Here is a 57,671-nt window from a genome sequence, read left to right as displayed (position 1 = left end):
AGGTTTTCGGCTTCTGTTATCCCTATAAGGCTGTCCATTAAGCCCTGGTAGCGGCTTACGCTTGCTGTCGCGGTATCGTATACTCTTAGCAGTTGCCGCATGTCGGTAATCCTGCCGAAGCTAAGTTCTACGCTTTCCAGCGTATTTAAGGCTACGTCCAGGTCTTGGGTGCTGGTAATGATTTCCGTCGCCCTATTTACATCGGCTTCGTATTTGTTATACTGTTCGTTAAGATAACTAAGGCTGGCCCGGCGACTTTCTGCGGTTTCTGCTTCTGATAGCAGCCATTCACAGGCGTCAAGTCCTGCCAAGTCTTTAAGACGCTGGGTAAGAATTTCTACTGTGGCGGTAGCCTTACCCAATTGTTCGTATAAGTCCAGTAAGCGGTCATACCGTTGCTGGGCTTTTTCTATTTCTACCAGGTCTTCTTCCAGTTCTGGGATATTCGCCAGCTTGTCCAGCTTGTTTATTGCCTGCTGTATTGAAGCTGCGGTCAATTCCCAAGCCGTGGTAAGTTGTTCAAGATTCCCCTTTTTGTTCAGCGCTTTGTCGAGTTCCCCCATCAGCCATTCGCAGGCGTCCAGTTGCCGCTTAATTTCGTCTAAGCCTTCAAACGCTTTAAGCTGTTCGACTTTTCTTTCGTATTCTTTGTCGGCGGTCTGCTTTTCGTTCCTGGCTGCGTATGTATCCTTCGCCGTGGATTTTATAGCGCCGTCTACTGCTTCCGTCCCGGCCAGCTTACCCAGCACTTTCGCCCCTGCGCTTCCAGGTTCTGATATAAGGAATGGCGCGGCCAGCTGAAAAGCGAAGTGTAAATCTACCTCGTAGTCCCCGAAACTGCTTGTTTTAATTCCCAAGGCTTCTTTTACTGCTGCGGGTACTTCGGCCTTTTCAAACGGTTCATCGTACAGCGGTTTTACCCAGTATTTCGTTTTACCTTTCTTGCGGATCTTCGTAATCGTGACGCCGTTATCCAGTTCGACTTCTACCCCAGCTTCTTCTGCTTGGCGCTTAATCGTTACGCCGTCTGCTTCGTAAACCGTGTGAAGGAAGTCGTCACCCGAAGGTTCGCCTTTCGCAAGCCATCGAAGCGCCCGGATCGTTCCGGCTGTCTTCCCTGCCCCCGAAGGCCCTGTAAATACGTTCAAGCCTGCTACCAGGTCGTACTTGGCTGCTACCCATGATTGGAAGCCCCATACCCTTACGCTTTTGATTTTTGCCATTACTTGCACGCCCCCTGTACCAGCAGTTGTGCCAGGTAATTCTTAATTGCTACCCGACCCCGAAGTAGGGGACTTCGTACTAATCTTACATACATACCGCTTCGCCCCTTTCAATTCCCGTAGCGACTACGCCGCTTAACTTGAAGCTTTTACCTAATACCGCTTCGCAGGCCCCCGCAGCGTCTTTACCTCCCGCTGCTGCTTCGAGTATTGCCTTCATTTCGGCTACGTCTTGCAGTTGCGCCGCCTGTAGCCGACTCATTCGGTTGTCCATTTCGTTTTCACCCCCTCTCAAGCTTTCCTCTATTAGCTGGCTGCGGCTATAAGTTGTAAAGCGTCGTTCCATAAGTGCGTTATAGGCTTCGTGCCTTTTCCCCAAGCTTTTAACAATTCTAGCGCGTCAGTAGGGTTCGTTTCGGCCAATTCGGCCAGCTTAACAGGTAAGTAAGCCATTTTATGCACTAAATCGACATTAATCGGGAAACCGTCGTTTGCTTTGTGCATTTTTAACACTGCCTTTCCTTACGGTTTTTTTACGATAAATTCGTCGAACGGTAAGCTGTTTTCTTCACAATAAGTATGCAGTTTGCCTAGCATTACGGGGCCTGCTTTACTTTCAGTGTTCAATACTTTATGCAAATGCGACGGCTGTACACCTAAAATTCTAGCTAGCTTACGGCCTTTTCCGTCGGCTACTTCGACTAGCAGCTGCTGAATTCGGTCTTTATTAATCTCCACAGATAACACCTCCTTCTCACTATCATTATCTACAGATAACGATTTCTGTGTTCCCACACTATAACCGCAATCGTTATCTACAGTCAACACATTTCGACAAAATATTTAATAAATTATAAAGATGTTGCCTACAGAGAACACTTTGGGGTATACTAGGCAAATGAAAAAAACTTAAAGGAGCAAACAAACATTATGTTTAACAAAGCCAAATTTTCCGCACTACTTAAATTAGCCCAGGGTAATAGATCGCTTAATGAGTTTGCACGACAAGCTAGCGTATCAGGGTCATATATATCCAACCTCATGAACTGTAAAAATGAGAACGCTCCAGAAGCAAAGACTATAAAGAAGATCGCTGACGCAGCGCATAACGATGTGACATACGCAGATTTGTTAGATGCTGTTGGGCTGCTTACTTCTGACTTAAAAGAAAAGTTAGATAGACTCGCAGTATTAAAAGGGTTAGACAGTGACTACAAAAAAGCTGAAACAGATTTAAACCAGGCAAACATCGAGTTAGAAAAAGCAAACTACCTAGTAAAAGAAGCCGAAGCTGAATATAAAAACTTATTAGATTTGGAGAAAATGGGTGCTAAGACTGTAGGGAACTTCATTCGTGTTCCGTTACTAGGCAATATCGCTGCGGGCCTTCCAATTTTCGCAAATGAAAACATTATTGAATGGGAATATGTAGCGGATACCTTCGGGGCCGCAGAGGGTGAAATTTTTTCCTTAATCGTTAAGGGCGATAGTATGACTGGTTCCCGCATTTACAATGGTGACAAAGTATTAGTACGTATCCAGCAAGAAGTAGCAGACGGCGAAATTGCTGTTATTAATGTTGACGGCGAAAACGCTACTCTAAAAAGAGTTAAGCACGTAGAAGGAAAAGTCTTACTAATTGCTGATAACCCTAAATATGATCCTATCCTGGTCGAAAGTGAAAGCGCCCGCGTATGCGGAAAGGTTATACAAGTCTTGTTTGACCCAAACAGAAGGTATTAAGGGGGAAGGCTTATGCAATCCGTAGCCGAGATTCAGCAGATTGCCGACTATTTCAGCAACCAGAAGGCCGTCTATTATTACAAGCAAGTTCCGGCGGGTACAGAACTTCGCGTGTTTATTTATATCCGGGTATCCACAAAAATGCAGGAACACCGTTTCTCCTTGAAGGGCCAAATACAGGAATTAGTTTCCTATGCTGAAAGTATGAGTTGGGCAATTGTTGGAATCTATAGGGATGTTGATTCTGGGGGAAAGTTGGACAAAGCAGGGCTTACTCAACTATTGGACGACGTAGACGAAGATAAAGGCGACATAGTTCTTTGTATTGACCAGGATAGGGTTTCGCGCCTAGATACCGTAAGCTGGGAATACTTAAAAAGTCAGCTACGCGAAAACAGTGTGAAAATAGCAGAACCGGGTAAGATTACAGACCTTGCAGATGAAGACGACGAATTTTTTGCCGACCTTAAAAACTTATTTGCTCGCAGGGAAAAGAAGAAAATAGTTAAACGCATGATGCGCGGTAAGCGGCAACGTACACGGGAAGGTAAAGGCTGGGGCAAACCCCCCTGGGAATATCATTACGACAAAAATACAGGTAGTTACAGCATTAATGATAAGTGGTCTTGGATAATACCATTCATTGACGAATTATATATAGGCGAAGAAGGCCTAAGTGATACGAATATAGCTATACGGCTCTCTGCGGTCACAAAAACGCCCAGCGGTAAAGAGTGGGATTCCCAGCACATCAGGCAACGGCTGACGGCCAAGCTATATCATGGCGTCATGGAAAAGACATTCAGTAATGGCGAAACAATTTCCGTTGAAAATGTTTTCCCGGTGCTGCGAAGTGAAGAAACCTGGTTCAAGATTCAAACGAAGCGGAAAGAAAAGTATCAGCGTCGCGCTCCATCTTTCCCGCATATTTTGCGTAACATATATACTACTTGCGAAGACTGCGGTAAAAAGCTGGCCCTTAAACAAAGTGGTAGTACGGAATATTCGATACATTATTATTTCAAGCATGGTCGTGAATATAGAGAAACATATTCCCCGAATTGCGGGATGTCCATAAATGCTATCCGTATAGAGTATAATTTTGTGGCCGCCTTAAAGGCCATTCTAAAAAGCGAAGAAACGGCTAGACGTTACATTCAGTTCGAATACGGTCAAAACGACGTACACCAACTTTCTACGGAAATTGATGCTACAAATAAACTCCTGCAAGCTGCCCAGGGAAAAATAGATAACCTACTAGATTTATACCTGGACGGGGGATTTTCTAAAGATGTTCTAAATAGCAAGAAAGAAGCCCTAGAAAATGAACGAGATTTACACCAAAACAAGAAGCGGCAGCTAGAAGCAAAGAAGTCAGCAATCGCCGCTAACCAGTTTAACTACCAGACGGTCTACCAGTACCTGGCTATCGCAGAACGGTTTGACGTCTTATTAACGGAACATGAGAAAATGGAAATGGTAGGTACTCTTTTCGCCAGCGGTGTTCTGTCTGAAAAGAGTTTCGTATTACAGGGGAATATGGCGGGGATACCTTTCGAAGTGTCCGTACCAGTTGCCGACAATCCTTTTGAATACATGAATAATTCGAATAAGAAAAAGCCCCGGCGCTCCACTAAAAGCAACCAGGGTCTGCAAATAATCACGAAGGACACTATCTTAAATATTGAATAGTTCACGCTGTCCTTCGTGGTTCTGTACTATAGTTTATTTTTTTAAACATAGTAGCCAAAAAGTTTATTGCCGCGTCGCCGTAATGTATGGACGTTGTTCGCCTTTTCGTTGTTAAGTCTATAGATAGAACTTTTAGTTTTACTGCCAGATTCGCATCCGTGTAGTACTCTACATCAACTTCTCGTACATATGCCTTCTTATGATCCCAATCCAGTTTTTCGACTTGGAACTGTACGCCTTCATGTAAATATATTGCTTCATCGTGTAAAAGGGTCATCGCGCTAAAACGATCCATTTCACCAATGATTTTTACGTTCGCTGCTTCCGACTGGTCGATAATGACTACATTTTCCTGTGCGGCAGAACGAAGGCTAACTTCACTCGCTGGAAAGGCTAGATTAGCCCAATAAAACGTGTCGCCTGCATGAGTTAGCACCCGTTCTTCTACTAAATATTCCAAAATGTCCACTATTTCTATAGAACCGAATTGTTCCCCTTTCTTAAAGGGAAGTTCATAGGCTGCACATCGTATATGATCGACTAAAATAAGTAAGTTTTCCGGGTTAATTCTAGCCGATTCCGGGGACCGGTCAAAGAAGTATTCGGGATTCTGAACGATATACTGGTCAATCGGCGTATTGCTGGCTACCATTAGCACTAAGGCTTCCCCGTGACGTCTTCCAGCCCGGCCTGCTTGCTGCCATGTACTTGCTACGCTGCCTGGATAACCAGTCATAATACAGACTTGCAACTGCCCTATATCTACACCTAGTTCTAATGCGTTTGTACTAACCACGCCTAATATATCGCCATTCCTTAGTCCTCTTTCAATTTCCCGCCGTTGATTTGGCAAGTAGCCGCCACGGTAGCCCCGTATGGATTTAGTTCCTATCTCATTCTTAACCAGTTCCTGAATATGGCTTAAAATGATTTCTACCCTTACTCTGCTTCGAGCAAATACGATCGTCTGTATTTTATTCGTTAAAAACTTCTTCGCTAGCTGGTTTACCTCTACAGTTGAACTTTTCCGTAAATTTAATGGCTTATTCACAATCGGCGGGTTATAGAATACAAAATGCTTTCTTCCACTAGGAGCGCCGTTATCGTCAATTAGCCGCATTGGATTCCCTGTTAGCTGTTCTGCCAATTCTTCGGGATTCGCAATTGTCGCAGAAGTGCATATAAAAAGAGGATTACTACCATAAAATGTACATATTCTTTTCAAACGGCGAATGACATTTGCTACATGGCTTCCGAATACCCCCCTGTAGGTGTGCAACTCGTCAATTACGATATATTTAAGGTTGCTAAATAAACTTACCCATTTTGTATGATGGGGAAGAATTGCCGAGTGTAGCATATCGGGATTGGTAATCACGATATGCCCTACATTTCTTACAATAGTTCGAATAGCTGGTGAAGTATCACCATCATAGGTGAAACTTTTAATGTCGATACCCATTTCGCTTATGATATCATTCAATTCACTTTTTTGGTCTTGTGCCAGAGCTTTGGTCGGGAATAAGTAAAGGGCGCGGCTGCCGTCATCCTCAGCTATTGCCTGTAATACTGGCAGGTTATAGCACAATGTTTTTCCCGATGCGGTAGGCGTTACAGCCACAATGTTTTCACCTTTACGTACCGTTTCGTAGGCTGTGAACTGGTGTGTATATAGCTGTTCCATTCCACGTTTTAGGAAAGCTGATATAATTCTTGGATCGACGCTTTCAGGAATAGGTTTTGTTTTCGCTTCTTTCGGCTCTATTTCAGTCCAGTTAATTATATTTTCATTGGCTCTTAAATCCTGAATTAATTCAGTAAGTGATTTCTTTCTCAGCATTCTTTTGCACCCCACTCTAACTTATAGTTTAGCGAATATTTGTTCGCTTTACTAGTGTTTACTTATCGACTTGAACAGCAAGTAGACTTAGTCTTTTTCGACACAGGGAGCTCCGCACCCCTATTCAATTGACAGTGTTCTGACTAATCGATATAGTATTATGATATGTGTCATTTAGATACTTGCTTAACTATCTAAACATGATCATGGTTAAATTGAAAGGATGGTTTTTATGTCCATCAACGATTCCTTCAAAGCACTATCCGATCCGAATAGGCGAAAAATATTGGAATTGCTGCGCGAACGAGATCTAACCGCAGGGGAAATTTCCGATCATTTCCAAATGACCAAGCCAAGCATCTCTCATCATCTTAGCCAGCTGAAGAAAGCTAATCTGGTATGGGATGAACGCCAAGGCCAGCATATTTATTATTCGATTAATACTGCCGTCTTCCATGACTTGAATAATTGGATCATCTCCTTCCAGCAATCCAACCCCGAAGGGAATGAGAAAGCTTGAAATCGAGTGTGCTTTCATGGATTATCGTATCCATCGCCTTTGTCGCGAGCATAATCACCTATCCTTATATGCCTGAGCTCATGGCTATTCATTGGGATATCAACACAGAGATCAATGGCACGGCGAACAAAGCATTTGCATTGCTGCTGCTTCCCGCATTAATGGTCATCCTTGTCGTTATACTTCCAAAGAAGCAAAACTTTCAACAGCATAAATACACTCTTCTCGTTGTTCAGAATGTCATTCTGCTCGTACTTCTCGTCCTGCACAGCGTCACAATCGCTTACGGCTATGGCCTAAGCATTGATATTGAGAAAGTAGTCATTCCAATGTTCGGAATTATTCTAGCTATAGCCGGATTCTATATGCCAAGTCTAAAGCACAATAGTTACATTGGGATCAAAACAGTTAATACCATTACGAATGAGGATGTCTGGAAAAAAACACATAAAGCGGCTTCATCTTTTTATATCGCAGGTGGACTGTTTATGATTGCAAGCACATTTATAGGGAATCCTTATCAAATGTTTGTTTTTTTCGGCATCATCGTCATCATTGTATTAGCATCTGTCTTTTTGTCCTTTCATTTTGGCAAAGAGCAGCATTGAAAAACGCGAGGCTGCCCTCGCGTTTTTTCATTACTGCTCTTTAGTTGAAATATAAGAAAGGATATGATTTCTCCAACCTTTCTCTATATCACTCGGAATGAAACGCGCTTCGCCGCCAAATGACGGCGACAGCTGTTTCACCTTGCCCGTTCAATTTCAATGTGAAGCAAATCTCTAGCTGCCGTTACCGGCTCGAAGTATGCAGATGCTTCTAGCTCCAACTGGCTAAGGTCCTCGTTGCTGTATCGGCCGCTAAAGTGGGTCATTACTAACCTCTTCGCTTTCGCATTTGCAGCCGTTTCAGCTGCTTCCCTCGTCGTACAATGTCCGAATTCATGCGCTTTCTCCTCCATACCTGCGGCGAATGTCGCTTCATGAACGAGCAAATCCGCATCTATTGCCAGTCTGTTAGCGTTTTCACACGGTTTCGTATCTCCCAGTACCGTCACAATTCTCCCCGTATAGGTAGGACCCGTCACCTGCTCGGAATGCACAACCGAGCCGTCATCCAAAGTAATGGAATGCCCTTGCTTCAAGCGGCCATACAACGGCCCTGGTTTAATGCCAAGTTTCTTAAGTACATGAGCAAGCAGCTTGCCTGGCTGATCCTTCTCGATTACACGATAACCGAAACTAACAACCCGATGCTCAAGCAGCCTAGCTTCAACCTTGAACCGCTCTTCTTCATATACGACTACCTCTTCACCCGTTAGCTCGTGGATGATAAGCTCGTAATCCAGTTGTGTGGCGCTGATGCTGAACGTCGTTTCTATATATTTTTTTATCCCAACAGGACCGAACAATCGAACTGGCGTAATCCCTCCGTCGAATGAACGACTGCTTAGCAGACCCGGCAAGCCATATATGTGATCGCCATGAAGATGTGTAATAAATACAAACTCCAGCCTATTCAGCTTTAGCGGCGTATGCATGATTTGATGCTGCGTCGCCTCACCTGCATCAAATAACAACCAGCTGCAATGAGGCTCTGGAAGCTGCAGAGCCATTGCGGTTACGTTTCGATATTTGGAGGGACGGCCGGCTCCCGTCCCCAAAAACCATATATTCATTTCATATCCACCCCATTCTCAGCAGCACTAGCCACATGACATTCACTATGGAAACGAAGAGCCCTCTCAAGCTCGTCTTCACGAACACGCAAGGGCTCTCGTTTCAAATCGTATTATAGCTTCTCAACGTTGAAATATTGTGCTTCCGGATGAGCGAACACCATTGCTGATACCGAAGCCTCAGGCTCCATCATACATCCCTCAGTCAGCTCAACACCAATGTCCTGTGGTCTCATGAGATCGAACAATGGTATTTGATCCTCTAGATCTGGACATGCTGGATAACCAAAGGATACACGGATTCCTTGATAGCGAGCACCATGACGCTGCTTCATCGTCATTTCAGCTGGATCTGGATATCCGCTAATATCACGCATAATATGGTGGACTCGCTCCGCCATGCCTTCAGCAACCTCAAGTGCGACAGATTGCAGCGCATGCGAGCGCAGATAATCCCCGTTATCCTTCCATTCGTTCGCAAGCTCACGTATGCCGTGACCTGCGGTTACGACTAAGAAACCAACATAATCCATAACGCCGCTTTCCACAGATTTCAAGAAATCTGCCAAGCACAGATATGGCTCAACCTGCTGACGCGGGAATGTGAATCGCTTGATTTCCTGCAACGGATCAACTGGGTTATAAATAATAACATCATTGCCCGAAGACTGAGCAGGGAAGAATCTGTACATACCATGGGTCTTAATGATCCCCTCGGAAGTACCTCTCCGCAAAATATCATCTACAGTCGATTTTAGCTGTACCGCTTTCTCGTTGCCTTCCTTAAGCAAGTTGTCTACATTGCCTTTCAGCCCCAAGTGATGACCAAGCAGCATCTGCATGTTGACATAAGGAATAACATGAGGAAGCGGCACATCGCGCAGAATATGACGATCGAGATCCGGTGGTGTGAACACTGGTGCATCCGGTGAAATTTTCGAACGGACAGCTCTTGTAAGCTGCGGCAGTGGTTTCTTTTCTTCCTCTTCAAGACCGCCTGATGCCTTGAACGCAGCCATTTCTTCTTCCATTCGCATGCGGTGATTGGGATCCATCAGCTTGTTTGCAATATCGAGACCATCCATTGCATCCTTCGCATATAGCACCAGTCCATCATACTCCGGGCCAATTCTTGTTTTTGTGAACTTCCTAGTCAATGCTGCTCCACCGACAAGTATAGGTGCGTCAATACCAGCTGTACGCAAATCCTGTGCTGTAATAACCATTTGCTGTGCAGATTTAACGAGTAAGCCTGACAATCCGATCGCATCGACTTTTTCATTACGATAGGCTTCAATCAACTGCTCCGGCGGTACTTTTATGCCCAAGTTAATAATTTTGTAACCATTATTGGACAAAATAATTTCAACTAGGTTTTTCCCGATATCATGAACATCGCCTTTAACGGTAGCCAATATGATCTTACCTTTAACCGAAGACTCGTTTTTCTCCATAAACGATTCCAAGTAGGTAACGGAAGCTTTCATAACCTCGGCGCTTTGCAGCACCTCCGCCACGATCAACTCATTGCCGTTGAACAGCCGACCTACTTCTTCCATTCCGCGCATAAGTGGTCCGTTAATAACTTCCATCGCAGAATATTTTTTAAGTGCTTCGTCCAAATCCGGAATGAGACCTTCCTTCGTTCCTTCCACGACATATGAGCCTAGGCGCTCCTCAAGAGACAGATTCGAGATTTTTTCTTTCTTCTCGACCTTCTTATCACGGAATGCCGCGACAAAGGATGCAAGCGTCTCGTCAGTCGTGTTATAGATTAATTCCTCTGCTAGGCGGCGCTCTTCTTCGGGAATGGAGGCATAGCGTTCAAGCTTCTCCGTATTAACAATCGCGTAATCGAGACCCGCCTTCGTTGCATGGTACAGATAGACGGAATTGAGTACTTCCCTACCTGCATCCGGAAGACCGAAGGAAATGTTACTTAGACCGAGAATCGTTTTGGCGAGCGGAAACTTTTCTTTAATCATACGAATGCCCTCAAGCGTCTCAACAGCAGATCCAATATACTGCGGATCCCCTGACCCTACTGGGAACATATTCGGATCAAAAATAATATCCTCTGCGTTCATCTTATATTTCTCAGTCAGCAGCTTATAAGAACGCTCAGCTACTTCCATCTTCGCTTCACGACTTACGGCTTGGCCGCGCTCATCGATGAGAATCATGACGACAGCCGCACCGTAGCGGTGAATCAGCGGCAGAATCTGTTCAAACTTGGACTCGCCATCCTCTAAGTTAATCGAGTTAATAATCGCTTTACCTTGCGAATACTTCAAACCGAGCTCAATAATATGATCGTAAGTGGAATCAAGCATCAAGGGCGCTTTGATCTTCTTCACAACTTGCGGTAAAAACTGATGTACCGCATAAGCCTCATCTATGTCTGTATCCTGCAAGTTGATATCGATAACATGAGCGCCGCCTTTAACCTGCGCTCTTGCAATTTCAGACGCCTCATCGAATTTTTCTTCTTTCAACAATCGTTTGAATTTGCGTGAACCAGATATATTAGTCCGCTCACCGATCATGATTGGCCGATTCTCAGGCTCAATAAATACCGTCTCAATACCAGAAACAGCATTCGGATGCGTTCCCATCTTTGTACGAGGCGCATATTTGGCCATAGTCTCATCCATCGCACGGATATGATCCGGCGTTGTGCCACAGCAGCCGCCAGCAATATTCAACCAGCCCTGCTCTGCAAACGCAGACATTTTTCTTGCCAATGATTCAGGCGATTCATGGTAATGGCCGTTTTCATCCGGCAACCCCGCATTCGGATAACAACTAATCGCAGCATTTGCAATTTCGCTTAGTGTACGGAGATGATCCCGCATGAATTCCGGACCCGTCGCACAGTTCAAACCAATCGATATCGGCTTCAAGTGCTCTAAGGAAATATAGAAGGATTCAATAGATTGCCCTGCAAGTGTCGTCCCCATTGGCTCGATGGTGCCCGAAATCATAATTGGTAGTTCTTTGCCCAGCTTATCGAAGGCGTTGCGTATACCAATGCTTCCTGCTTTTACGTTCAGTGTATCTTGTGAGGTTTCAAGTAAAAGAGCATCAACATCTGCTTCAATCAAAGCAAGTGCTTGCTCATAGTAGCTTTCAACAAGCTCGTCGAAGGTTACACCGCCCGTTACGGATAACGTTTTGGTCGTTGGCCCAAGCGCCCCAGCAACATAACGAGGCTTCTCCGGCGTACTGTATTTGTCACAGGCATCACGTGCCAGCTTAGCTGCTGCCAAGTTGATTTCTCTAGCCTTCTCAGGTATATCATAATCAGCCAGAACGACGCTCGTTGCGCCGAACGTATTCGTCTCCAAGATGTCAGCACCAGCTTCAAGGTATTGCTCATGAATTAATTGTATAACGTCAGGACGAGTCAGAACGAGCATCTCATTACATCCGTCCAGCTCTGGTCCGCCAAAATCATTTTCATCTAATCCAGCCTGCTGGATCATCGTCCCCATTGCGCCGTCTAGAATAAGAATGCGCTCTTGAAGCATTTGTTGTATGGTCGGTTTCGACAATTTACTACACCCTTCCCAAAATCATTAACACATAGTTTATCAGAATACCTTCTGTGTGAAAAGGTAATCCATCGACAATCAGATTATTTTGTTTTATAATCAGTATATCATTTAATTTCTATAGGAAAAGAGGGAATGTTCATGGCTGAAATTAGAATTCGCAATACTGAGGAACGGATTCAAGGTGAAGAGGCTGTTCGTGCATTTCTAGATAAGCAAGAGGTGCTGTACGAGCATTGGAACCCGGGTAAGCTTGCAGAAGGACTTCAAAATAAGTTTGTACTTACCGATGAAGAAAAACAAGAAATCCTAGCGACTTATGACGAGGAAATCAAAGAAATCGCTGAAAGACGTGGTTATAAAACTTGGGACATCGTTGCTTTGTCTGATGCAACTCCGAATCTCGACGATATTCTCAAAAAGTTCGAAAACGTTCATACACATACAGAGGATGAGGTTCGCGCGATTACTGCTGGACGCGGCATCTTCATCATTAAAGGTACAGATGATGTTGGCTACTTCGACGTTGAGCTTGAAGCTGGCGATGTAATTTCCGTTCCTGAATACAAGCCGCATTTCTTCACGCTAATGGAAAATCGCCAGATCGTTGCTGTTCGTTTATTTATCGAAACAGAAGGCTGGATCGCACATCCGTTCGCTGACGAGAAATTCGCATCAAGCGAAGCTTAATTCTTAGATCAAGGTGAAAGAGCTATCACCGTCCTATGGCGGTGCGGCGCGGATCATTCTGAGAAATATAGAGAAAGCATCATCTAGAGATTTACTTTCCTATATTTTGAAATAATGCAAGCCCCTCTATAACAGCATACGCTGCTTGGAGGGGCTCTTTATTTCAACTTCTACGCTTCCAACAGTTGCAATAGCTCTTCAAGATGCTTGATTTCATGCGTAGGAATGATATCATCATTTCGGATTGCAGCGTGGCGATTAATCCACACAGACGTCATCCCAACTGTATTTGCACCAAGAATATCCGTTGTCAGCTTGTCGCCAACCATAATCCCATGCTCCACATCAACACCAAGACGCTCAAGCGCATGCTTGAATATCGCTGCAGCAGGTTTACCCTGCCCAAATTCACCTGAAATTATAATATGATCGAAGTATGGCAGCAGTTCCGGCACGCCCGCAAGCTTCTCTCTCTGAAGATCTGGTGAGCCATTCGTTAGCAGCAGCAGCTTGTACTTTCCTTTAAGCTTATCAAGCACGCGGAATGTTTCTTCATAAACAATAGGACGTGCACGTCTTTCAGCAGGAAATTGTTCTGCAAGCTTCTCTCCTAGCTCCTCATTATCAATCCCCAGCGCTTTAAGTCCTTGCGTCCAAGCTGCTTTCCGATATCCTGGAGCAAGGCTCTCAAGCTTGCGGAATTCCGCTTGCTCACCTTCACGGAACGGCGCCCATAGTCCTTCAAAAGGATTGATACCGATCATTTTTGTGAAAGAAAACGTTTCATAGGACTCATAAAGCGCCCTTGCTTCTTTGCGAACGGATTCCTCTAACGCTGCTGGGTCAACACCTGTCGCGTCTGCAGCAGCTTGGCAAGTCGCATCGAATGCCTCCTGAACACTTCTATCATCCCAAAGCAATGTGTCATCCAAATCAAATAATACCGCTTGTTTAGCCATCGTTGTCCAAACTCTCCTGCCTGTTTATTTTTCTTGGTAAGGAATGCTGTTCGCTTGCGCAAATACTTTCAACTTCTCACTGATTTCTTCTGTAGGGAAACGATTTGTTAATTTCGCGAACACCCAATTGCCGCCTTTATGCTGTTCAACAATGACATAGCCTTTTTGAGCGCTGATTCCTTTGATGGCAGCTGCAGTTATGCGCTTGTCTCCAGTCATACGGCGTGTTTGAACGAAATCTTTTCCAATTGTAATGTACGGACGTCTGAAGAAGAATAACGTTGCAAGCAGAATATAACAGGCTACCGTTATCCAGAACATTGTATCCATTTTGAATTCAGTCGAACTTTGCATAAGAATAACGTACAAACCAATAAACAAGATCAATAAAATCGGAGCAATGAAATTGCGTCCGACGATTTTCTCTGATTTCTCAGCATTTAGAACGATCTGCCCATTACCTTGTTTCTTGCGTTTCTTATTCACAACAGTCATATTTTTGCGCACTTTGCGCTCCCAGGAACGTGACAAGCTCATTCTCCTCCTATTTAACTACCTATTCAAACGGACGACGGAATTTATCAATGAAGCGATTCGGATAATCATCGGGCAGCGCGCTCACTTGATCCAATCGATGCCATATGTCTACTGGCATCTCCCAGCCAATAGCTCCAATATTGTCTTCGAACTGTTCAAGCTTGCTTGCACCAAAGATCGGCGATGTGATACCCTCGCGTTGAATCAACCATCTAAGCGCTACCTGTGCAGGTGATTTATCAAGCTCTTTCGCAGCTTCAATTACCGCATCCACAATAGCGAAGTTTTTATCAGATGCACGATTAATCCAAGCACTCTCGCCTACCTTAGACGTCATTCTTCCTTCTATTGGTTCTTCCCTTGTGTAACGGCCCGTTAGGAATCCACCGCCTAGTGGCGCCCAAGGAATAATACCTACCTTCTCCTCCAAGCAGAGCGAGTGCATCTCCCGATCCATCTGTCTGCTTACTAAACTATATTGGGGCTGTATAGATACAAAACGCACGTAACGACTTGCATCGCTGTATGCCAATGACTTCATCAATTGCCAGGCAAAAAAATTCGAACAGCCTATGTAACGGACTTTACCAGACGTGACAAGATCATCAAGCGTCCTCAGCGTTTCTTCTATTGGCGTTGCATGATCCCAAACATGAACCTGATACAAATCAACATAATCCGTCTGAAGCCGCTTCAAGCTAGCCTCAACGCCATCCATAATATGTTTGCGTGATAATCCGACACCATTAATATTGTTGGATGTCGTCATTCGCACTTTTGTCGCTAGTACGACATCTGAACGTCTGTTTTTGATCGCTTTACCTACAATCTCCTCGGACTTTCCACTGACATACACATCCGCTGTGTCTATGAAGTTTCCGCCGTGGTCGATGTAACGATCAATCATTTCGATAGAATCCGCTTCATTTGTTGTGTTGCCAAAGGTCATCGTTCCCAAACATAGCTCGGAGACAGCAAGTCCGCTTTTGCCTAATAGTTTAAAATTCATGTAAATACCCTCCCATGAAATTAAAATGACCGTTGGATAACGACATTAGTGCTTTGGTTTTTCCTCGTCATCAACGATTTCGATCGTTTCAAGCTGTTGTCTGAAGTTATTTTTGAAGGTTTTTAAATATTGCTGGCGAAGCTCATCTCGTTCGACTGTTTCAGCATCGGTTAAGCCTTCCGATTTATTTTTACGAGCGAGCTCGTTAATTCTTTCTATTATTTTCGAAAACTCCATTGCTTGCCTACTCCTCTCATGATGGAAAAAACTCTACTCTATAGTTTGACATTACGGATACTTGATTGTCAAGGCAAGGTGAGGCGGACAATCATTTGTATGACAAAATCCGAATCGCATTACCTATAAAAAAGAGACAGATCAGCTTTACGCCTACTGCCTCATCCATTATTAACGATACAAGTCCCCGAACCCGCCCTCACCTAATCGATACATCAGCACATGGTAGTTACAATAAACAAAATACAGCCTAGTTACATGCTATCACGCACTCTTGTGACATTATCGGGCTAATTCATAAAGTTTTTAGATATGGCCCAGCATCTAAACAAGGTCCAACTACCCGTTGGAGGGTTGTACTCGCCTGTATGATTTCGGTTACCAACTTGTTTAATGATCTAACAAATCAGTGCTCCAGTTTTTCTCCTGAATCTTGAAATCCAGCTCACGATATTTTCGTGACAGCTCATCGACTTCTTTCTGCAAATCTATGATCGTGATGGTTGTATAGAATTTCACTTCTTGCCGGCTGTAACGTTCCTGCTTTATGGAAGCCACGTCAAGCAATTCATTCAAAATATTGCGATGCTGCATAATTCGATCACGTTCCGCTAGCGCCTCTGCCAAACTTATGCTCGTATCGAACGGGCTCAAAGCATTCGTGTTATTGATTTTCTTCACCCAAACGGATAAATCATCCAGCGTTCGCTTTAATTCATCCAGCAGCTCGGTTGGCGATTCCGAAGGCTCCTCGCCTTCTTGTACCTTTATAACTCTACCAAGTCGCTGCTTGATCTGTGCCACTCTCCGTTGGCAGTCCGCCCGCATCACAAGCGCTTCTGCAAGTCTCATCTCTAATCCCCTCCGCTATCATCAGTAAAACTCAGTATAACAAATATACCAATTGCGAAATAATTTGCCAATTGTTTTTTGAATGCATCTATTCTATTTGAATGTTTTTAGCTGCTAGTGTAGTTCTGAAAGGTGTTTCTATCACGAACAAAAAAACTTCCCTGAACAAACAGGTCTTGAAGATCTGCTTGATCCGAAAAGTCATGAGTGAGAGAAGAATGAAGTTATGTAGCCGCTTAAATCTAAAGGGTTGGAATTACAAGTTTCTGACCTGACTTAATCTCCGCGGTTTTCAGATCATTCCTCTCCTGTATCCGATAAATAATGTATCTAATATCATGCTTAGAGTCTGAATATCGTTTGGCAATAGCCCACAGTGTATCACCACTATGAACCAGAACAACCTGCTCTTGATCAGTGGCGTCAGCCACATGCTGACTTGAAGCATCTGTGCCCATCATGAGAAAACTCGTAAATACCAAAATAAAAACAACTGAACTAACTAGAACCTTAACGAAATGACGCTTCACGAACAAGCTAAGTTTATTCACAGCACCTTGATTCTCTTCTTGCGTATAGATTGATTTATAAAAACTCGGATTCATTATCATTTGTCAGCACCCCAAACGTTTGTTCTGTTTTTAGATTACACGAACAAATGTTTGGTGTCAACAGAAATATGCGAACCTCTGTACTTGGGAACTTATGTTTGTACGAACTCCGGTTCTATGTTATAATTTTCTGCAAACCTACTAATGGAGTGATTACTGTGTCGAAGATTTCTAACCGACAACATTCAATTTTAGAATTTATTAAGAATGAAGTCCGGGAGAAAGGCTATCCACCCTCCGTTCGCGAGATCGGCGAAGCTGTTGGATTGCTGTCAAGCTCCACCGTTCATGGCCATCTGGATCGTCTTGAGAAGAAAGGTCTAATTCGTCGTGACCCTACCAAACCACGTGCCATTGAGATACTAGATCAAGAGGGCGTTGATGGCATTATTCCTTTATCCGTAGCGAAGGTTCCGATTGTCGGCAAAGTAACAGCTGGTGTTCCCATTACAGCTACTGAGAATATCGAGGAATACTTTCCGCTCCCTTCCCATTTCGTTGGTGACAGCAGCGTCTTTATTCTTAATGTTATGGGCGAGAGCATGATTGAAGCCGGCATTCATGACGGCGACTATGTCATCGTTCGTCAGCAGCAGACTGCTAACAATGGTGAAATTGTAGTTGCGATGACTGAGGATGACGAAGCAACAGTGAAAACCTTCTACAAAGAGAAGAACCATATCAGGCTCCAACCGGAGAATTCCACCATGCAGCCGATCCTGCTCCAGAACGTAACGATACTCGGCAAGGTAATTGGACTTTTCCGCGACATTCATTAGACAACCGTTCTTGTACATAGAAAGAGGCTGAATCACATGCAATCGCATCTGTGATCCAGCCTTTTTTTCTAACCTTTATCGTATCAACCATCATTTCACAACTTCTCACAGCTCAATTCCATCAACACCTGCATGGTAAACACCCAATCATTGCGCGTTTACAACGCATATTCTATGTTGTACGCAAAACGTAAGGAGGTGCATTTACAAATGTCCGGTTACGTTGGTGGCGCATTTTCAAACACAGGTACTATTTTGGTACTCTTCATTTTACTGGTGATTATCGCTTGCAGCTGTTCTAGCTTCGGTCGCTATTAAACAAAGCCCATATGGAAACAAACACATTTAGCATGAACGTTTGAGACCCAGAGATGGGTCTTTTTCGTTTTCATTCGATAAAAATCCAGGTAGTACTTCAACTAATAATTCGAACGAACATCACCAGAATGACATGAAATGTAATTGGGCAAGTTTCACGGATAGCTGTCTCTGCATAGGCTGAATCTACATCACTAACTTGGAGGAATGATTGATGGCATTAGGACCGCTCCAGCCCCCCTATTATCCCTATCCGCCTGTTTACCCATACCCATATCCTTATCCTTACCCCTATCCTGAAGTACTGCCACTTCCTTTGCCTTTCCCGCAGGTCGGATTTGGAGGACCATTCTGGCATGGCGGGTTTCCAGGAGGCGGATTTCATGGCATCGGACCAGGCGGGTTTCACGGCGGCTTCCATGGTGGAGGCTTTCATGGCGGACATCGAGGGCCAAACTGTGTCTAATTAGAGCCATTTATCATTTATTGCAGCGAACAAAATGAGAACACCCCTCAATATCGTGGATGTTCTCATTTTTTAGTCCCTATGTCATCGTTCCACTAGCTTTGCAATCATGAAACGGCATTTCTTGCCATTCGAAAAGCAGCTTGATAAGGCTTTAATACTCGTCCTAATCGGTGGCGCTCCAGAAGTGGATAGTCGTACAAGTAGCCTTCAAATATTGACTCAAAATGATCATGAACTAAAAAATCATTTGGTGTCACTAAAGTCGATGGGCGTTCCCATAATGGTACCCCGCTGCTGCGCAGCGTTTCAGCTACGAATTGCGAACAGAAATAAGAATGCGCAGGCTTTATGTCCATTTCTACCATTACACCTAACAATCCGATTAAATTATAGCTGTATAGCTCACTCTTCTGTTCGAATTCGCTAATCAAGCTCTCTAGATTTGCCCGCTGTTCATCCGTCACAGCAAGACGAAGCAGCTTGCATCGCGTTTCTGGGAAATGTCTGAACGTGCCTTTATACACATCCTCTTTCACGAAACCTCCGTTTAAAGGATTAGATGCTTGTTTTCTGCCAAAGCTATATACGTTCTCCAGCTTCTCGTCCATAACGAGTGAAGCATGATTATATGGTGCACCTGTGAAGCCTTTAATCAACCTAGTAAACAAGGTTCCGGTATCAGTAAGCAATACATAAACATAATTGGTTCTATCTGATCGTCCATTCATTTCATTCATGATGTTCATCTCCTAATTCTGACCAGCTGTCTTCTGCGTTCGTTCAGTAGCTGATTAGAATATAACAAGACGAAAGTCCGGCGAATAGTACCAACTCTATATAGTACTGACTTGTGAATCATTCAAAGTCGATATCATTGTTTTATGTTCTATTCATAATGGAGTTCCATCGCTTCATCTAAAAGCAAGATTCGTTTAATATGGTTATCATCTGTGAGTATAGCCATTAGAGCAAATATATTTTTCAATTCCTCAAACGTCCTGAACTTGCCATTGTTCCGAATAATGGATCCCTGTGCTAAAAATTTGTCATCATGATTATGATAAAAATATTCTACAACCTCGTCCGAAGCCTCAATAGCACCACTTTCACCCTAAACTCTTTTTAGCTTCGACTTATGATCTCCTACCTTAATCCCGCAAGATGTCTCAAAAAAACCTTGGGATTCTTCTCCTATAATGATTCCCGCAATAACATTTGCTCTGTACATGACCCCAATACCTAAAGAGTTTATGACTTTGAAATCATCATTAACTGTTAAAGAAGAGAAAATGATCAAATTACTCAGTTAGAAACAAAAAAGCACCATTCAAGGTGCTTTAATCCAATATATTTAATACGAACAATCATATGTACAACTTATTAGGTTTGGCTTTAGCACCAACCTCGCTCAGGCCAATCCTCACCGTAAATCACTGGCCCTGGATTATCCTTTGCACTGACTACTCCGGATAATGTAAGTGACATACAAACGACTAAAAATGTAATGATAAGACCAAATTTAAATTTTCTCATGCATATATGTCTCCTTTTAGTTAGATATATGTAGCGCAAGCTACTGAGAAACATATATTAACAGAGTTGGTTATTGTCCCACAAGAGATAAAAAGACCACTACTTCGTACCCTAATTAAAATGAAGTTTTTTTACATATAGTATAATCAACCTACGCCAGCCTCAATCTCAGCTATAACCGCTTTCTATTTCTACGAATAGTTAGACTCTTTCCACTTGGGAGTCATAGCTGAATATAACGGAAAATGGAAACCGCTCAAATTAAAAAAAGTTGGGTGCGACACGGAAGAGCTACGTGATGCGGCTCATTCCAATCGTCCCCAACTTAAATCCTTCAATCTGCCCCTAAAGACAGTTCAAACTTAGTATAGCGTCAAATACTGATCACGTTCCCATTGATGAACTTGCGTGCGGTACATATCCCACTCAATTTCTTTGAGCTCGTAGAAATGTGCCAGTGCGTGATCGCCAAGCGCTTCGCAAATGATATCACTTCTAAGCATTTCATCAAGTGCTTCCTTCAGGTCAAGCGGCAAGCTCGGAATACCTGCATCCTGACGCTCTTCCTCTGTCATGATGTAGATATTGCGATCTGTAGGAGCTGGCAACGGAAGCTTGTTCTGGATACCATCTAGACCTGCTTTGAGCATAACAGCAAGTGCTAAATATGGATTAGCTGCTGGATCCGGGTTACGAACCTCTACACGCGTGCTTAATCCGCGTGAAGCCGGAATACGAATCATTGGCGAACGGTTGCTTGCAGACCATGCTACGTAACACGGTGCTTCGTAGCCAGGAACCAAACGCTTATATGAATTGATTGTTGGATTTGTAATAGCCGCCATTGCGCGTGCATGAAGCAGAATGCCTGCCATGTAATGACGCGCTGTTGTGCTTAGTCCAAGCTTGTCCTTCTCATCGTAGAACACATTTGTCTCGCCTTGGAACAAGGACTGATGGCAATGCATACCAGAGCCATTCACGCCAAACAAAGGCTTAGGCATAAACGATGCGTGCAAGCCATGCTCGCGTGCGACGGTTTTTACAACTAGCTTAAAGGTTTGAATTTGGTCGGCTGCTTTAATCGCATCAGCATATTTGAAATCGATCTCATGTTGACCTGGAGCAACCTCATGATGAGAAGCCTCGATCTCGAAACCCATTTCTTCTAGCGTCAATACGATCTCGCGACGACAGTTCTCACCCATATCCATAGGTGCCAAATCGAAATAACCGCCTTGGTCATTAAGCTCTGTAGTCGGCTCTCCGCGCTCATCGGTTTTGAACAAGAAAAATTCCGGTTCTGGTCCAACATTCATCGCCGTGTAACCGAGACTTTCTGCTTCTATTAAAGCCCGCTTCAGAATACCGCGCGGGTCTCCAGCGAATGGCGTACCGTCTGGCATATAAATGTCACAGATCAAACGTGCAACGCGGTCTTGAGTAACCCAAGGGAATACAACCCATGTATCAAGATCAGGGTATAGGTACATATCTGATTCTTCAATACGTACATATCCTTCAATAGATGAACCGTCAAACATCATTTTGTTATCCAGCGCTTTCTCTAGCTGGCTGACCGGAATCTCAACGTTCTTGATCGTTCCGAGCAGATCCGTAAATTGCAATCGAATAAAACGAACATTTTGTTCCTGTGCAATACGTCTAATATCCTCTTTAGTGTAACTCACAGAATCATCTCCTTAGTTTGCGAATCGATTGTTTAAAAGTGCGATTAGCGCTTATTTAAGAAACGAGTCAATTGTCCTTGAATGAGCGATGCCTGACCCGGTCTTTTCTCCAGCAATTGCTGTTTCAGCAAACGATGCAGCTGCTGATCGGAAAGCTCGCGGCGCTTCACTTCCGATTGCTCGCTTACGATTGTCGCGTCATCCGACTCTTTCGAAACCGGATTCATAACCTGTTTAATACCGGCGATATTAACGCCCTTCTCAATCAATGATTTTATTTCCAAAAGCCGTTCTACGTCATTAAACGAAAATAACCGTTGGTTTCCTGCTGTTCTTGCAGGTACGATCAATTCATGCTGCTCGTAATACCGGATTTGGCGGGCTGTTAAGTCCGTCAGCTTCATCACGATGCCGATGGGAAATAGAGCCATATTTCTGCGAATTTCGTCAGCCATGTCGCATCAACCTTCCAGTCGCTCATTTATATATTCATTCTAACCTTTCCGACATAAATGTGTCAAGTTGTGTAAGGTTTGATTACAATTAATCCACTGTCCACAAGTCGATACAACGAGGTTAGAACTCCATATTTGGCATGGGCATAGGTTAAGCCACCTTGCATATAAGCAATGTAAGGTTCACGAATAGGCGCATCAGCAGAGAGCTCTAAACTGCCTCCCTGAATGAACGTCCCTGCCGCCATGATGACAGCATTCTCATAGCCGGGCATGTCCCATGGTTCGGGAACGACATGTGAATCCACAGCCGCAGCTTGCTGAATGCCTTGTACGAACGCAATAAGATGCTCAGCTTGTCCGAAGCGGACCGCTTGTATAAGATCCGTTCTTGGTTCATTCCATCTGGGCTTCGTCTCAAACCCTAGCTCTTCGAACAAGGCAGCGGCCAGTACACTCCCTTTAATAGCTTGTCCAACCAGATGCGGAGCTAGAAATAAGCCTTGGAACATCGGTCTAAGCGTTCCGAGCATTGCCCCTACCTCACCGCCAATACCAGGAGCAGTAAGACGGTAGGCAGCGGCTTCAACAGCGAACGCTTTCCCTGCTATATAACCGCCGGTTTCAGCTAACCCGCCGCCTGGATTTTTGATAAGCGAGCCGGCCATCAGATCGACGCCAACCTGTGTAGGCTCCAGCAGCTCAGTAAACTCACCATAGCAATTATCTACAAACACGATCACCTCTGGCTTCAAAGCTTTCACACGCTTCACGATATCTTCAATCTCCGATACGGTGAAAGATGCTCGCCAGTCATACCCGCGCGAGCGCTGAATGCCAATAACCTTAGTCTGAGCCGTAATCGATTTTTCTATTAGTTCCCAGTCAAGACCGCCACTTTCAAGAAGCGGAACCTCAGCATATTTCACTCCAAAATCTTGCAGAGAGCCCATTCCATCATTAGGCTTGCCGATTACTTTATGAAGCGTATCATAAGGGCGGCCCGTTACATAAAGTAGTTCATCACCAGGGCGAAGAACGCCGAACAGCGCACAGCTGATCGTATGCGTTCCAGATACAAAGTGAGGCCTTACAATAGCAGCCTCCGCCCCCATGACATCTGCATACACTAGATCAAGTATTTCACGACCACGGTCATTATAGCCATAACCTGTCGATCCTGTGAAATGGAAATCGCTCACTTTATGACGCTGGAACGCCTCGATAACCTTCCATTGATTGCGCTCGGCAATTTTGTCTATCCTGCGGAACGCATCAGCGGCTATTGTCTCGGATTGCTCTGCAAGCAGCTCCAAATGCGCCCAAAGCTTCTGATTTTCATGCTGTCTACCCATATATCTATCTTCTCCTTAAGGCTGCGAAGCATTACGACTTCGTACGCATATGTAATTCTTTAAATAATGTAAGGCTTCAACCGATATCCATGCTGTTCGTAGTCCTGCTTACTTACCTGCACAGTGAGCTTAAGTGTTTCTTCTGTCACTTCTTGGCTAATCACCTCACCGCTGCGATAAGCGAGTGCGATCAGATCACCGCGTTCAGCCGGAACGAGAAATGATAACAAATCCCCGCTCAGCTTATCTTGGACCGATTGCTTCAGAAGCTCAAGATCTCCCTCCTCATAGGCACTAATGACCAGATTATCTCCGCCTGTAATGGGCAAATCTGCTAACGAGCCCGTATTCACGCACTTATCCTTTTTATTGTAAACCATAATAAACGGCTTATCAGCAGCACCAAGATCACCTAATATATTGTTTACCACTGCAATCTGCTCCTCACGAACAGGAGAACTGCTGTCAATTACATGCAGTACTAGGTCGGCTTCACAGACCTCTTCAAGTGTAGCACGGAATGCAGCCACTAGGTCAGTAGGAAGATTCTGAATAAAACCTACCGTGTCGGTTAACACAATTTCTCTGCCATTGGGCAGTTCAAGTGCACGGGAAGTAGGGTCTAGTGTGGCAAATAGCTGATCCTCAACGTAAACATCTGCATGCGTCAGCTCCCGCAGCAAGGTAGACTTCCCAGCATTCGTATAGCCGACCAAAGCAACCTGCGTCACTCCTGCTTTCTTACGGCGCTCACGGTGCAGCTTCCGGTGCCTGACAACTTCCTCAAGCACTGTTTTCAAATCGAAGATACGATCACGAATATGACGGCGGTCTGTTTCCAGCTTCGTTTCACCTGGGCCGCGCGTACCGATTCCGCCGCCTAATCGAGACAGGTTTTTACTTTGTCCCGACAGGCGCGGGAGCAAGTAACTAAGCTGGGCAAGCTCAACTTGAATAATGCCCTCACGAGTTTTGGCGCGGCCAGCGAATATATCGAGAATGAGCTGCGTTCGATCCACAATTTTCAGATCAAGCGTTTCCTCTAGGTTTCGCACTTGAGCACCGGATAACTCTTGATCAAAAATCGCTGTTGTAGCTCCAAGCTCATCCGCCAAAGCTTTAACTTCCTGCACTTTTCCTTTGCCGATAAACCATTTCGAATCAACTGTTTCTTTATTTTGCGTAATCGTCGTAAGTACCTCAACCCCAGCCGTTTCTGTAAGCTGAGCGAGTTCTTGCAGCGACATTTCCGAGTCTACGCCTTTTCGTTTATCCTTCGAGGTAACTAAGCTGATTAATATAGCCTTCTCAATCATATCGGGATTCGTATCGAATGTTTTCTCGCTCATCTCATGCTCCTTCTATTCGATCACCTTAATCGGCTTCGTATCCCACTTTAAATCCTCTGGTCTAATCGTCATTAACTCCTGCTTGGCGGGAACTGAGCTGGCATATTGCGTGAGCAAACGAACAGCTTGGAACCGAATCGCTTTTTCAATCGAATTCCTTACATATCTGGCGTTGCTGAATGAAAACAAAGTACTTAGCTTCTCTTGCATAAGATGCTGCCTTAATTTGAATACCGTCTGAGGCTGTAAAATATAATCGCGATCCTTAGCCATTAATTCACTGATTTGAATAAGCTGATCAACAGAATAATCTGGAAATTCGATTTGGATAGGAAATCGTGATGGAAGTCCTGGGTTAGTCAGCAGAAAATCGTCGATCTCTGCCGGGTAACCTGCAAGAATAAGCACAAATTGGTTTTTGTGATCCTCCATCGCTTTCACTAGCGTGTCGATCGCTTCCTTGCCGAAATCCTTTTCTCCTCCACGTGCCAAACTATAGGCTTCATCAACGAATAACACGCCGCCGATTGCTTTACGCACGAGATCACGGGTTTTCTGTGCCGTATGGCCAATATACTCACCGACAAGATCTGCTCGCTCCACCTCGATCAAATGGCCTTTCGTTAAGACGCCCATTTTTTGGAACAGCTTTGCAACAATTCGCGCAATCGTCGTTTTCCCCGTCCCTGGATTACCTTTGAATATCATATGATACACATGTGAGCCGCCAAACAGCCCCGCTTCTGAACGCATCCGACTAATATAAAGCAGCGCATATATCTCATAAACCAATGACTTCACGTTTTCCATCCCAATCATTGGCTCAAGCTCTTTCTGGATGTCAGCATAATGATCCACGCTGGGCAACGGCTTAACTGAAGGCAGTGGATCTGCCTCTAGAGCATGGGCAGACGCTCCTGTTTGAAAGGTTTCCTGGCTTCTTAGGATCACATTGATTTGGCGGGAAGGCCTTGCGGAGCCATTGCCTGTTCCCGTTATGACGTGTCCACTCATCTGTCGCATCACCTGTCCTTTGCATCGAGAACTGTAGCGGCTGACCGCACTACAAGTTTATTCTACCTTGCAGCAGCATATTAGCAGATTTACAGCGATGAATCAGATGGTCGAATTCCGAGAGAGAGCAGTAACGAATCAAGCTTCCATTTGGTGAAAGCCAGTACTTCGCGTGACTCATTGTAAACGGGATTGAGAACTTTTGATTTGGTTGCAGCTACCTGTAACGGCGAGAAATCAAGCTTTTTTGCGATTTCCTTCGCTCTTGCAGCATGATAATCATGAGTGATGACAAGCAGCGTACCCAGCTTCTTCTCATCTGCGATTTTTTTGCTGAAAGCCAAATTCTCGTACGTGCTGGTTGATTTATTTTCTAGCAACAGCTTGTCAGCTGAAATACCTTTTGCAAGCAGATAGTCACGCATGCCTTCGGCTTCCGTTTTGGTTGCACCGTTCGCATCTAATCCACCACTCAGAATCAGCTTGTCCACTGTGCGCGATTGAACCAGTTCCAGTGCGAAGTCCAATCTTTCTTTCAATGCCGGGCTAGGCAAATTATTCCACAATGCAGCTCCCAGTACGATGCCTGCATCGGCTTTCATAATCGGCTTCTGTGAATTGTAGCCATTAATTAACCATAATAAGTATCCGCACCAGAACACGCCTGCAATGGTCAGCCAGGCAACAACACGAAACAAGAGCAGCCACGGACGCCTTTTTCTTGATCGTTTACGTGTGCTGCTCCTTTTGCTAACTGTCTTTATCATGATTCGCTTAACTCACCGGTGCGCTCCAAGAGGCTCTTCCGGTGCTTCAGACTTAAGGTGAAGTAGCGGAAACGGCCATTGCGAATGCTTGACAGCAGCTTCCCTGCTGTTTTACGCGCCAACGCAACATCCTTGTTGTTGACATCTCCCAGCCTATGCGCATCTTCTAGCTCATCTTCATCCATCAGGAACACTTCGCCGCTAGGCAAAACAACGACGTCCAAATATAAATCATCGAACCAAGGCACTTGCTGGTCAGTTAAACCTTGTGTCTTGCATACATCGATATACCATTGAACGACTCGGCCTTTATCATCAAACATCGTCGTGACGACAAAATGCTCGCCTCTTGGGAAATGCTGCATCCACAAATATCCGCGATCCGCCAAACAAAGCTTCTTGCCGTTATATTCCTTCCATAACGGCTCACGTAATTCATGTATCCGGTAAAACGTTACGAGACCTTTGAATTCGTCGCCGTCAAGCGCTAGGCAAGAATAGCTTTTGCGCAAGATACGCCGCCAGTTGGCCCGGTCTGAAAATTTTCTCTTCATACGGAACGTACCTTTCCGTTCAATTGAGAATAGCTTGGCTGTTAAGCCACACGCTCTTCTCGGCTTTAACCTAACAATGAACAGCTTGCAACGTGTGACAATTGGATTTTTTACCTATAAAAAAAGATTACCATATCTTAACGTTCATCTCCAGCCGCCAATCAAAATAAACCAAGCCTTCTAATGGAAAATAAAAAGAATACCGTCACAAAGGACGGTATTCCACTTATTGCTCCACGATTTCAATGGATTCGATGATAATATTTTCGGCTGGCTCATTGTTTTTGAGCGGTATTTTTTCGATTGCATGAATGACGTCCATTCCACTATCGACCTTGCCGAATATCGCATAATTAGGTTCCCGATTTAAGTTAGCCGCATCCGGACCCGTGCAAATAAAAAATTGACTGCCTCCAGAATTAGGTTTACTGGCATTAGCCATTGCGACAATGCCTTCCTCAAATTTCATCTCGGTACTAAGCTCATCTGGAATGGAATAACCAGGATTACCTGTTCCATTTCCTTTGGGATCGCCTGTTTGAATCATGAAGGACTCAATAATGCGATGAAAGGCGAGACCCTCATAGAATCCCTCTCGTGCTAAAAACACGAAATTATTTACCGTCACAGGCGCATCATCAGCGAATAGCTTAATGGTGAAATCACCTTTCGATGTCTTGAACTTCGCTACATACGATTTATCGAGATCAATCTGCATGTCGGGCATTTTGTCCCAGCTCATCGTCTTGGCTGAGGCCTGCGCGCTGTCCCCGCCTGCTCCTCCAGCCGCGTTCCTGCCGCAGCCTGCTGTTATCATGACAACTGCAACAACTGCTATTAAAGCTAGGAATCGTGACATCTTTCTATCCGTCATTGCTAACCACCCGTTCCTTGCAAATTGCCGCCAGTTTCAGGATTTCCTAATGCATTCGTCCCATTGTCGGTGCCAGTGCTTTGATCTGGTGTAGGTGTAGGCTCAACCGAACCGTTGCCTGCACCAGGATCCAACGTTACTTCTGGTATCGTGCTCTCAGATGGAGTAGGTGTTACTTCACCTCCATCACCTTCAATCGGAGGTGTTATCTCACCGCCATCCGGATCTACAGGTTCTGGCTCCATCGGAATTTCAGGTATGATTTCCGTTTCCGGAATAGCTACTTTGATTTTCTGAGAAGGTGCGCTCTCCAAATCATTCTTAGCATCGTAAGCGACTACGTAATATTCGTAAGTCATGCCTGGGAATGCACTCATATCATCGACACTCGTAGACGCAAGCGAATCGACAAATTGACTGAAATCACTCTCTGAAGCTTCCTTACGGAATACCTCATAAGTTACTTTACCATCTTGATACGGATCCCAAGTCAATTGAACCCGCATTTCTTCAGGTATGAACACCGCATTGAAGTTTGTAATCGCTGCTGGCGGCTTATCTTCCTTAACACCTTGAGGCTTACTAAAGCTGGATTTAGCTACATTTTTCATTGCAGATTTCATTACCTTGGCGAACAAAGCTGCAGCTTGACTGCCTCCAGTGTCCAGAATGTGTTCCTTGTCCGTCTTATCGTATCCCATCCATACGGATGCTGTCCACTCCGGCGTATAGCCGACGAACCATGCATCCTTAATGCCAGAACCTTTGTAATTAGGAATACCATGCTGCGTCGTACCTGTCTTGCCTGCCAAAGCTCTGCCAATTGCAGCCTTTGATCCCGTTCCACCCTTCTCAACTACGGTCTGCATCATTTCAGTCAAATAATACGCCGTTTCAGCGGACATTAACTGCTTCACTGCGGGAGCTTCGTAAGTGAATGCATTGCTCGACTTACCATCGATCTTGCGAATAGAGTGGGTATCAACAGACTTTCCGGCATTAGCAAATACGCTGTACGCTGTTGCCATCTGCATTGGCGTTGCTCCTTTGTATAAACCGCCAAGTGCAGCAGATAGATTGCGATCTTCCACATTATCCAGCTCAATGCCAAGCTTGGTTGCGAATGCAAATCCATTCTTGAGACCAACCTGATTCAGCATCCATACTGCAGCTAGATTACGTGAATCCTTAATGGCCTGTGTCATGGAGACCGGTGTTGCTCCCCATCTATCGGTCGGACAGTAGTTGCCGTAGCATTTCTTATCATTAGCAAGAACGGTCCACGGGAAGTACTTGCCTGATTCCAGTGCTGGGCCGTAGGCAATAATCGGCTTTAATGCTGAGCCTGGCTGACGTTTAACGTCAACGCGATTCAGCCCTTTTTTCACATAATCGCGGCCGCCCGACAACGCCTGAATCTCACCATTACGATGATCAATAATAATCATCGCGCCTTCAACTTGACGATCATCCTTACTATTCTCGAAGTTATCGTCATCGTTAAACTGCGTATCCATCGAATTCTGGGCGTCTACATTAAGCGTCGTATAAATTTTATACCCGCCGATCCTAAGTGCTTCCTCTGATAGATTCAACACTTCGGTCGCTTCATCAACCACATAATCAACGAATGCCGGATACTTATCCGTCGTTCTCTCGACGTGATTCTCCGGAATTTCATACACGACCGCCTTCGCTTCCTCCATCTCAGGTGCCGTAATATATCCTTGATCGTACATCAGCTTCAGCACAACAGCTCTACGATTCATAGAGTCCTCTGGGTGGGCGATCGGATTGTAGCGATTCGGTGCCTTAGGCATAGCGGCAAGCGTTGCAACTTGCCAAAGCTCGAGCTTATCTAAATCAGTATCGAAATAAAACTTAGCTGCTTCTTTAACACCATGAACTCTCTTGCCGAAGAAGATTCGGTTTAAGTACATGGTCAGAATTTCATCCTTGGTATACTGCTGTTCAAGGGCTACAGCGATAGAAGCCTCAGTTGCTTTCCGGAAAAACGTTTTGTCTGCCGTCAGAAATACGTTTTTCGCTAGCTGCTGCGTAATCGTACTTGCACCTTCCACAGCGCTGCGTGCGATAACGTCCTTCACCACAGCTCGTCCGATTGCGAAGAAATCAATTCCTGAGTGCTCTCGGAAACGCTGATCCTCTGTTGCAATCATCGCGTCAAGCAATGACTTTGGAATCTCAGAGAACTCTGCAATCTCGCGAACCTCGTTCGGGTCAGACAGCCTTGCGATCTCGTTGTTATTCGCATCATAGATGATGGATGATTCACCGAATACGAGCTTGTTAGCATTCTCTGTCAGTACCCTCTCACCATTCAGAATAATGAGCAGGTATCCGACAATCCCGCATACGATCGCGATTACCGCTGTAAAAAACAATCCATAAAACCATTTTCGACCTGATATTTTTTTCCTCTTCTTTTGTTTCGGTGTAGACTTTCTGTTCGGTCGTTCAGCCATAGCCGACTCCCCTCCTGTTGATACAAAGTTCGTCTATCTATCATTTCCACGAAATGAAAAGAGCAACCCAGCTTGGAGCGGGTTGCTCTTGCATGCCGCTATCTAGTTAAACGATACACGTTATTAGAAAGTTTCATTAAACGTACAAGCTTATGATTCGGACGCACCGTGGTCCTGCTGCATCAATGATACATTTCGTTGCGGGGTAAACGTCGATATAGCATGTTTGTATACCATCTGTTGACGACCTTCGCTGTCAATGATAATTGTGAAGTTATCGAACGCTTTAATAACGCCTCTAATTTGAAAACCATTCATTAAAAAAACCGTCACCGGTATGTTGTCTTTGCGAAGCTGATTCAGGAACGTATCTTGAATATTGATCGATTTGTTCATTGGACGTTACCCCCGTCTTATAAAGATTGATTAGAAGTATATTCAAGATTAACTTGAAACTTTCCTGCTATTATAGCATGAACGGTTTGCAAATTGTTGTGAAAATTTTCCCCCATGTCGATCCAGTGGATATCGTTCATGTGTCGAAACCATGAGAGCTGACGCTTGGCAAACCTTCGCGTATCCCTTTTAAGTCGTTCTACCGCTGCTTCCAGCGTGCAGTTCCCCTGCAAATATTGTGCAATCTCCTTATAGCCCAAACCCTGCATCGCAACTGCGGCAGGCGGCATATCCCTATCCAGTAGCAGCCTCACCTCTTCTACTAAGCCTTGCTCCATCATCAAATCTACGCGTTGCTCTATTCTACGATACAACTCCGAGCGGTCCATAGTCAAACCGATGATGCAAAGCTCGTAGGGAGAGACCTTCGTTTGCCCAGCCTGCTGCTCCGAAAATGTCTGCCCAGTCATATGAAAAACTTCCAGCGCACGGATGACTCTTCTTAGATCATTGGGATGAAGACGCTCACCTGCGGGAGGGTCGATAGCAGCCAATCGCGCATGCAGCGCCACCGCGCCATGCTCAGAAGCAAAACGTTCCTGCTCTTGTCTGAAGGCTTCATCTGAGCCAATATCAGCGAACTGAAATTGATAGCAAACGGACTCTACGTATAGCCCTGTTCCGCCAACGATGAATGGCAGCTTGCCCCGCTCTGCAATTTGAGATATAGCAGCAGTTGCTCCCGCTTGAAAATCTGCAGCCGAATACGGTACATCAGGCTCAGAAATATCAATAAGATGATGAGGGATTCCCTCACGCTCATCCAATGGAATCTTGGCCGTTCCGATGTCCATCCCCTTGTACACTTGCATGGAATCACCCGATATAATTTCTGCATTCCAATACTTCGCAATATCGAGGCTCATCCTCGTTTTGCCAACTGCTGTCGGTCCGATAAGGACTAGTAGCGGTTGTTTGCGATCCTGCAGCCCCTCATGCTCTTGGTGAACGTTGTTAGAATCTTTGTTCAAAGCTTGATCACTCCATATGCAATTTTCGATGTATTCACATGCTTGCGCTCGAAGCCAAGCCTCGCGAACTCGTCGCTCGCTTGATGCTCCTTTAGTACTACCGTTTTCGTAGCTACTCGTTTGGCTTCGTCGATGACTTCAATTGTCAATGCGTCCATATTGGCGATTGTACGAAGCGGCGCAATCGAGCTGGATTCATGAAGCGGCATTCGGAACATCGGGTCGAAATATACGATATCCGCGCTATTATCGGGCATTTCACGCAAGTAATCCAGATGGTTCATGCCAATCATCTCAATGCGTCTCATCGCAGCGTCCACATCCGGAAGGCTGGTTTTATAACTTGCCAGACCTTCCCGCACTAGCGAGTAAAGCACCGGCTCACTTTCAATAGCAGTGACTCTGCCTGTAGGTCCTGAGGCATAGGAAAACACAAGCGAATCCGAAGCAAGTCCCGCTGTGCAATCAATGATTCGACTCCCACTTTCGCACTCTGAAAGCTCAATTAGAGGATCCGTTTCTCCTCTACGCAATCGCTTCACTCGGACGAAAGCCATGCTAGGATGGAAGTAAAGTGGAGATTCAGATTGCCCTTCATAATAACGGACTTCTGAATCTGTCACAACAAGCAGCCGCTTGTCCTCCGTCATGCCGATTAGCTTCGCTACGGTCAAGTTGCTGCGCGTCTTGAGAGATGCCCCTAGCTCCTTCGAGAGCCTAACTGCTTGCGCGAGCACGCGCTCTGAAGGCTTTGCTGTTGTAGTTACAATCACGACATCACCCGCTTGAACATTTTTTCGAGCTGGTAAGTTGACAAATGTACGATAATCGGACGGCCATGCGGGCAGGTGTACGGCTGTTTGCAATTGGATAGACGCGCAAGCAGCGTCTCCCCTTCCTCGCGGTTCATCCGGTCATTCGCTTTGATCGAAGCTTTGCAGGAGCACATAATGGCCGCTTTCTCGCGCAGCTTGGCTATATTAATCGACTTGCGCTCCGAAATTAGCAGCTCAGCCATTTCCTCAAGTAATGACTGCTCCTCGCCCTGCGGCATCCATTCGGGATATGAACGAACAAGAAATGTTTGTGAGCCGAACGACTCCAGCTCAACACCTGCTTGAGCAAACAAAGGCAGCAGTTCGCGCAGCTGAGTTGCTTCTCCTGCTGTAAATTCAAGCGTAAGTGGAACTAGCAGCTGCTGACTTGCCGCCTCAGGCTTCCCGAATTTCTCGTAATAATACTCATAATTAATGCGCTCATGTGCAGCATGCTGGTCAATCAAATAAAGACCATCCTCAGACTGCGCAACAATATAGGTGCCATGATGCTGTCCAATCCAATACAGCTCAGGGAAAGCAGGCGCATCCTCGTCTGGCACATCCGCATCTGACGGAAGCTGCGCTACAGGTGCACCAGAATATGCTGCAACTGAGTTTGCTTCAGAGGTAGAGATGTCCTCACTTACAGCACTTTGTTCTGTGTTATGCTCGTTAGACTGACTCTCATTCACTAGCGATGCTTCAACTTCAACTTCAGCTTCAGTTACAGATGCCTGCTCCCAAGCGCCGTTCGTTTCACGTACAATCGTAATATTAGATTCTGACGAAGCTGGTGGCGCATAGAGCTTCTCAGAGGCGTTACGCGGAACATACTCCCGCTCGGAAACAGGCGGCTTGTAGGATGACACAGCTGCTTTGCTGCCTTGATTAGGCTGAAAAGGCTTGAAGGCATCGATCGCCGGCTCCGGCCGATGGAAAGAAATAGCATCCTGCACAAACAACGGCTTCGAGCGCTCCGTTTTCGTAACCGATTCCGGCCCTGGAATATGGCGCTGTCTTCCGAGCACTTTTTTGATCGCGTCTTCAATAATCGAGCGTAGCTCTGGCTCCTTGCTGAAGCGAACTTCCATCTTGGATGGGTGTACGTTGACATCCAATAGACTTGGATGCATGCCTAGCTCAAGAATAACGAGCGGGTAGCGGTTAATCGGCAGCAGCGTGTGATAGGCTTGCAGCAACGACTGATTAATCGTATGACTGCGGATGTAGCGCCCATTAACGATAGCAGTAATACCATTGCGATTGGCACGAGTCAGCTCCGGCTTCGAAATATAGCCGCGAAGCTCATAGTCCGACGTTTCCGCTTCAACAGGCAGCATCACTTTCGCCGTATTCGAGCCATATACAGCAGCGATCACCTGCAGCCTGTCTCCTGTGCCGAGCGTCCGCAGCAGTACATTTCCATTATGCTTGAATGTAAAAGCAATTCCCGGATGGGCGAGTGCAATTCTATTCACATAATCCGAGATATGACCAAGCTCCGTCTGGATCGCCTTCATATATTTAAGGCGGGCTGGCGTATTATAGAACAAATCCCGCACTGTCATTTCCGTTCCTTGCGGCGCATTCGCCGGCTCGTCAATCGTAACCTTGCCTCCTTCGATTACGATGCGGCGTGCAAGACCTGTCGATGTATCAGAGGATGTACATTGCAAGCGAGATACTGCAGCAATACTCGGAAGCGCCTCACCTCGAAAGCCTAAACTTGCAATTCGGAATAGATCGCTGCTCGTCGAGATCTTGCTGGTAGCATGACGTTGAAACGCCGTCACAATATCAGAAGCCTCAATGCCGTAACCGTTGTCGATGACTCGGATAAGCGTCAAGCCGCCCTCTTCAATCGAGATATCAATCGTCGTACTGCCGGCATCAACCGCATTCTCAACAAGCTCCTTGACGACTGATGCTGGCCGCTCAACCACTTCGCCCGCTGCTATTTGGTTGGCAAGCTGCTCATCCAGCACTTTGATTTTCCCCATGGCGTTCACTTTCCTCCATCCGCTTTACTAATTGTTTAATTTACTTTTCATATCATTCAGCCATTGCATCGCCTGCATTGGCGTAAGGTTAAATAGATCCAGCTTGCGCAGCTGTTCAGCAAGCTGCTCGGCCTTTGGACTTACTTTCTTTCGCGCTGGCTCAGCTGCACTTTCCTGAGCAGGCTCATCAAAAATCGATAACTGGACAATGGCACGCGGCTCCGCAACCTGATTAGGCGCTTCTGCCGCAGGTGCAGATTGCGCGTAGGCGAGGGAATTCGCGGCGGTAGCTGCCGCCGTCTCCGCTCGCACGGCTGGTCTCGGCGTATCACTCTCAAGCGTACTATCCAACAGCTCATAAGCTCTTCCAATAATCGATTGCGGCAATCCAGCCAATTGAGCGCAATAAATACCGTAGCTTGTACTCGCAGCGCCAGCAATCAGCTTTCTCAAAAAGGTTACATTATCGCCGCTTTCCTCAACAGCCATCCGAGCATTCGCGAGCGCAGGCAATGAATCCTCCAAATGCGCGAGCTCGTGGAAGTGGGTTGATACGAGTGCTTTGCAGCCGATATGGTGATGCACATATTCAATAACCGCTTGTGCAATTGCCATACCTTCACCTGTTGAAGTTCCGCGCCCAAGCTCATCAATAATAACGAGACTATTTGCAGTCGCTTTCTCCGTCATGATCTGAATATCTTTCATCTCGACCATAAAGGTGCTTTGCCCGCCTATTAGATCATCTGCTGCGCCAATACGAGTAAATATTCGATCTATCAGCGGGATTTCAGACGATTTAGCCGGAACGAAGCAGCCAATCTGAGCCATAATGCAAATAAGTGCGACTTGGCGCATATAGGTGCTTTTACCCGCCATGTTCGGCCCAGTGATAAGAAGCATCCACTGCTCGTCCTTCTGAAGCGATGTATCATTGGATATGAACGGGATGCCATCCATCATTGCTTCCACGACAGGATGCTTGCCATCCTCGATGCGAAGATTGTAGCTCTCCGTCACTTTCGGACGGGTGAAACGCCGTTCAGCGCTAACCGTAGCCATCGATTGATACACATCCAGCTCTGCAATAACAGCAGCGGCCTTCTGAAGCCGGTGCAGATGAAGCGATAAATGGTCGCGAAGCTCTACAAAGCGTTCATATTCAAGATCGACCATTTTATCCTCTGCTTCTAGGATCAGTTTTTCCTTCTCCTTGAGCTCAGGTGTTACGAAGCGTTCGGCATTAGCAAGCGTCTGCTTTCGCTCGTATCTTCCTTCTGGAAGAGAGGAGAGATTGCCTTTCGACACTTCAAGGTAATAACCAAAAATACGATTGTAGCCGATTTTTAAATTTTTGATACCTGTAGCTTCACGCTCTTGGCGCTCAAGCTCTGCAAGCCATTTCTTCCCATTGGTGCTAGCTTCGCGCAACTGGTCAAGGTAAGCATCATAGCCTGCTCGGATAAGCCCACCTTCTTTGATCGTTACTGGCGGCTCATCAACGAGCACTGTTTCAATTAAGTCTGCCAGATCTGAGCAGTTATCCGTTCCTTCAACCAGAAGCTTAAGCACCTCCGAGCCTGATTGCTCGCAAAGAGCCGTCAACTGCGGAATACGCCGAAGTGAGCTGCGAAGTGCATTCAGATCCCGCCCATTCGCGCTGCCGAAGGCAACTCTGCCCACCAAGCGTTCCAAGTCGTAGATGGGCTGCAGCTCCGAGCGAATATCATCCCTCAGAATGAGATTGAGATATAAGGTTTCAACGGCATCCAGCCGCTTCTCGACTGCTGCGCTGCTTAGAAGCGGCTTATCGATCCAGCGACGCAGCAGCCTAGCCCCCATAGACGTTTGCGTTCGATCCAGCAGCCACAGCAATGATCCTTTCTTGCTGCGGTCGCGCACCGTTTCGGTCAGCTCCAGATTTCTTCTCGTATAATGGTCCAAAATCATAAACTGATTCGGCTCGTAACTCGAAATTGCGCGTACATGCCCTAATGACCGTTTTTGCGTCTCTTCCAAATAACCGGTCAGCACACTTACGGCCTGCAGCCGCGCTCCAGCAATCTTAGCTAATTCAGCTTCCCCGAATTGCTCTAGCAGCTTGTCCGCCGCCATCGGTTCACGGGATGTAAGCAATAGCTGCCTGTTCCACACTGCAGTTGATTGAACACGGTCAAGCAGCTCCTTATCGCCAACCAGCTCTGAAGGTTGATATACGTTTATTTCATCAATGAGTGCTTCCAAATGCTCAGGGAACGAAGTCACGTAAAGCTCCCCTGTCGACAGATCACATGCGGATAACCCAAATATGCCGCCGACCTGCACGATAGCAGCGATAAAATTGTTGGTGTTGCCGTCCAGAGCTTTGGTCTCCATGACCGTACCCGGTGTAATGATCCGCACAATTTCCCGTCTAACGACACCTTTCGCTGCTGCCGGGTCTTCTACCTGCTCACATATTGCTACTTTAAAGCCTTTATCAACAAGGCGGCTAATATAATTGTCAGCGGAGTGGTAAGGTACACCGCACATCGGGATTTTTTTCTCGCCCCCGCCTTCGCGGCCCGTCAATGTTATCTCAAGCTCGCGAGAAGCCGCTATTGCATCATCAAAAAACATTTCATAAAAGTCACCTAGACGGAAAAATAAAAAAGCGTCCTTCGCTTCTTCTTTGATTGCCAGGTATTGCAAAATCATCGGCGTATATCCAGCCATTCCGATCCCCCTCAAAAACATCAACATATCTATGAATAAGCGGGCAGCGCAAGCAATTGTTGGCTGCCCATTCAGCAAACATTAGATATTCATTATAACAAGCGGAACAGATGTGCGCCATAAGCGAAGAGAATAAGACAGACATGTTTAAGCGAAGCAGACTGTTTCGCTAAGCTCGAACGGCTTATGGCGTCCATTTTGTAGACGCCATCATTTCAGCGAAACGTATAGAGAAAGGATTAGTAAACCGATTTCCTTTCTTTTATTTCGGAGGACTTATCCATCTTTTTAAGCTTCGCATCATTTCCTAAACATGAACATATTTACGCTTACAGCTTCTGTTCGCGCTCACTCTTACCACTATCCGACTCCATAAGCGCATATTTGTGCTTACAGCACTCTAATTTTGGTTACTTGGCTGCTGTAAGAGCATATTTGCGCATATAGCCATCGTTTTCAGCATTGCATCATTTCCCCTTAAGTTAAAAGAAACACCCGACAGCAACCTTTGGAGGATCGGTATGTTTCATTTCCAGAAATTTAAAGATATTGCTTAGTAGATAATGTAACTGCCTTACGTGTCATTTAATATAAGGGAAAAACATCCCACTGCTGTTCGTAATGATAATGGCAACGCTGGAGTGTCTGCGCCTTTCGTGATGCTACTTTCAAGTTGGAAGACTTGAAGCTAATCTCAAGGTGGATGACGGCACATTGGGATGGAAAAATCTGCTTACAGCGGGATACGCCATTTGACGCGCAGGTCAGTACGCTCATCCCATGTTGCGCCGCGCCTAGCCGCTTCGAGCAGCGGCTCGATGAAGGGGGCAAGCGCGGCGTAGCTGCCGGTGGCCGACAGCTGGCTGGCCACCCCATCTAGGCAGCCGGCCAGCGTGACGCGGTCGCCGCTGTAATAGGCTTCTACATACCGCTCATCGAGCGCAGGTATGTAGGAAAGGGTTTGCTCTTCGCGCGCGCAGAGGAGGGCAAGCGCGAAGGCTGCTTTGGCCGCTGCCGGCGACACGAGCCAGCTCGGCAGCGTTCGATATTCGAACCCGCCATGCGGCTGATGACGGAAGTCCCCGAGCGTTCCATAACGGGGACGGCGAGCCCGCCCAGCGGGGTCCTCAACCAGCGCGAGCGGGAATGCCGCGTAGCTGTCAAGCAAGCGGAGCAAGCGGCTGGTCAGCGGCGCTCCGCTAAGATGAATGTGCCCGCCGAGCGCCAGCCCTGGCACGGGCATTGCTCCAGCGGCCCAGCGCAAGCGGGGGTCGCTGATGCGATCGGCGGCGCGAAGCAGCAGGCGCCGCACATTCGCGGCGAGCGCGGCCGGGTTATCGGCCGGCTCGGGCCGCAGCTCGGCGACGGGATATAGCAGCCGTCGCCCTACGAGCAAGGCGTCGGCCCCTGCTGCGCCGCCGACGCCAGGCCCAAAAAAACGTGACGCCGAAGCAATCTTCCCTTCCGGCGTCACCAGTACAAACTCCGGATCGGCGCCAATAAGGAGATGCCGATCCGCAGTCCCCGTTCCCGCTGCGTCATACCACGCAGCGAATCGCCGCAGAGCCGCTGCCTCCAGCCTCGTATTCCTCAGCCTCGGCCAAGCATCGCGGACGGCTGTTCGCCCGTCCCCGCTAAGTGTGACCTCGGCCTCGCCGATATCGAGCCCGAGCGCATATAGCGCCGCTGCCGCGGTGCGCACCACTCTGCGCAGCGCTGGATCATCCGGCCAGCTGCCCGCAATGCCTGGGAGGAGCGGCTTGCCTTGCATGGCTCTGCCCGCAGAATCAAGCCGCTGCAGCTCCACAGGCTCCAGATGAACGATGCTTACGCGGAATAATCGTACGTTCTGTTCCTCAGGGCCGCCGCATAAACCCGCTCGCTGCCATATCCGTTCCTTCTCCGCTCTTGAATAACTTGAAGCATGAGCGCCTTTCACATTCAGTACCCATGCAGATGGAAAACGTCTGCAATCAATGGAACGAGAATCCGTCCACGCTAGAACGGCATCACCGCTCCTCACGGCTGACCATGGCTGTGAATCCAGCGGCTGGCCATTTCGTTCGCCTGAGAGATGCTGCTTCTTTTCGTTTGTCCTCACAAGCTCAAGTCGGTCGTAGCTGCCTCGCCATAACCACGTCGAAGCCATTCCTTTTCCCGCCTTCAAGTGTCAATTGGACTTAGCTTAAGGAGTACGGAATATTTCCAAAAAAAAGAGGGCTTTCGCCCTCGAATCTGCTGCTTACGCAGCATATGATACCTTAACAGCAAAGCTTCCCGGCTTGCTTACAGCTCATCGTCCAGCAAATCAGGATCCAAATCCTCATAATCATTATTGCCGAGGCTGAATTCCAAATCCTTGCCGTCCAGGTCGCCGCAACCGCCTGGCAGAACCGCTACACAAACTTTAGTCTCGGCGACTAACTCCACCGAAAACTCACGCTCTACGCGAATCACGACACTGGAGCCATTCGAAGAAATATTCGCTTCGATACAGTTCGGCTCCTGAATTACATCAGCTGACACTTCCACCGTAGATGGGCGGTGCTTAGGATCTACATAGGATAGATTGACATGCTCGACGTAATGCACGGATTCCTTTGCAACGTCTGTTTGCGAGTTTTTGCTGTACGAATACCAGATGTTGATATCGTAAGTACCAATTACCTCAATGCCGTCGCCCGAACGAACCGCTTCATATTGATGGTTGATTATCCATGCTCCGAGAATACTGGTCGGATTATGAGGCGGCGTTACGGTATGGGTTACAGTGGAAAACTTACGACCTTTGCCGCAGACAGCCTTCGTAATTATTTCTCTGTACTGGAGCTGCTTATCTGCAATAGTCATTGATTTAACCTCCTCCATACAATCATTCATTTAAAGTGTATGCAGGACATAGGCAAATGTTGATTAAGTGCTCCCATATAAATGTTTATGTTCTTTAGCACTGGGATATTAACATTCATTCGCTGCGTCTCCTTACATCTATATGAGACATAAAACTAAATGATTCGCAGTCATAATAGCGCCACCATATTTCTTTCGCAAATTAACCGCTTTCACATTCAACACTCGCAATCCCTCCTATGTCCTCACGTTATCTAAAAGTCCATCCATTAATATGGTCAACGGAGAGTCTCCAATTGGACACATGTTGATTCCACCATATGAATTTATATATCTTTACTCTTAACCTACCATCATTTTATTACTCGAGTTTTCCACATAGCCATATCACCAGATCACCATGTCTTATGTTTTTCATGTCTTATGTTTTTCATATCTACATATTTCCATTTCTCGTTATCCCGACTGCGCTAGAACAACATTAATCTAACCACTCTTCTGTATCCACTTTCAATTATCATTCAATAAACAGATCTCTGCGCAAACTCGCCTTACGAAAACAGCACGATCTCGCTCGTAGTAATATTTCTAACGGACATGAGCTCAGCTTAAACGCAATAAAACGACAAGTTTGTTATTTAACGGACATAAGAGACGCTTATAGCCGAAAAAGCCATCCATTTATCGCTATTCCCTCTTCTAATGAGCTGTGGTGTCCATCAAAATTCAACTCATCATTTAATCATTGTGTAACTTCCCAATCTGTCCGTTAAAAAACCAACTGACTCTCAAAGATTCGCCCTTATCAGAATTAAAGTGTGAAATTTGAGCCTATTTTGTCCATTCCTGCCTACCCCCATTTAAATTCCTTTAAAAACAAAAGAACCAACTGCAGAAGCAGCTGGTTCAAAACTTCATTATTCAATTCTAAATACGGTTCAACATTCAACGGTGAAATCAGTTCTTATCCCGTTCATTGCTCGATTCAAAATCTATCTCATTACTCCGTTAACAATGCATAAGCATGTCCTACGACTTCATCTCAGACAGCATCACTTTTCTTTTCTTCAGCCGCTTGGCAATGCCTAAATACCGTTCCAGCTCACGAAGCAGCATAAGCAATGATGCGCGGATTTCGAATTCCTCGCGTGTCTTAGGAAGCTCCATCTCCTGAAATAACTGAGATAGCTCACGCAGACGCTCCTCTACATTGCCTTCGTAGACGTCAGATTTCACGTCACTTGATAGATGGTCAAGTAAATCGGCAATCATGACTGCCTGTGGGAACTTCTGATATACGAACGCAAGCTCAACGAGCATCTGCTGCACCGTCTCAAGCTGCTGTCTTCTCATCTCGAAATAACTTGACCAATAATGCTCCTGTCCCCACAGCCTGTTTTCACGGTTGCGGACGGAGCTATTTGCACCTTCTTCGATCGCAGTGAACGCCTCCAGAATTTCACCGCCGTTCCACACATGTGCCGGATTGCGAAGCGTGATCGCCATCTCTTGGAACATGACCCCGAAGCAATTTTCAATCGTGGAGCGATAATAGCTGAGACGATGCTCATCCTTAGGCATATAGATGATATTAAGAACCGTTGCCCAGCCAAGACCAGCAAATAGCAGCATAATTTCGTTACCAATTATGTAGGTAGTCACTTCCGCATGATTAAACAGATGGAAGACGATGACAGAGCTCGTCACAATACCATCCTTCAATTGAAAACGTGAGAGGACTGGGAATGTAATTAGAATAAATATCGCCACAGCCCAAATATGGAACCCTAGTAACGAAAAAACAAGGGAAGCGAAAAAAAGCCCCAGCACAGAAGCTATGAATCGAACAAAAGCACTTTTCAGCCCTTTCATCCGCGTTACCTCGACGCCGATAATAGCTAAAATTCCAGCGCCGAGCGGCGGCTCCAAGCCTAAATATACAGCTGTATATATAGCAGCGATTGCAGCTAAAGCTGTTTTAATGATACGAATGCCCATAGCGAATAACCTCGAATACAGTAGGATTTATTCCTACATCCTACCTTTCTCTCCAGCCCTCCGTCAACCTTCTCTCAAGCGCTGCCACCAATTGGTACATCACAGTAGCAACAACGGCAATAACAATCAAGCTGGAGAGCACCAACGTGAAGTTAAATACTTGAAAGCCGTAGATGATCAAATAGCCTAGTCCCAATTTAGCAACTAGAAACTCACCCACGATAACTCCTATCCACGCCAAGCCCACATTCACCTTTAGCGTCGATATAATAACCGGGAACGAAGCAGGCAAAATGACAAGCTTGAATAATTGTAGGCGAGAAGCGCCAAACAGCCTAACTACTTTTATATAACCGGAATCAATCTCACGAAACCGATTATAAATATTCAAGGTCGTAATGATGACGGTAACCGATAAGGTAATCGCTACGATTGATAGAAAGCCGGGACCGAGCCCAACAATAAAAATAGGTCCAAGCGCGACTTTAGGCATACTATTCAACACGACCAAATAAGGATCGAAAACGCGAGAAAGAAATGGAAACCACCATAATATAGCAGCTATCACAGTACCTAGCAGCGTACCGAGTACAAAACCGACGATCGTCTCGGTTACGGTCACGCCGACATGCGGCCATATCGTTCCGTCAGCCATCGTCTTCCACAGCTGCATAAGCATTTTGGAGGGGTAGCTAAATAGCAGCGGATCAATCCAATTCGTGCGACCCGCTACTTCCCACAAGCCTGCAAACAACACAAGCAAGATAGCCTGAACGGTCAGTACGGCAGCTGTAACTCTGTGTTTTTGCTTCATGAAGCGGGTATGAAGCTCGGCAATCCAAAGGCTTCGTTCATTCTTCGAATCAACACTGCGTTTAACTACAGTAGATATACCTTTGGGATTTCCAGAGCTATGATGCTCATCCATCTGACAAATCCCCTTCCCGATTGTCCTTCTCCAGTTCTTGCCACAAATAATCGAATAACGCTTGGAAGCCTGGAAGCTTGCGCGCCTCCATCGGTGAAGCTGTGCGAATGTCCGGCGGGATCACAAGTTCACTCCGAATATGTCCTGGATTGCGGCCTAGAACGATGACACGGTCACTCATCGCTGCCGCTTCTGCTAGATCATGAGTAACGAGAACAGCTGTTTTGTCCAACCGCTTCAAGGTCTGATGCACCAGATCCTCTAGTTGCAGCTTAATATGAAGATCAAGTGCTGAGAATGGTTCATCCAGCAACAAAACCTCAGGTTCAGTTGCGAGTGTTCTTGCCAAGGCGACTCTTTGGCGCATCCCTCCAGAGAGCTCCTGTGGATATTTTTGGCCGGAATCTGGAAGTCCAAGCTCATCGAGCAACGATTCAACTTGCTGCATACCCTTCTTCGACTTACGACCGCTTATCTCAAGCCCGATTGCGGCATTTTCTTTTATCGAGCGCCATGGGAACAAATAATCCTGCTGCAGCATGTAGCCTAGCTTTGGAGAAGGCCCTGTGACCGCTGCTCCATTCAGCAAAACACGACCTTTAGTTGGCAGAAACAAGCCTGCTAGCAAGCTTAGCACAGTCGTCTTGCCGCAGCCGCTAGGCCCAACCAAACTGATAAATTCCCCGCGCTCCACCTTGAGATCGATATTTTCAACGGCTAGCGAGGCTCCCTTATCATTGATATACACATGGGTCAACTGCTGCAGCTCAAGCACAGGTTTTTGATTCATGCCTAAGCCTCCCATTTGTTCAAATATAGGAAAGTATATGATATGGCCATCCCATCTCTATATTTCTCGGAATGAAACGCGCCGCGCCGCCAAAGGACGGCGACAGCCGTTTCACCTTCATCATCATTATTTCACTGCTTCGATCGATTTCTCTGCAAAATCGGTGTTCACAAGCTCACTGTGCTCCGTTCGTTTCTCAAGCTCACCAGCCGATGTAATGACATCAAGCAAATTGTTCCATTCTGCTTCATCAATGACCGGGTCAGTGGCGAAAGAGCCTTGTTGTTTGTAACGGTCAATCGAACTAATCAGAATGTCCCGGTCAACATTTTCGAAATAGGGCAATACAACATCGGTAATGGCTTCTGCATCGTTGCTCGCAACCCAGAGCTGAGCCTTTTGTATAGCATTCGTGAACGACTGCACCGTTTTTTCATTTTTGTTTATATAGCTTTCCTTTGCCATAAATACGGTATAAGGAAGATGACCGCTCTCAGCTCCGAACGATGCAACTACATGTCCCTTGCCTTCTTTTTCAAATATGGAAGCAGTTGGCTCGAACAGTTGAACGTAATTACCAGTACCAGAAGCGAAGGCAGCCGGAATATTGGCAAAATCTACGTTTTGGATCAGCTCTAAATCGGTTTTCGGATCAATGCCCAGCTTTTTGAGCGCAAATTCGCCTGCCATCTGTGGCATTCCACCTTTTCTTTGCCCCAGGAATACAGCGCCTTTCAAGGCGTTCCAATCAAATACATCCACCGCTTCTCTTGCGACAAGAAAAGTGCCATCGGTCTGCGTCAGCTGTGCAAAATTAATAATCGGATCATCCGTTCCTTGTTGATACACATAAATGGAGGTTTCCGATCCGACAAGCGCTACATCGATGGCGTTCGAGAGCAATGCTGTCATCGTTTTGTCACCGCCTGGTGTTGTCGTCAATTCAACATCAAGTCCCTCTTCTTCGAAATACCCCTTCTCGAGCGCCACATATTGCGGAGCATAGAACAACGAGCGTGTAACTTCACCGATTCGGACTTTGGTCTTATCGGAGTTTTGATTACCGCAGCCTGCCAATACGGCTGTTACGACGAGCACAGTTGATAACAGCAGTGACATTATGATTCGTCTTTTCATTTGAAGTACCCTCCTGCACCGTTTTTCGGTTGATATATGTACTTCAGCCTATGCGACAAATGGATTCGCGGTGAATGCACGCAAAAAAGAAGGCTGTCCGTCATCGTCTGGGCGATGGGACAGCCTTCTTCTCAATTAGACATACTGCTGTAGTCTACAGTTTATAAATATCCGTATATTTGTTGGTCAAATAGGTAACCAAATGCTGTGGGTCCAAGGGCTTGCCTGTCACGCTCTGAATGAGCTCAGAAGGAGTTCTCAGCTTCCCGTACTTGTAGATACGCTCCGACAGCCACTCTTTGATCGGCAGTAGTTGGCCACTGCCGACGTTCGTCCAGAAGCCATCCAGTTCACGTTCCATCGTCTCTGCGATTTGTGCAGCATACATATTACCTAGAGAGTATGATGGGAAATAGCCGAATGCTCCACCTGACCAATGCACATCCTGCAGCACACCTTCTGCATCATTCGGCGGCGTTATACCCAAGTACTCCTTATATTTGTCATTCCAGATGGCTGGTAGATCCGCCGCTTTCGCTCCGCCGTTAAAGATAAGCTTCTCCATCTCATAGCGAATGATGATATGCAGATTATATGTAAGCTCATCCGCTTCAATCCTTATCAATGATGGCTTAACGACATTGTTGCCTCGGTAGAACTGATCTACACTAACGTCAAGCTGTCCAGGGAATCTTGTTTGAAGCTCGCCGAAATACCGATCCCAGAATGGTCTGCTGCGGCCGATGACGTTTTCCCAGAAACGAGATTGTGATTCATGAATTCCCATCGAGGTACCGGTACAAAGCGTTGTGCCGATCAGCTCTTCCATGATGTTCTGTTCATACAACGCATGACCACCCTCATGGATGGTGCCAAATAATGCACTCGTCACATCGTTCTCCAGATAGCGTGTCGTAATCCGAACATCACCAGGACTTAGCCCTGTAGCAAAGGGATGCGCACTCTCGTCTAATCGACCCGCTTCGAAGTTGTAACCCATTTGCTCTAATATGTATAGACTGAACGCCTTCTGCGCCGACTTATCATAGTTCTGATTCAGGAAAGAGGTGTCCGGCTGATGCGGAGAATTAGCAATTGCAGCTGCAAGCGGAACGAGCTGTGAGCGTAATCCACCAAACACCTGATCAAGCTCTGCTACTGTCATCCCAGGCTCATATTGGTCGAGAAGCGTATCATATCGCGTCGCTTTAGGTCCCCACAGATCAATAAACTGGTTCGTATAGCCGATTACTTTCTCCAAATAGGGCTGAAAGCTTGCATAATCGTTATTCTCTTTCGCTTCCTCCCACTTTGACTCGGATTGCGAGGCGAGAACGACATATTCTTGATAGAGCTTTGGCGGTATTTTGACGCTGCGATCATACTCTTTGCGAGTTTCAGATACTAAGCGCTGTTCGATTTCTGTAAGTCCAGCATATACGGAAGCGTCTTCCAACGCAGCAACCTGCTCCCCCAATTCGGGAGAAGTAGCCAGCTTGAACTGGTCAGCCGATAAGGCTCCTATTACTTCAGAACGGTTATCCATTCCCTTTCTCGGAGCGCCAGTACGCAAGTCCCAATAAAGAACGCCAAGCGCCTCTTCATAGCTTTTTATTTTGCGAATCGTATCCTTGAAGCTTTGCAAAACTTCGTTTGATTTAATTGACATCCTTATTCCGCCTTTCTAATTTTAAGACTAATTCTTCCTTATAGTTCATTTCTTCATGGGAACTTCACTTGATCTTGCTTATTTCAATCCTTATAATCATCTTAAACCTGCTAGACATACAGTGCAATAGAGTGAAAGTGAGGAAACCATTATGCATATTCATTTCTCGAAATCAGCATTCGATCGGTTGTCTCCCTATTTAGTAGACGGAAAAAACCAGCTCAAACTGCTGCATGATACGGAAGGCTGCGGCTGTGTAGTCAGCGGTGTTCCCGCCCTTCAACTCATTACTGAACCCACAGTTGATGACAAGCTATCGCAAGGTGATCCTCTGCCTTTCTATTATGAGCCTCGTCACGAGATTTATTACGAGCCACAGATGCGCGTCGATTATGATGCTGCTCGGGACAGCTTCAGTCTAAGAAGCGATAGTCAGATTTACACAACGAATCTTCGCTTTCTAACCAAAGGAAGTGCTGCGTGAGTAATATCGATGATATTCTTGACTTTAACAAACAATTCGTCGATGGCCGCAAATATGAGAAATATGCCACGAGTAAATATCCGAATAAGCGGATGGTCATCGTTACCTGCATGGATACTAGACTAACCGAAATGCTGCCCAAAGCTCTGAACCTCAGGAATGGCGATGCCAAAATTATCAAGAACGCAGGTGCCATCGTCACCCAGCCCTTCGGCAACATTATGCGTAGTATTCTGGTGGCGCTATATGAGCTTCAAGCGGACGAGGTTTTTGTCATCGGACATAATAATTGCGGGATGACCGGACTTAATCCTGAGCTTATCATTCAGCACATGGAGGAAAGAGGCGTATCGACAGAAACGATTACAACATTGAAGCATTCTGGCCTTAATCTGATGCGCTGGCTAACTGGCTTTGATAATGTTCGTGACAGTGTAATTAACAGTGTAAGCATCATTCGTAATCATCCGCTACTTCCATCCAATATTCTTGTTCACGGATTAATTATTGACTCAGAGACTGGCGAGCTTGATCTGGTTGACGATGCCAAGCGACAAGTCTAAACAAACAAAACGAGAGCGCAATGACAGCTAATGCTTGTCGTTACACTCTCTTTTTTTTAAATATAGGAAAGTAAATCAAATGGCCAACTTTCACTATATTTCTACGCGAAACGTTAGCTTAGCCGCCAGAGGACGGCTTCATTCGTTTACGCTTGGCTATATGTGCTTGCTTCCTAGCCAATATGACATCCGACCTGTCACGGTTCGTATGGCGATGAATAATAGACTCATCCTGCATTGGACTGGGCATCCCCCAAGTTAATCCGCGATCTATGCAAGCTGCTGTGCATAGTCCCATTAATTCCTCACTTATAATTGTCATATCCAAATCCGTATATTGCTGCCTTTGCTCATTGTTCAAGTCGCTTAGCTTTGACTTTATTTGCTTCTGCAAGTATTCCTTATCCAATCCAAGCTTGTCAAGCGGAGCAACGGATAGCTTCTCCACTGCTTGTGTGAGCATTTTATCGGCGCCTCTCCTGTTGCCTCTCCGTTCGTGATAAAGGCCTACAGCTAGCTGAATGAGACCGACCCACGTCCTCTCCAAAGGGTCGCTTGGATGCTCCTTCCAATACTCTTCAAGAAGCTCATGACATTCAAAAAAATCTCGAGTTGCATGGAACTCGACAAGATAATCGACATATGCTTTGGGATATGAAAGCATAGGAACCTCCCTTCCAACATGTCACTCTTTTTTAAAAATTTTAGCATATGTCACTTATACTTTCATACATTAAAACCAATCCTATAGGAAAGAAATGAAACCTTCGTTCATTTTAGCCGTATTGTATTTCTATATCAATCGATATATCTATGAAATCAGGAGGAGAACAGACAGATGAAAAAGGGATTTATGGTCATGCTGGCACTCACATTATTCTTGACACTTGGCTTCGGACAGTACGCGGACGCCAAACCAAGAGGCGGCGGTATCAAATCACCTAAACAAAGCGTCACACAAAACCCTAAAAAAACGGAAAATGTAAGTCAAACTAATTCAGGTACAAAAGCAGGTACGACTGCTGGAACCACCAAACCAGGATTTTTTGGCGGCGGCAGCTTAATGAAGGGCTTAATGATTGGCGGTTTGGCAGGCATGATGTTCGGAAGCTTGTTCGCTGGTATGGGAGCATTCGGAAATATACTTGGTCTCATGATTAACTTGCTTGCGATATTTGCGGTGATCATGCTCATTCGTGTAGCTTTCGTCTATTTGAAAAGCAAGCGTAACCCGCCAGACCAACGGAGACCTTACTAACGGTGCGCATCTATACGGATGAAATTATAAACGCCATTTGCCTTCACATGGCTGATCGAAGAGGCGTTAAACCTACTGATGTTGAGGTTCAGCTTTCTTGGGAAGAAGAATACGGGTTTACGGCCGAGGTTTGGGTTAGCGGGCGCAGCCAGTATATTATTGAAGCCAATATCCTCGAAGCCATCGAGCAATATATGTATAAGCAATATCAGATTCGTGCATTCCGCTCCAATATCACTCTAGATGCTGATGAGGAATTTTGGGCAGACATTGTCATTGATTAGAAAAACATCCTGAAGCTCATTTATCTTAAGATAAATAGCTGACGGATGTTTTTTTGTTTCGGACAAGCAGTCTAGCTTCTCTACCACTATTTGCTAGAGAACTATTTGAAGCTTTTGAGAAACCTCCCTGCTTCTTCTGCGTCTAACCACTTGACCTGAGAGGAGTGAGAGTTTCTAGCTTATGAGAAAAAAATGTTGTACGGTGTTTATGCTATTCCTATTATGTATTGCTCTGATCTCTGCAACTTCAAGTGTTGCGGAAGCAGCGTCCTCGCAAATGACAAAGTACCGCGTGTATCAGAATGATCAGGCACTTAAAGAATTCGCAACCGAAAAACAGGCGATTACTTACGCTGCAAAGTTTGGCTACAGTCATGTAGAGAACATTACAGACCGAGCGTGGGTATGGGATAATTTCCCGCGTTATAAAGTTTATCAGAATGGTCAAACCCATTCTAAATGGGAATTTAGCAGCTATGCCCTTGCACTTTCGACAGCCAAGAAGCTAAAAAACGTACATATTCGGGATTTAACAAACATTGGCTGGAGCTATCAATCCTATGCTGCATTCCAATTATTTCAAGGCGATAACACGAATGCTAATTGGGCTTTTACCGACTTGGCAGAAGCTAAGCAGGAAGCGAAAAAGTGGGGAAATGCTCATATTATCGACTTAAATTCGAACAAATGGGTGTGGAGCAACCTTACTGCAGACCAGATTAAAACGCAGCGTGGAGCTGATGCTGTCTATCAATTAACGATTAATGGAATACCGGCAGACGACAAGCCGCTCTATGCCTTTCTTTACGATGCAATTGCTGCTTCTTCAACGGTTGCTGGAAGTGAAATCATTAATCTGAAATCGGGCAAAATCATTCACTCGAACGTGCCTGCGTATCATGTTGTTCAGAACGGTATAACGATTCATTCTGCAATTAACTTAAATAGTGCCGTACAAATCGCCAAAAGCAAAGCGAATGCTGAAGTCGTATACAATGGAAATGTCTATTGGTCTGGTGTACCCTACCTATCCGTTTACCAAGGGAATAATAAGCTTAGATCCTTTAATTCTCGAAGCAGCGCTATCGCTTATGCCAAAGTTTATTCGAATAGTTCCGTGCAGACTAATGAAGGAAGGGTATTGTGGAGTAACACAAAAAAGCTGATTTACATGGGCTGGAACGGCAGTGCGAGCAGTTCTACCGTCATGAATCATGTTGCCAACACACAGGGGTTATCCATAGATTCTCCTACTTGGTTTGAGCTTGCTGCGGCTGACGGTACATTAACGGATACATCCGATTCAGCGACAGCCACAGCGTTGAAAGCACAAGGAATAAAAGTCATGCCTCTGGTGCATAACCAGTTTGACAAAAAAATGACGACAGCCTTCCTTAACAGTACAACTGCACAGCAGAAGTTTATCCAGCTTATAACCGCAAAGCTAGTACAACTTGGAGCAGCAGGACTAAACCTTGATTTTGAAGAAGTAGCTGGCAGCGATCGTGCTGCCTATACAAGCTTCGTCACGGCGTTAACTAAAGCCATTCATGCCAAAAACATGCAGCTGTCTATTGATTTGCCACGCGGCAGTTTAAGCTGGAATCATGCAACAGCTTATGATCATGCTGCACTAGCGCCTGTAGTAGATATGATCATAATTATGGCTTACGACGAACACTGGAGCGGAAGCTCCACTCCAGGCTCCGTAGCGGGACTCAGTTGGGCTGAAGAAGGGGTCAAACAATTTCTAAGCTATGGCATTCCGCGCAGCAAGCTCATGCTGGGCATTCCATTTTATGTGCGAGAATGGAAGCTTGACAGTACAAATAAACTGGTCAGCAACCGTGCAGTTGTGATGAAGGAGCTGCCTAAGCTAATTGCCGATACGAAAGCAACGGGTACAATAGACACCGAGTCTGGCCAAATGAACTACAAATACACAAAAGATGGCTACACCTATTTGTTCTGGGCAGAGACCGAAGCAACTGTAAAGGCCCGCATTGATATAGCCAAAGCTTATGATCTAGCTGGCGTCGCGGCTTGGCGATTAGGCTATGAAAGCTCGGATTTATGGACGATGATGCTCAGGAACAAATAACGAAAAGACCTGCATGTCGATGTTTATTTATTCTCTAAAGTACAGTAAGAAGACTGCCTGCAACAGCAAGCAGTCTTCTTATTTATCTTTCTTAATTGACTATTCATCTCTACCTGTCTAGGCCACTTCTACTTCATACGATTAACGGAAAATGACACCGTTGTTCCTTCACCCGGCTTGCTCTTAATAGACAAACCAGCTCCGTACAATCTTACCAAACGGCTATGCGTATTAAGCAATCCGATACCCTTCTTCTCTTTACCCACCGGGCTTAAAATCTTGCTAAGCTGGAGCTCATCCATCCCTATTCCATCATCTGATACTGAAACGTGAATGATCCCCATATCCTGTTCAATCCTTATTCGAAGCGTTCCACCCTTCGATTGACTGAGTAAACCATGTCGAACGGCATTCTCGACAAGTGGCTGAATGGTAAGCGGAGGAATGAGTATGTCTGCATCTGCATTCATTTCCCACTCAACGAGCAATCGCTCCTCGAAGCGTTGCTGCTCGATGTACAAATAATTTTTGACCAGCTCAAGCTCACGTGATAGCGGTACAAGCTTACCCGCTGCTAGGAAGTTGAAGCTAATACGTAGATAAGAAGTAAATGCGTCAGCCAGCTCTCTCATCTTATCTGTATCCATATCTCCCAAAGCAAATATTGAATTTAATGTATTAAATAGAAAATGCGGATTAATTTGCGCCTGCAAATAGGCTGCTTCCATTCGCAATCGATCATTGACCGCATGCTTCAGGGATGATAGTGACCATGCTCGGTATTTTAACTCTAGTGCATCTACAGGCTTGGTAACATAATCATTGGCTCCCGCTAGGAAGCCCGCATAGATATCTTCCGGCTCACTTCGCGCTGTCAATAGAATGACTGGCAGCTCATAAAGTGTAAACCTCTCGCGTATTAACCTTGTCAATTCGTAGCCGGATGTGCCTGGCATCATAACATCAGCAATAACTAGGTCAAATTGGTCAGTATTCAACTTAATTAGCGCTTCGTTTGCGGATGCTGCCGTTTCGATTTGGTAACTTTCCATAGATAAAATATGGTGAAGCACCTTCAGATTAACAGGTTCATCATCTACTGCAAGTACTCTTACTGGCTCATTACTTGTAGACAGCATATCAAGGTGATCGAATTCACCTCTTTCCTGATCTACAGCTACCATAGCACCTGTTCCCGCAATAAAATTCATCGCAGCAGATGCAATCGTATCACTATCGTAATCTGAAGAAATGATTGGTTGTGTCAAATTCGACTCTATTGTTTTATCAACCATAGCTAGCTTGAAGCTAAATTCGCTGCCTTTACCCAGCTGTGATTGTATGATCAGCTTACTTTGATGCAATTCCACCAATTCCTTACAAATACTCAGTCCGAGTCCTATTCCTCCACCGCCAAAAATAGCTTGCTCATATGGCTCAAATGCACGTTTCTGCATGGCCTCATCCATACCAACGCCTGTATCCCGCACAGAAATCAATATTTCACCTTCAACTTGTATTGCTCCAAGCTCAATGCTGCCTTCTTGCGTATACTTGATCGCATTATGTACCAAGTTCATGAGGATCTGTACCAATCGCCCTTCATCAGCATAAACATTAGGCAGGTCTTTCTCAATATACATTCGTAGCTCTACTTGCTTATTCTCGGTTAGAAACCGAAGCATGTCCAAGACACCAGTACCTAGGGACTGCACTTGCACCGACGTCTTTTGAAGAGTAACTCGCTTATCCTGCAATCGCACGACATCAAGTAAATCATTCAGCATCAGCGACATTCGCCGACTAACCATAACGAGCAGTTCCATATCACGTTGACTCTGTTCGTTAAGCACGTTCTTTTCTTTCCTCAGCACACTTTGAGCGATATTCATAATACCATGCAGTGGAGTTCGCAGTTCATGCGATGTGTTCGCTATAAAACGATCCTTCATTCGGTTAGCTTCGGTAAGTTGAACATTAAGCAGCACATTTTCATTGGAATGATGAAAATATCTTTTAAACCAGTGAGCGGAGAAGCTTGTAATTGCAGCAATCATTTCCACTGGATAATACATGAATTGCGTCGTTCCTGCGTAATAGACACTTCCCCAAAGAATATTGTTAATGACGCAAACGACCGAAAATACTAGAAATAAGGCTCCTTCTTCTCTATTAAACACCATTCTCATAAAATAATAAGCGGTCCAAAATAAAGGAATGTAATACAAAATCATGTACAAGTCTTTTTCGATTGAATAGAGTACTTGCTCTAGTGGACCATCACTAATAAAGAGCGAATAGGAAATTAGCACATAGAAGTAGGTATAGAAGAACACGCCTTTCCGTGGACTTCCCACAAGTCCTCTTCCCATGAGCAGTAGAAAATAGGAGAACCACATATAGGAGAGAGCCTTCAGCTTGACCATCCATTCAAACTCAGTATCAATCAGCATAAATAATAGCCCATCATGATAAACAGCAATCGTTATTGTTGCTAGCATCATGACGAGGAAGAAGACGATAAACCCTTTTTTTCTTATATTCATCAAGTAAATGATTAAGGCATACAAAGCGTGAAGCAATAAGATTACGCAAGTAATTATTTGGAATCCGATAGAAAATAAATGCTTTTTATTAACTTCCTCCTGCAAACCAAATTGAACGGAACGAACAATTCCGCCTTTTAAAGGTGATTCGTAATTGCTCACGCGCACGAATATTTCTAACTCGCTTTGTCCATTTGGCATGTAGGTTACAACAAAAGCTTCTGTTTTCGATACATGCTTCTCTCTCTCATCATCAATTGCGCCGGACTGGGCAAGCAACTTCCCATTAATCTCCACCTCAGCAGCGGTATATATCGATTGAAACCAAATGCTTAACGGCTTTGTTAGAGGACGATCCAGAAGAATACGTACGTAATAAGTTCCGTAACCATAAGCCCTGTCTTCTTGAGAATCAATTCCGGTATTCCAATTTCCGGGCACATGCAGCTCGCGCCCTAATACAGCCTCTGAAACATTAGATCTCCCTGCCCATTGCCCTGGAAAGAACAGCCAATCCCCATCCATAGGTAAGGAACCTATTTGCTCCAGTTCCACTTCTCTCAAATCAAGTACACCTTGCTTTACAGTAGGAGGATTGGCTATCGACAGATAATCATGCCACATCCAACGCACCGCGACCAACAAACCGATAAATAACAATAAATAACAAATATGACTACCTTTAATTTTGTTTTTGGTATTGGTCATGAGTCCCTCGTCCGTAACTTGTATTTTAGAGGTAGAAGCACGCTCGCCTCTATCCTTAATCTGACTAAATGATGTTTAATGTCCTTCGTCAGTCATTAAAGCTCTGCTACCATTGAAACCTTTTCCTCTATAAGCATTGATGATTGCCATGCCAAGCTCAGGCACATCATTATCCACATACCCAATCCTTGATTGCTTTCGTCAAAATAACGAAGCGTCACGGAGCCTATCGGCTCATTCTGCTTATTAAGTGCAATAAAACCTATATCCCCTTCTCTTCCCCAGCTGTCCACATATTTGGCTATCATCGGTTCATTGAGTACGTCTCTGCTGAAGGGCTCCTGACCTTCTGGAACGTACAAAGATACGTATAACATTTCTCATAAAAAAGGAATATCCCGTTCTTCCACTCTTCTAATCCTATAGTTCATTCATCCAATCTCCCTAGCACAGCTCTTATCATTACATGATTACTTCTTTCATTAATTATAGCAGACCCCCACATTCTTCCAAGCTTTTAATGAAAGAACAATTATCTAGTCTACACATTGAACTGATCATCAAATTAAAAGGATCTATGGTGGTGTTGTGATCTGTATTATCTAATGAGCCCAAAATAGATATAGCTGCTGTCCAAGCAAACAAACCATTATAAGCATCTAATAATAATAATAATAAAGAGGTTTGATCCGTTATATGAGAGGAGTTTCTATGCATAAATGCGGCCAATCGAACAGCTGTTTTTCTGAAAAAGTCATGGTGCAAGATAAGGTTTGTACGAATTGGCAATTCACAACCGCAGGTTCCCAAGCGATTTATACCGATAACATTTCCTCTACCATAACCGGTACTGGATACGTCAAGGTTGACTCTGCTGTAGGAACAGTATCTGTAGATTTCTTTAGGACTGGAGATACAACAGCATTTCATACTTTGCTTATACCTGCAAAAGGAAGTGCATCCTTCACTATTTTCAGATTTAATGTGATATCTATTACAACAACGTCAGCTGCGCATGGTGAGTTTTGTATAACGGTGCGTTACAGTCTGTAAAAGGTGAAAACATGAAGCAGGGTGATTCATTGTTAAGTTAATGAATCACCCTGCTTATTATTATGACTGCAGCAAGTGGTAGGGCGAGGATAAAAGCTGGCTGAAATCGCATATTTCCCATCTATATACGTTTGCTCATTACCTTGGACACATACGATAACCGATTGTACATCATGACCCACAAACGTAGAAGTATTTCCAGCAGTCACTTTCATTTGATGCTTCTTTTTACCAATTATTTTTACATAAAGCATATCAGTGCTCGACGACGACGTGGTTATTGAGATCTGTACTACATTCTTTTTCGCCTCCATGTCAGTCGCCCATATTTCATGTTCTGCTTGGTTACCTTGAATAAGAAGGTTGCCACAGCATTCTTTTTCGAGGATGAGCTTGCTTGCAGCTGTCAACAAATCAGCTAATCTTGAACAACAATTGAGGGACTCTGGTCTTTTTTTGCGACATCGTTTTGGAGGACACGGGAAAATCGGTTTGCATTTTTTGAGGCGCAATCGCTTTGAGAAACGTCCTCTACTCTTGATCCATCTCATATTCCTTTTTCGTCGTCGATTGCTTAAGGAACTCGTCTTTAGCACAATTGTTGATGAGAATAATACTCTTTTCTTTAACCTTTTGTTCTTTTTCAACCTTCTCCACCCCCTGCTCCTTCATCCGGTACCTAAGTTAGTTCATGGACGGACCAAACAATTCCATTCGTTGCACCAGCTCCAATATTAAGTGAAACCGTCAATCCATTTGCATTATAGAAAAGTCCAATTACATCACCTGATGTAAGTGTAACTTCACCTGCGAGAGTTACCACGCTATTACCTAACACGGCTCTTAATGTTAGGAGCAAAGCAATGTTTACGTTCAGAATCGGAAGAAGCCCACTTACTAAGTTCGTTACAGTAGGTGAGGTCCGCTGAACCACAAAGAAAGGATTAACTCCTGCTCCAAGGACAGCACTAATTGCAGCTGTCGTCGTATAGTTAATGGTTGCAAGTATAGAGTACCTCCCAGTCGCTGGAATCGTATAATTTCCAGTGACCGCGTTAAAGTTTGCATTTCCAAAATACGGTGCAGCCACTGACCAGTTGGTAAGCTGCGAGCTGGTCGAAATGGTTAGCGTAGATAAAAATGCAGAAAATCCTTGTGCAGCAAAGTTAGGACCAGTGGCTCCAGTTGCTCCTGTACTTCCTGTTAATCCTGTTGCTCCCGTATCACCTGTTGTTCCTGTGACTCCTGTTATTCCCGTAGAACCCGTAGCTCCCGTAATTCCTGTTGCTCCTGTGGCTCCTGTAGGACCTGTAACTCCTGTTACTCCTGTTCCACCAGTCACGCCCGTTACGCCAGTAACTCCTGTTACTCCTGTAGGACCAGTACTACCTGTTATTCCTATTGCTCCTGTTTCACCAGTAGCACCTGTGACTCCTGTTGCACCAATGGCTCCTGTTATTCCCGTAATTCCTGTACTTCCTGTACTTCCTGTACTTCCTGTACTTCCTGTACTTCCTGTACTTCCTGTACTTCCTGTACTTCCTGTACTTCCT

General features: G+C 45.4%; 53 protein-coding genes and 2 pseudogenes (1 of these 55 cut by a window edge). 14 read left to right on the top strand and 41 right to left on the bottom strand.

Annotated features, from left to right (window positions below; all coding sequences use genetic code 11):
• From FGT79_RS01860 to FGT79_RS01845, 4 genes are all read right to left on the bottom strand, one after another.
• A protein-coding gene (locus FGT79_RS01860; protein WP_138751082.1) for an ATP-binding protein crosses the window boundary here: on the bottom strand, positions 1-1,223 show its 5' portion. The gene continues 217 nt to the left of window position 1, outside the view; only the first 1,223 of its 1,440 coding nucleotides appear in the window; its start codon is at positions 1,221-1,223; its stop codon lies beyond the left edge, outside the window.
• A gap of 85 nt (positions 1,224-1,308) precedes the next feature.
• Positions 1,309-1,497, bottom strand: coding sequence for a hypothetical protein (locus FGT79_RS01855; RefSeq protein ID WP_138751081.1), 189 nt, complete (start codon positions 1,495-1,497; stop codon positions 1,309-1,311).
• A 32-nt stretch (positions 1,498-1,529) separates the two neighbouring features.
• On the bottom strand, positions 1,530-1,727 hold the full coding sequence (locus tag FGT79_RS01850; protein WP_138751080.1) for a hypothetical protein: 198 nt from the start codon (positions 1,725-1,727) through the stop codon (positions 1,530-1,532).
• 18 nt (positions 1,728-1,745) lie between these two features.
• Positions 1,746-1,961, bottom strand: coding sequence for a hypothetical protein (locus FGT79_RS01845; RefSeq protein ID WP_138751079.1), 216 nt, complete (start codon positions 1,959-1,961; stop codon positions 1,746-1,748).
• A 192-nt stretch (positions 1,962-2,153) separates the two neighbouring features.
• On the opposite strand from FGT79_RS01845, the gene FGT79_RS01840 reads away from it, so the two are divergent.
• Both FGT79_RS01840 and FGT79_RS01835 read left to right on the top strand, forming a co-directional pair.
• The gene (locus FGT79_RS01840) at positions 2,154-2,966 is read left to right on the top strand and encodes a S24 family peptidase (RefSeq protein WP_138751078.1); all 813 of its coding nucleotides are present in this window, start codon (positions 2,154-2,156) and stop codon (positions 2,964-2,966) included.
• Between the two features lie 12 nt (positions 2,967-2,978).
• Positions 2,979-4,658, top strand: a complete 1,680-nt coding sequence (locus FGT79_RS01835) for a recombinase family protein (protein ID WP_138751077.1) — start codon at positions 2,979-2,981, stop codon at positions 4,656-4,658.
• Positions 4,659-4,680: 22 nt separating this feature from the next.
• Here FGT79_RS01835 and FGT79_RS01830 read toward each other — a convergent pair.
• Positions 4,681-6,495 (bottom strand): annotated as a pseudogene (locus FGT79_RS01830) (DEAD/DEAH box helicase); the annotation flags it as partial.
• A gap of 235 nt (positions 6,496-6,730) precedes the next feature.
• On the opposite strand from FGT79_RS01830, the gene FGT79_RS01825 reads away from it, so the two are divergent.
• Positions 6,731-7,018, top strand: a complete 288-nt coding sequence (locus tag FGT79_RS01825; protein WP_138751076.1) for an autorepressor SdpR family transcription factor — start codon at positions 6,731-6,733, stop codon at positions 7,016-7,018.
• Positions 7,015-7,626, top strand: coding sequence for an SdpI family protein (locus FGT79_RS01820; RefSeq protein ID WP_138751075.1), 612 nt, complete (start codon positions 7,015-7,017; stop codon positions 7,624-7,626). The genes FGT79_RS01825 and FGT79_RS01820 overlap by 4 nt, the downstream gene beginning before the upstream one ends.
• A 137-nt stretch (positions 7,627-7,763) precedes the next feature.
• On the opposite strand, the gene rnz is transcribed toward FGT79_RS01820, so the two are convergent.
• Together rnz and metH are read right to left on the bottom strand one after the other, a co-directional pair.
• Complete coding sequence (gene rnz, locus FGT79_RS01815) at positions 7,764-8,696, bottom strand: ribonuclease Z (protein WP_138751074.1); 933 nt, start codon at positions 8,694-8,696, stop codon at positions 7,764-7,766.
• A gap of 113 nt (positions 8,697-8,809) precedes the next feature.
• On the bottom strand, positions 8,810-12,226 hold the full coding sequence (metH, locus tag FGT79_RS01810) for a methionine synthase (protein WP_425465001.1): 3,417 nt from the start codon (positions 12,224-12,226) through the stop codon (positions 8,810-8,812).
• Between the two features lie 165 nt (positions 12,227-12,391).
• Between metH and FGT79_RS01805 the strand changes: the two genes are divergently transcribed.
• Complete coding sequence (locus FGT79_RS01805) at positions 12,392-12,940, top strand: 1,2-dihydroxy-3-keto-5-methylthiopentene dioxygenase (RefSeq protein WP_138751072.1); 549 nt, start codon at positions 12,392-12,394, stop codon at positions 12,938-12,940.
• Positions 12,941-13,110: 170 nt separating this feature from the next.
• Here FGT79_RS01805 and FGT79_RS01800 read toward each other — a convergent pair whose 3' ends face one another.
• The 6 genes from FGT79_RS01800 to yneA all read right to left on the bottom strand — a co-directional run bounded on the left by FGT79_RS01800 (position 13,111) and on the right by yneA (position 17,145).
• Positions 13,111-13,899, bottom strand: a complete 789-nt coding sequence (locus FGT79_RS01800; protein WP_138751071.1) for an HAD family hydrolase — start codon at positions 13,897-13,899, stop codon at positions 13,111-13,113.
• Positions 13,900-13,923: 24 nt separating this feature from the next.
• The gene (locus FGT79_RS01795; RefSeq protein WP_246096095.1) at positions 13,924-14,436 is read right to left on the bottom strand and encodes a lipid droplet assembly factor 1; all 513 of its coding nucleotides are present in this window, start codon (positions 14,434-14,436) and stop codon (positions 13,924-13,926) included.
• Positions 14,437-14,455: 19 nt separating this feature from the next.
• Positions 14,456-15,445 (bottom strand): aldo/keto reductase, encoded by a 990-nt coding sequence (locus FGT79_RS01790; protein ID WP_138751069.1) that lies wholly within the window; start codon positions 15,443-15,445, stop codon positions 14,456-14,458.
• 45 nt (positions 15,446-15,490) lie between these two features.
• On the bottom strand, positions 15,491-15,682 hold the full coding sequence (locus FGT79_RS01785) for a DUF896 domain-containing protein (protein WP_138751068.1): 192 nt from the start codon (positions 15,680-15,682) through the stop codon (positions 15,491-15,493).
• Positions 15,683-16,072: 390 nt separating this feature from the next.
• On the bottom strand, positions 16,073-16,534 hold the full coding sequence (locus FGT79_RS01780) for a DIP1984 family protein (protein WP_138751067.1): 462 nt from the start codon (positions 16,532-16,534) through the stop codon (positions 16,073-16,075).
• Between the two features lie 242 nt (positions 16,535-16,776).
• Positions 16,777-17,145, bottom strand: coding sequence for a cell division suppressor protein YneA (yneA, locus tag FGT79_RS01775; protein WP_138751066.1), 369 nt, complete (start codon positions 17,143-17,145; stop codon positions 16,777-16,779).
• 158 nt (positions 17,146-17,303) lie between these two features.
• Here yneA and lexA point away from each other — a divergent pair, with 158 nt between their 5' ends.
• From lexA to FGT79_RS01760, 3 genes are all read left to right on the top strand, one after another.
• Positions 17,304-17,924, top strand: a complete 621-nt coding sequence (gene lexA, locus FGT79_RS01770; protein ID WP_053376242.1) for a transcriptional repressor LexA — start codon at positions 17,304-17,306, stop codon at positions 17,922-17,924.
• Between the two features lie 210 nt (positions 17,925-18,134).
• Complete coding sequence (yjcZ, locus tag FGT79_RS31745) at positions 18,135-18,242, top strand: sporulation protein YjcZ (protein WP_138751065.1); 108 nt, start codon at positions 18,135-18,137, stop codon at positions 18,240-18,242.
• A 214-nt stretch (positions 18,243-18,456) separates the two neighbouring features.
• Positions 18,457-18,708, top strand: coding sequence for a hypothetical protein (locus tag FGT79_RS01760; protein ID WP_138751064.1), 252 nt, complete (start codon positions 18,457-18,459; stop codon positions 18,706-18,708).
• A gap of 107 nt (positions 18,709-18,815) precedes the next feature.
• On the opposite strand, the gene FGT79_RS01755 is transcribed toward FGT79_RS01760, so the two are convergent.
• From FGT79_RS01755 to FGT79_RS01650, 23 genes are all read right to left on the bottom strand, one after another.
• Complete coding sequence (locus FGT79_RS01755) at positions 18,816-19,448, bottom strand: C40 family peptidase (protein WP_246096094.1); 633 nt, start codon at positions 19,446-19,448, stop codon at positions 18,816-18,818.
• A 655-nt stretch (positions 19,449-20,103) separates the two neighbouring features.
• The gene (locus FGT79_RS30905) at positions 20,104-20,244 is read right to left on the bottom strand and encodes a hypothetical protein (RefSeq protein ID WP_171056040.1); all 141 of its coding nucleotides are present in this window, start codon (positions 20,242-20,244) and stop codon (positions 20,104-20,106) included.
• Between the two features lie 362 nt (positions 20,245-20,606).
• Positions 20,607-21,935 carry a type I glutamate--ammonia ligase gene (gene glnA, locus FGT79_RS01750; protein WP_138751063.1) on the bottom strand — a complete coding sequence of 443 codons (1,329 nt, stop codon included), beginning with the start codon at positions 21,933-21,935 and terminating at the stop codon, positions 20,607-20,609.
• Positions 21,936-21,979: 44 nt separating this feature from the next.
• The gene (locus FGT79_RS01745; RefSeq protein WP_076334621.1) at positions 21,980-22,390 is read right to left on the bottom strand and encodes a MerR family transcriptional regulator; all 411 of its coding nucleotides are present in this window, start codon (positions 22,388-22,390) and stop codon (positions 21,980-21,982) included.
• Between the two features lie 62 nt (positions 22,391-22,452).
• Positions 22,453-23,745, bottom strand: a complete 1,293-nt coding sequence (locus FGT79_RS01740) for a methionine gamma-lyase family protein (protein ID WP_138751062.1) — start codon at positions 23,743-23,745, stop codon at positions 22,453-22,455.
• A 59-nt stretch (positions 23,746-23,804) separates the two neighbouring features.
• On the bottom strand, positions 23,805-25,094 hold the full coding sequence (gene hflX, locus FGT79_RS01735; protein ID WP_138751061.1) for a GTPase HflX: 1,290 nt from the start codon (positions 25,092-25,094) through the stop codon (positions 23,805-23,807).
• A 12-nt stretch (positions 25,095-25,106) separates the two neighbouring features.
• The gene (locus FGT79_RS01730; protein WP_138751060.1) at positions 25,107-26,108 is read right to left on the bottom strand and encodes an AAA family ATPase; all 1,002 of its coding nucleotides are present in this window, start codon (positions 26,106-26,108) and stop codon (positions 25,107-25,109) included.
• An 89-nt stretch (positions 26,109-26,197) separates the two neighbouring features.
• Positions 26,198-26,875 (bottom strand): YdcF family protein, encoded by a 678-nt coding sequence (locus FGT79_RS01725; RefSeq protein ID WP_138751059.1) that lies wholly within the window; start codon positions 26,873-26,875, stop codon positions 26,198-26,200.
• Positions 26,872-27,429, bottom strand: coding sequence for a ribonuclease FAU-1 family protein (locus FGT79_RS01720; RefSeq protein ID WP_138751058.1), 558 nt, complete (start codon positions 27,427-27,429; stop codon positions 26,872-26,874). The genes FGT79_RS01725 and FGT79_RS01720 overlap by 4 nt, the downstream gene beginning before the upstream one ends.
• Positions 27,430-27,655: 226 nt before the next feature.
• Entirely contained in the window at positions 27,656-28,303 is a 648-nt protein-coding gene (locus tag FGT79_RS01715) for a peptidylprolyl isomerase (protein WP_246096092.1), read from the bottom strand.
• Positions 28,304-28,305: 2 nt separating this feature from the next.
• Positions 28,306-30,789 (bottom strand): penicillin-binding protein 1A, encoded by a 2,484-nt coding sequence (locus FGT79_RS01710; protein WP_138751057.1) that lies wholly within the window; start codon positions 30,787-30,789, stop codon positions 28,306-28,308.
• A 150-nt stretch (positions 30,790-30,939) separates the two neighbouring features.
• Positions 30,940-31,185, bottom strand: a complete 246-nt coding sequence (hfq, locus tag FGT79_RS01705; protein WP_138751056.1) for an RNA chaperone Hfq — start codon at positions 31,183-31,185, stop codon at positions 30,940-30,942.
• A gap of 17 nt (positions 31,186-31,202) precedes the next feature.
• A complete protein-coding gene (gene miaA, locus FGT79_RS01700; RefSeq protein WP_138752889.1) occupies positions 31,203-32,174 on the bottom strand; it encodes a tRNA (adenosine(37)-N6)-dimethylallyltransferase MiaA in 972 nt (323 codons plus the stop codon).
• 38 nt (positions 32,175-32,212) lie between these two features.
• Positions 32,213-32,989 carry a class I SAM-dependent methyltransferase gene (locus FGT79_RS01695; protein WP_138751055.1) on the bottom strand — a complete coding sequence of 259 codons (777 nt, stop codon included), beginning with the start codon at positions 32,987-32,989 and terminating at the stop codon, positions 32,213-32,215.
• Positions 32,986-35,034 carry a DNA mismatch repair endonuclease MutL gene (mutL, locus tag FGT79_RS01690; protein ID WP_138751054.1) on the bottom strand — a complete coding sequence of 683 codons (2,049 nt, stop codon included), beginning with the start codon at positions 35,032-35,034 and terminating at the stop codon, positions 32,986-32,988. The genes FGT79_RS01695 and mutL overlap by 4 nt, the downstream gene beginning before the upstream one ends.
• A gap of 27 nt (positions 35,035-35,061) precedes the next feature.
• On the bottom strand, positions 35,062-37,749 hold the full coding sequence (mutS, locus tag FGT79_RS01685; protein ID WP_138751053.1) for a DNA mismatch repair protein MutS: 2,688 nt from the start codon (positions 37,747-37,749) through the stop codon (positions 35,062-35,064).
• A 733-nt stretch (positions 37,750-38,482) separates the two neighbouring features.
• Positions 38,483-39,898: a putative amidoligase domain-containing protein gene (locus FGT79_RS01680; RefSeq protein WP_138751052.1), complete on the bottom strand. Its 1,416-nt coding sequence runs from the start codon at positions 39,896-39,898 to the stop codon at positions 38,483-38,485.
• 137 nt (positions 39,899-40,035) lie between these two features.
• Positions 40,036-40,599, bottom strand: a complete 564-nt coding sequence (locus tag FGT79_RS01675) for an outer spore coat protein CotE (protein ID WP_138751051.1) — start codon at positions 40,597-40,599, stop codon at positions 40,036-40,038.
• 1,029 nt (positions 40,600-41,628) lie between these two features.
• A complete protein-coding gene (locus FGT79_RS01670; protein WP_138751050.1) occupies positions 41,629-42,597 on the bottom strand; it encodes an aromatic acid exporter family protein in 969 nt (322 codons plus the stop codon).
• A gap of 40 nt (positions 42,598-42,637) precedes the next feature.
• Complete coding sequence (locus FGT79_RS01665; protein WP_246096294.1) at positions 42,638-43,411, bottom strand: ABC transporter permease; 774 nt, start codon at positions 43,409-43,411, stop codon at positions 42,638-42,640.
• Between the two features lie 106 nt (positions 43,412-43,517).
• Positions 43,518-44,315: an ABC transporter ATP-binding protein gene (locus FGT79_RS01660; RefSeq protein WP_138751048.1), complete on the bottom strand. Its 798-nt coding sequence runs from the start codon at positions 44,313-44,315 to the stop codon at positions 43,518-43,520.
• Positions 44,316-44,441: 126 nt separating this feature from the next.
• Positions 44,442-45,452 carry an ABC transporter substrate-binding protein gene (locus FGT79_RS01655; RefSeq protein WP_138751047.1) on the bottom strand — a complete coding sequence of 337 codons (1,011 nt, stop codon included), beginning with the start codon at positions 45,450-45,452 and terminating at the stop codon, positions 44,442-44,444.
• A gap of 154 nt (positions 45,453-45,606) precedes the next feature.
• Positions 45,607-47,121, bottom strand: coding sequence for a carboxypeptidase M32 (locus FGT79_RS01650; RefSeq protein WP_138751046.1), 1,515 nt, complete (start codon positions 47,119-47,121; stop codon positions 45,607-45,609).
• Positions 47,122-47,272: 151 nt separating this feature from the next.
• On the opposite strand from FGT79_RS01650, the gene FGT79_RS01645 reads away from it, so the two are divergent.
• Positions 47,273-47,605 carry an iron-sulfur cluster biosynthesis family protein gene (locus FGT79_RS01645; RefSeq protein WP_138751045.1) on the top strand — a complete coding sequence of 111 codons (333 nt, stop codon included), beginning with the start codon at positions 47,273-47,275 and terminating at the stop codon, positions 47,603-47,605.
• On the top strand, positions 47,602-48,168 hold the full coding sequence (locus FGT79_RS01640; protein ID WP_138751044.1) for a beta-class carbonic anhydrase: 567 nt from the start codon (positions 47,602-47,604) through the stop codon (positions 48,166-48,168). Before FGT79_RS01645 ends, FGT79_RS01640 begins: the two co-directional genes overlap by 4 nt.
• A gap of 118 nt (positions 48,169-48,286) precedes the next feature.
• Here FGT79_RS01640 and FGT79_RS01635 read toward each other — a convergent pair whose 3' ends face one another.
• Entirely contained in the window at positions 48,287-48,832 is a 546-nt protein-coding gene (locus FGT79_RS01635) for a DUF309 domain-containing protein (protein WP_138751043.1), read from the bottom strand.
• 174 nt (positions 48,833-49,006) lie between these two features.
• Here FGT79_RS01635 and FGT79_RS01630 point away from each other — a divergent pair, with 174 nt between their 5' ends.
• The 3 genes from FGT79_RS01630 (at position 49,007) to FGT79_RS01620 (ending at position 51,811) form a co-directional block, all read left to right on the top strand.
• On the top strand, positions 49,007-49,426 hold the full coding sequence (locus FGT79_RS01630) for a hypothetical protein (protein WP_138751042.1): 420 nt from the start codon (positions 49,007-49,009) through the stop codon (positions 49,424-49,426).
• Positions 49,427-49,428: 2 nt separating this feature from the next.
• Positions 49,429-49,710: a YxcD family protein gene (locus FGT79_RS01625; protein ID WP_138751041.1), complete on the top strand. Its 282-nt coding sequence runs from the start codon at positions 49,429-49,431 to the stop codon at positions 49,708-49,710.
• A 181-nt stretch (positions 49,711-49,891) separates the two neighbouring features.
• Positions 49,892-51,811, top strand: coding sequence for a glycosyl hydrolase family 18 protein (locus tag FGT79_RS01620; RefSeq protein ID WP_138751040.1), 1,920 nt, complete (start codon positions 49,892-49,894; stop codon positions 51,809-51,811).
• Positions 51,812-51,939: 128 nt separating this feature from the next.
• Here FGT79_RS01620 and FGT79_RS01615 read toward each other — a convergent pair whose 3' ends face one another.
• Positions 51,940-55,065: an ATP-binding protein gene (locus FGT79_RS01615; RefSeq protein ID WP_246096090.1), complete on the bottom strand. Its 3,126-nt coding sequence runs from the start codon at positions 55,063-55,065 to the stop codon at positions 51,940-51,942.
• 95 nt (positions 55,066-55,160) lie between these two features.
• Complete coding sequence (locus tag FGT79_RS01610; RefSeq protein WP_138751039.1) at positions 55,161-55,442, bottom strand: hypothetical protein; 282 nt, start codon at positions 55,440-55,442, stop codon at positions 55,161-55,163.
• Positions 55,443-55,761: 319 nt separating this feature from the next.
• Between FGT79_RS01610 and FGT79_RS32465 the strand changes: the two genes are divergently transcribed.
• The gene (locus tag FGT79_RS32465; protein ID WP_138751038.1) at positions 55,762-56,118 is read left to right on the top strand and encodes a DUF3992 domain-containing protein; all 357 of its coding nucleotides are present in this window, start codon (positions 55,762-55,764) and stop codon (positions 56,116-56,118) included.
• Positions 56,119-56,150: 32 nt separating this feature from the next.
• On the opposite strand, the gene FGT79_RS01600 is transcribed toward FGT79_RS32465, so the two are convergent.
• Entirely contained in the window at positions 56,151-56,765 is a 615-nt protein-coding gene (locus FGT79_RS01600) for an S-Ena type endospore appendage (RefSeq protein WP_138751037.1), read from the bottom strand.
• A gap of 32 nt (positions 56,766-56,797) precedes the next feature.
• A pseudogene (locus FGT79_RS01595) lies at positions 56,798-57,671 on the bottom strand (collagen-like protein); the annotation flags it as partial.

The sequence above is a fragment of the Paenibacillus sinopodophylli genome, from assembly GCF_005930355.1.
Classification (GTDB): Bacteria; Bacillota; Bacilli; order Paenibacillales; family Paenibacillaceae; genus Pristimantibacillus; species Pristimantibacillus sinopodophylli.
This window is presented reverse-complemented; position numbering and strand designations above follow the sequence as displayed.

Excerpts from the sequence above, each read along its gene's own strand:
- FGT79_RS01850 (WP_138751080.1), bottom strand. The coding sequence starts at position 1,727 with ATGCACAAAGCAAACGACGGTTTCCCGATTAATGTCGATTTAGTGCAT.
- FGT79_RS01740 (WP_138751062.1), bottom strand. The coding sequence starts at position 23,745 with ATGGGTAGACAGCATGAAAATCAGAAGCTTTGGGCGCATTTGGAGCTG.
- FGT79_RS01660 (WP_138751048.1), bottom strand. The coding sequence starts at position 44,315 with ATGAATCAAAAACCTGTGCTTGAGCTGCAGCAGTTGACCCATGTGTAT.
- FGT79_RS01785 (WP_138751068.1), bottom strand. The coding sequence starts at position 15,682 with ATGGAGTTTTCGAAAATAATAGAAAGAATTAACGAGCTCGCTCGTAAA.
- hfq (WP_138751056.1), bottom strand. The coding sequence starts at position 31,185 with ATGAACAAATCGATCAATATTCAAGATACGTTCCTGAATCAGCTTCGC.
- FGT79_RS01675 (WP_138751051.1), bottom strand. The coding sequence starts at position 40,599 with ATGACTATTGCAGATAAGCAGCTCCAGTACAGAGAAATAATTACGAAG.
- FGT79_RS01760 (WP_138751064.1), top strand. The coding sequence starts at position 18,457 with ATGGCATTAGGACCGCTCCAGCCCCCCTATTATCCCTATCCGCCTGTT.
- FGT79_RS01715 (WP_246096092.1), bottom strand. The coding sequence starts at position 28,303 with ATGACGGATAGAAAGATGTCACGATTCCTAGCTTTAATAGCAGTTGTT.
- FGT79_RS01670 (WP_138751050.1), bottom strand. The coding sequence starts at position 42,597 with ATGGGCATTCGTATCATTAAAACAGCTTTAGCTGCAATCGCTGCTATA.
- FGT79_RS01615 (WP_246096090.1), bottom strand. The coding sequence starts at position 55,065 with ATGACCAATACCAAAAACAAAATTAAAGGTAGTCATATTTGTTATTTA.
- FGT79_RS01680 (WP_138751052.1), bottom strand. The coding sequence starts at position 39,898 with ATGGCTTCGACGTGGTTATGGCGAGGCAGCTACGACCGACTTGAGCTT.
- FGT79_RS01745 (WP_076334621.1), bottom strand. The coding sequence starts at position 22,390 with ATGGCTGACGAAATTCGCAGAAATATGGCTCTATTTCCCATCGGCATC.
- yneA (WP_138751066.1), bottom strand. The coding sequence starts at position 17,145 with ATGATAATGAATCCGAGTTTTTATAAATCAATCTATACGCAAGAAGAG.
- FGT79_RS01790 (WP_138751069.1), bottom strand. The coding sequence starts at position 15,445 with ATGAATTTTAAACTATTAGGCAAAAGCGGACTTGCTGTCTCCGAGCTA.
- mutS (WP_138751053.1), bottom strand. The coding sequence starts at position 37,749 with ATGGCTGGATATACGCCGATGATTTTGCAATACCTGGCAATCAAAGAA.
- FGT79_RS01855 (WP_138751081.1), bottom strand. The coding sequence starts at position 1,497 with ATGGACAACCGAATGAGTCGGCTACAGGCGGCGCAACTGCAAGACGTA.
- FGT79_RS01780 (WP_138751067.1), bottom strand. The coding sequence starts at position 16,534 with ATGAGACTTGCAGAAGCGCTTGTGATGCGGGCGGACTGCCAACGGAGA.
- metH (WP_425465001.1), bottom strand. The coding sequence starts at position 12,226 with ATGCTTCAAGAGCGCATTCTTATTCTAGACGGCGCAATGGGGACGATG.
- FGT79_RS01610 (WP_138751039.1), bottom strand. The coding sequence starts at position 55,442 with ATGTTATACGTATCTTTGTACGTTCCAGAAGGTCAGGAGCCCTTCAGC.
- FGT79_RS01665 (WP_246096294.1), bottom strand. The coding sequence starts at position 43,411 with ATGAAGCAAAAACACAGAGTTACAGCTGCCGTACTGACCGTTCAGGCT.
- FGT79_RS01720 (WP_138751058.1), bottom strand. The coding sequence starts at position 27,429 with ATGAAGAGAAAATTTTCAGACCGGGCCAACTGGCGGCGTATCTTGCGC.
- FGT79_RS01725 (WP_138751059.1), bottom strand. The coding sequence starts at position 26,875 with ATGATAAAGACAGTTAGCAAAAGGAGCAGCACACGTAAACGATCAAGA.
- FGT79_RS01620 (WP_138751040.1), top strand. The coding sequence starts at position 49,892 with ATGAGAAAAAAATGTTGTACGGTGTTTATGCTATTCCTATTATGTATT.
- FGT79_RS01730 (WP_138751060.1), bottom strand. The coding sequence starts at position 26,108 with ATGAGTGGACACGTCATAACGGGAACAGGCAATGGCTCCGCAAGGCCT.
- FGT79_RS01710 (WP_138751057.1), bottom strand. The coding sequence starts at position 30,789 with ATGGCTGAACGACCGAACAGAAAGTCTACACCGAAACAAAAGAAGAGG.
- FGT79_RS01835 (WP_138751077.1), top strand. The coding sequence starts at position 2,979 with ATGCAATCCGTAGCCGAGATTCAGCAGATTGCCGACTATTTCAGCAAC.
- mutL (WP_138751054.1), bottom strand. The coding sequence starts at position 35,034 with ATGGGGAAAATCAAAGTGCTGGATGAGCAGCTTGCCAACCAAATAGCA.
- FGT79_RS01650 (WP_138751046.1), bottom strand. The coding sequence starts at position 47,121 with ATGTCAATTAAATCAAACGAAGTTTTGCAAAGCTTCAAGGATACGATT.
- yjcZ (WP_138751065.1), top strand. The coding sequence starts at position 18,135 with ATGTCCGGTTACGTTGGTGGCGCATTTTCAAACACAGGTACTATTTTG.
- FGT79_RS01805 (WP_138751072.1), top strand. The coding sequence starts at position 12,392 with ATGGCTGAAATTAGAATTCGCAATACTGAGGAACGGATTCAAGGTGAA.
- FGT79_RS01840 (WP_138751078.1), top strand. The coding sequence starts at position 2,154 with ATGTTTAACAAAGCCAAATTTTCCGCACTACTTAAATTAGCCCAGGGT.
- FGT79_RS30905 (WP_171056040.1), bottom strand. The coding sequence starts at position 20,244 with ATGAGAAAATTTAAATTTGGTCTTATCATTACATTTTTAGTCGTTTGT.
- FGT79_RS01755 (WP_246096094.1), bottom strand. The coding sequence starts at position 19,448 with ATGAATGAAATGAATGGACGATCAGATAGAACCAATTATGTTTATGTA.
- FGT79_RS01825 (WP_138751076.1), top strand. The coding sequence starts at position 6,731 with ATGTCCATCAACGATTCCTTCAAAGCACTATCCGATCCGAATAGGCGA.
- FGT79_RS01795 (WP_246096095.1), bottom strand. The coding sequence starts at position 14,436 with ATGAGCTTGTCACGTTCCTGGGAGCGCAAAGTGCGCAAAAATATGACT.
- FGT79_RS01800 (WP_138751071.1), bottom strand. The coding sequence starts at position 13,899 with ATGGCTAAACAAGCGGTATTATTTGATTTGGATGACACATTGCTTTGG.
- FGT79_RS01655 (WP_138751047.1), bottom strand. The coding sequence starts at position 45,452 with ATGAAAAGACGAATCATAATGTCACTGCTGTTATCAACTGTGCTCGTC.
- FGT79_RS01645 (WP_138751045.1), top strand. The coding sequence starts at position 47,273 with ATGCATATTCATTTCTCGAAATCAGCATTCGATCGGTTGTCTCCCTAT.
- rnz (WP_138751074.1), bottom strand. The coding sequence starts at position 8,696 with ATGAATATATGGTTTTTGGGGACGGGAGCCGGCCGTCCCTCCAAATAT.
- FGT79_RS32465 (WP_138751038.1), top strand. The coding sequence starts at position 55,762 with ATGAGAGGAGTTTCTATGCATAAATGCGGCCAATCGAACAGCTGTTTT.
- FGT79_RS01630 (WP_138751042.1), top strand. The coding sequence starts at position 49,007 with ATGAAAAAGGGATTTATGGTCATGCTGGCACTCACATTATTCTTGACA.
- FGT79_RS01635 (WP_138751043.1), bottom strand. The coding sequence starts at position 48,832 with ATGCTTTCATATCCCAAAGCATATGTCGATTATCTTGTCGAGTTCCAT.
- hflX (WP_138751061.1), bottom strand. The coding sequence starts at position 25,094 with ATGAGCGAGAAAACATTCGATACGAATCCCGATATGATTGAGAAGGCT.